52 protein-coding genes (2 of these 52 only partly in view) are annotated in these 56898 nt (G+C 64.4%); 33 read left to right on the forward strand and 19 right to left on the reverse strand.

The window, feature by feature from the left end; genetic code table 11:
- From hslV to AC4QBL_RS00815, 19 genes are all read left to right on the forward strand, one after another.
- On the forward strand, nt 1-298 hold the 3' portion of the coding sequence (gene hslV / locus AC4QBL_RS00725) for an ATP-dependent protease subunit HslV (RefSeq protein ID WP_472900912.1). 248 nt of this gene lie to the left of the window's left edge; the window shows 298 of its 546 coding nt (coding positions 249-546); the start codon falls outside the window, past its left edge; it ends in the stop codon at nt 296-298.
- Nucleotides 299-376: 78 nt separating this feature from the next.
- Entirely contained in the window at nt 377-1711 is a 1335-nt protein-coding gene (gene hslU / locus AC4QBL_RS00730) for an ATP-dependent protease ATPase subunit HslU (protein WP_472906822.1), read from the forward strand.
- Between the two features lie 406 nt (nt 1712-2117).
- A complete protein-coding gene (mraZ, locus tag AC4QBL_RS00735; protein WP_472900979.1) occupies nt 2118-2546 on the forward strand; it encodes a division/cell wall cluster transcriptional repressor MraZ in 429 nt (142 codons plus the stop codon).
- Between the two features lie 9 nt (nt 2547-2555).
- Complete coding sequence (gene rsmH / locus AC4QBL_RS00740; protein ID WP_472906821.1) at nt 2556-3479, forward strand: 16S rRNA (cytosine(1402)-N(4))-methyltransferase RsmH; 924 nt, start codon at nt 2556-2558, stop codon at nt 3477-3479.
- Between the two features lie 73 nt (nt 3480-3552).
- The gene (ftsL, locus tag AC4QBL_RS00745; RefSeq protein ID WP_472906820.1) at nt 3553-3852 is read left to right on the forward strand and encodes a cell division protein FtsL; all 300 of its coding nucleotides are present in this window, start codon (nt 3553-3555) and stop codon (nt 3850-3852) included.
- Complete coding sequence (locus AC4QBL_RS00750) at nt 3849-5582, forward strand: peptidoglycan D,D-transpeptidase FtsI family protein (protein ID WP_472900916.1); 1734 nt, start codon at nt 3849-3851, stop codon at nt 5580-5582. Before ftsL ends, AC4QBL_RS00750 begins: the two co-directional genes overlap by 4 nt.
- Complete coding sequence (locus tag AC4QBL_RS00755) at nt 5582-7129, forward strand: UDP-N-acetylmuramoyl-L-alanyl-D-glutamate--2,6-diaminopimelate ligase (protein ID WP_472906819.1); 1548 nt, start codon at nt 5582-5584, stop codon at nt 7127-7129. Before AC4QBL_RS00750 ends, AC4QBL_RS00755 begins: the two co-directional genes overlap by 1 nt.
- Nucleotides 7126-8571: a UDP-N-acetylmuramoyl-tripeptide--D-alanyl-D-alanine ligase gene (locus AC4QBL_RS00760; protein ID WP_472900918.1), complete on the forward strand. Its 1446-nt coding sequence runs from the start codon at nt 7126-7128 to the stop codon at nt 8569-8571. The genes AC4QBL_RS00755 and AC4QBL_RS00760 overlap by 4 nt, the downstream gene beginning before the upstream one ends.
- Nucleotides 8561-9739: a phospho-N-acetylmuramoyl-pentapeptide-transferase gene (gene mraY, locus AC4QBL_RS00765; protein WP_472906818.1), complete on the forward strand. Its 1179-nt coding sequence runs from the start codon at nt 8561-8563 to the stop codon at nt 9737-9739. The genes AC4QBL_RS00760 and mraY overlap by 11 nt, the downstream gene beginning before the upstream one ends.
- Complete coding sequence (murD, locus tag AC4QBL_RS00770; RefSeq protein ID WP_472906817.1) at nt 9736-11517, forward strand: UDP-N-acetylmuramoyl-L-alanine--D-glutamate ligase; 1782 nt, start codon at nt 9736-9738, stop codon at nt 11515-11517. The genes mraY and murD overlap by 4 nt, the downstream gene beginning before the upstream one ends.
- Nucleotides 11517-12824 (forward strand): putative lipid II flippase FtsW, encoded by a 1308-nt coding sequence (gene ftsW, locus AC4QBL_RS00775; protein ID WP_472900980.1) that lies wholly within the window; start codon nt 11517-11519, stop codon nt 12822-12824. Before murD ends, ftsW begins: the two co-directional genes overlap by 1 nt.
- Before the next feature lie 85 nt (nt 12825-12909).
- Nucleotides 12910-13992: an undecaprenyldiphospho-muramoylpentapeptide beta-N-acetylglucosaminyltransferase gene (murG, locus tag AC4QBL_RS00780; RefSeq protein ID WP_472906816.1), complete on the forward strand. Its 1083-nt coding sequence runs from the start codon at nt 12910-12912 to the stop codon at nt 13990-13992.
- Nucleotides 13989-15398: a UDP-N-acetylmuramate--L-alanine ligase gene (murC, locus tag AC4QBL_RS00785; protein WP_472906815.1), complete on the forward strand. Its 1410-nt coding sequence runs from the start codon at nt 13989-13991 to the stop codon at nt 15396-15398. Before murG ends, murC begins: the two co-directional genes overlap by 4 nt.
- Before the next feature lie 14 nt (nt 15399-15412).
- Complete coding sequence (locus AC4QBL_RS00790; protein WP_472900923.1) at nt 15413-16366, forward strand: D-alanine--D-alanine ligase; 954 nt, start codon at nt 15413-15415, stop codon at nt 16364-16366.
- A 9-nt stretch (nt 16367-16375) separates the two neighbouring features.
- Complete coding sequence (locus tag AC4QBL_RS00795; protein WP_472900924.1) at nt 16376-17170, forward strand: cell division protein FtsQ/DivIB; 795 nt, start codon at nt 16376-16378, stop codon at nt 17168-17170.
- Between the two features lie 13 nt (nt 17171-17183).
- Nucleotides 17184-18413, forward strand: coding sequence for a cell division protein FtsA (gene ftsA, locus AC4QBL_RS00800; RefSeq protein ID WP_472900925.1), 1230 nt, complete (start codon nt 17184-17186; stop codon nt 18411-18413).
- 222 nt (nt 18414-18635) lie between these two features.
- Complete coding sequence (gene ftsZ, locus AC4QBL_RS00805) at nt 18636-19850, forward strand: cell division protein FtsZ (protein WP_472906814.1); 1215 nt, start codon at nt 18636-18638, stop codon at nt 19848-19850.
- A gap of 199 nt (nt 19851-20049) precedes the next feature.
- Entirely contained in the window at nt 20050-20973 is a 924-nt protein-coding gene (gene lpxC, locus AC4QBL_RS00810) for a UDP-3-O-acyl-N-acetylglucosamine deacetylase (protein ID WP_472900927.1), read from the forward strand.
- A gap of 11 nt (nt 20974-20984) precedes the next feature.
- Complete coding sequence (locus AC4QBL_RS00815; RefSeq protein WP_472906813.1) at nt 20985-21161, forward strand: hypothetical protein; 177 nt, start codon at nt 20985-20987, stop codon at nt 21159-21161.
- A gap of 95 nt (nt 21162-21256) precedes the next feature.
- On the opposite strand, the gene ruvC is transcribed toward AC4QBL_RS00815, so the two are convergent.
- From ruvC to AC4QBL_RS00850, 7 genes are all read right to left on the reverse strand, one after another.
- On the reverse strand, nt 21257-21805 hold the full coding sequence (ruvC, locus tag AC4QBL_RS00820) for a crossover junction endodeoxyribonuclease RuvC (RefSeq protein ID WP_472906812.1): 549 nt from the start codon (nt 21803-21805) through the stop codon (nt 21257-21259).
- A complete protein-coding gene (locus AC4QBL_RS00825) occupies nt 21802-22788 on the reverse strand; it encodes a phosphatidate cytidylyltransferase (protein ID WP_472906811.1) in 987 nt (328 codons plus the stop codon). The genes ruvC and AC4QBL_RS00825 overlap by 4 nt, the downstream gene beginning before the upstream one ends.
- Complete coding sequence (locus tag AC4QBL_RS00830) at nt 22789-23406, reverse strand: lysophospholipid acyltransferase family protein (RefSeq protein ID WP_472906810.1); 618 nt, start codon at nt 23404-23406, stop codon at nt 22789-22791.
- Nucleotides 23407-23536: 130 nt separating this feature from the next.
- Nucleotides 23537-24322, reverse strand: coding sequence for a transglycosylase domain-containing protein (locus AC4QBL_RS00835; protein ID WP_472906809.1), 786 nt, complete (start codon nt 24320-24322; stop codon nt 23537-23539).
- A gap of 12 nt (nt 24323-24334) precedes the next feature.
- Entirely contained in the window at nt 24335-25186 is an 852-nt protein-coding gene (locus tag AC4QBL_RS00840; RefSeq protein WP_472906855.1) for an energy transducer TonB, read from the reverse strand.
- 57 nt (nt 25187-25243) lie between these two features.
- On the reverse strand, nt 25244-27313 hold the full coding sequence (locus AC4QBL_RS00845) for a ribonuclease catalytic domain-containing protein (protein WP_472906808.1): 2070 nt from the start codon (nt 27311-27313) through the stop codon (nt 25244-25246).
- Nucleotides 27314-27354: 41 nt separating this feature from the next.
- Nucleotides 27355-27999: a YqiA/YcfP family alpha/beta fold hydrolase gene (locus tag AC4QBL_RS00850; RefSeq protein WP_472906807.1), complete on the reverse strand. Its 645-nt coding sequence runs from the start codon at nt 27997-27999 to the stop codon at nt 27355-27357.
- A gap of 21 nt (nt 28000-28020) precedes the next feature.
- On the opposite strand from AC4QBL_RS00850, the gene rodA reads away from it, so the two are divergent.
- The 5 genes from rodA (at nt 28021) to AC4QBL_RS00875 (ending at nt 33698) form a co-directional block, all read left to right on the forward strand.
- Nucleotides 28021-29175: a rod shape-determining protein RodA gene (rodA, locus tag AC4QBL_RS00855; protein WP_472900935.1), complete on the forward strand. Its 1155-nt coding sequence runs from the start codon at nt 28021-28023 to the stop codon at nt 29173-29175.
- A 77-nt stretch (nt 29176-29252) separates the two neighbouring features.
- The gene (gene tldD, locus AC4QBL_RS00860; RefSeq protein ID WP_472906806.1) at nt 29253-30713 is read left to right on the forward strand and encodes a metalloprotease TldD; all 1461 of its coding nucleotides are present in this window, start codon (nt 29253-29255) and stop codon (nt 30711-30713) included.
- 215 nt (nt 30714-30928) lie between these two features.
- A complete protein-coding gene (locus AC4QBL_RS00865) occupies nt 30929-32062 on the forward strand; it encodes a 3-deoxy-7-phosphoheptulonate synthase (RefSeq protein ID WP_472900937.1) in 1134 nt (377 codons plus the stop codon).
- 175 nt (nt 32063-32237) lie between these two features.
- Nucleotides 32238-33299, forward strand: coding sequence for a winged helix-turn-helix domain-containing protein (locus tag AC4QBL_RS00870; protein WP_472906805.1), 1062 nt, complete (start codon nt 32238-32240; stop codon nt 33297-33299).
- Nucleotides 33300-33377: 78 nt separating this feature from the next.
- Nucleotides 33378-33698: a hypothetical protein gene (locus AC4QBL_RS00875; protein WP_472906804.1), complete on the forward strand. Its 321-nt coding sequence runs from the start codon at nt 33378-33380 to the stop codon at nt 33696-33698.
- A gap of 48 nt (nt 33699-33746) precedes the next feature.
- On the opposite strand, the gene mpl is transcribed toward AC4QBL_RS00875, so the two are convergent.
- Complete coding sequence (gene mpl / locus AC4QBL_RS00880; RefSeq protein ID WP_472906803.1) at nt 33747-35189, reverse strand: UDP-N-acetylmuramate:L-alanyl-gamma-D-glutamyl-meso-diaminopimelate ligase; 1443 nt, start codon at nt 35187-35189, stop codon at nt 33747-33749.
- Nucleotides 35190-35265: 76 nt separating this feature from the next.
- On the opposite strand from mpl, the gene AC4QBL_RS00885 reads away from it, so the two are divergent.
- The 7 genes from AC4QBL_RS00885 to AC4QBL_RS00915 all read left to right on the forward strand — a co-directional run bounded on the left by AC4QBL_RS00885 (nt 35266) and on the right by AC4QBL_RS00915 (nt 41808).
- Complete coding sequence (locus AC4QBL_RS00885; protein WP_472906802.1) at nt 35266-35892, forward strand: hypothetical protein; 627 nt, start codon at nt 35266-35268, stop codon at nt 35890-35892.
- Nucleotides 35889-36416, forward strand: coding sequence for a TlpA family protein disulfide reductase (locus AC4QBL_RS00890; RefSeq protein WP_472906801.1), 528 nt, complete (start codon nt 35889-35891; stop codon nt 36414-36416). The genes AC4QBL_RS00885 and AC4QBL_RS00890 overlap by 4 nt, the downstream gene beginning before the upstream one ends.
- 282 nt (nt 36417-36698) lie before the next feature.
- A complete protein-coding gene (accB, locus tag AC4QBL_RS00895) occupies nt 36699-37163 on the forward strand; it encodes an acetyl-CoA carboxylase biotin carboxyl carrier protein (protein ID WP_472906800.1) in 465 nt (154 codons plus the stop codon).
- Between the two features lie 14 nt (nt 37164-37177).
- A complete protein-coding gene (gene accC, locus AC4QBL_RS00900) occupies nt 37178-38527 on the forward strand; it encodes an acetyl-CoA carboxylase biotin carboxylase subunit (RefSeq protein WP_472900944.1) in 1350 nt (449 codons plus the stop codon).
- Between the two features lie 31 nt (nt 38528-38558).
- Nucleotides 38559-39443 carry a 50S ribosomal protein L11 methyltransferase gene (gene prmA / locus AC4QBL_RS00905; protein ID WP_472906854.1) on the forward strand — a complete coding sequence of 295 codons (885 nt, stop codon included), beginning with the start codon at nt 38559-38561 and terminating at the stop codon, nt 39441-39443.
- Between the two features lie 127 nt (nt 39444-39570).
- Nucleotides 39571-40902 (forward strand): DUF3426 domain-containing protein, encoded by a 1332-nt coding sequence (locus AC4QBL_RS00910; protein ID WP_472906799.1) that lies wholly within the window; start codon nt 39571-39573, stop codon nt 40900-40902.
- A gap of 18 nt (nt 40903-40920) precedes the next feature.
- Nucleotides 40921-41808, forward strand: coding sequence for a carbohydrate kinase family protein (locus AC4QBL_RS00915; protein WP_472906798.1), 888 nt, complete (start codon nt 40921-40923; stop codon nt 41806-41808).
- A gap of 149 nt (nt 41809-41957) precedes the next feature.
- Here the strand turns inward: AC4QBL_RS00915 and AC4QBL_RS00920 are convergent, their stop codons facing one another.
- From AC4QBL_RS00920 to AC4QBL_RS00955, 8 genes are all read right to left on the reverse strand, one after another.
- Nucleotides 41958-42557 carry a histone gene (locus tag AC4QBL_RS00920; RefSeq protein WP_472906853.1) on the reverse strand — a complete coding sequence of 200 codons (600 nt, stop codon included), beginning with the start codon at nt 42555-42557 and terminating at the stop codon, nt 41958-41960.
- A 229-nt stretch (nt 42558-42786) separates the two neighbouring features.
- A complete protein-coding gene (locus AC4QBL_RS00925; RefSeq protein ID WP_472906797.1) occupies nt 42787-43953 on the reverse strand; it encodes a ribonucleotide-diphosphate reductase subunit beta in 1167 nt (388 codons plus the stop codon).
- Between the two features lie 143 nt (nt 43954-44096).
- Nucleotides 44097-46991 carry a ribonucleoside-diphosphate reductase subunit alpha gene (locus AC4QBL_RS00930; RefSeq protein WP_472906796.1) on the reverse strand — a complete coding sequence of 965 codons (2895 nt, stop codon included), beginning with the start codon at nt 46989-46991 and terminating at the stop codon, nt 44097-44099.
- A 462-nt stretch (nt 46992-47453) separates the two neighbouring features.
- Nucleotides 47454-48074, reverse strand: a complete 621-nt coding sequence (gene ampD, locus AC4QBL_RS00935) for a 1,6-anhydro-N-acetylmuramyl-L-alanine amidase AmpD (RefSeq protein ID WP_472900950.1) — start codon at nt 48072-48074, stop codon at nt 47454-47456.
- Nucleotides 48064-49545, reverse strand: coding sequence for a sigma-54-dependent transcriptional regulator (locus tag AC4QBL_RS00940; RefSeq protein WP_472906795.1), 1482 nt, complete (start codon nt 49543-49545; stop codon nt 48064-48066). Before AC4QBL_RS00940 ends, ampD begins: the two co-directional genes overlap by 11 nt.
- 22 nt (nt 49546-49567) lie before the next feature.
- Entirely contained in the window at nt 49568-51361 is a 1794-nt protein-coding gene (locus AC4QBL_RS00945) for a sensor histidine kinase (RefSeq protein ID WP_472906794.1), read from the reverse strand.
- Between the two features lie 138 nt (nt 51362-51499).
- Nucleotides 51500-51748 (reverse strand): PP0621 family protein, encoded by a 249-nt coding sequence (locus AC4QBL_RS00950; RefSeq protein WP_472900953.1) that lies wholly within the window; start codon nt 51746-51748, stop codon nt 51500-51502.
- A 12-nt stretch (nt 51749-51760) separates the two neighbouring features.
- Entirely contained in the window at nt 51761-52561 is an 801-nt protein-coding gene (locus tag AC4QBL_RS00955) for a cytochrome C assembly family protein (protein ID WP_472900954.1), read from the reverse strand.
- 182 nt (nt 52562-52743) lie between these two features.
- On the opposite strand from AC4QBL_RS00955, the gene ffh reads away from it, so the two are divergent.
- Both ffh and AC4QBL_RS00965 read left to right on the forward strand, forming a co-directional pair.
- Complete coding sequence (gene ffh / locus AC4QBL_RS00960) at nt 52744-54114, forward strand: signal recognition particle protein (RefSeq protein WP_472906793.1); 1371 nt, start codon at nt 52744-52746, stop codon at nt 54112-54114.
- A 45-nt stretch (nt 54115-54159) separates the two neighbouring features.
- Nucleotides 54160-54774 (forward strand): hypothetical protein, encoded by a 615-nt coding sequence (locus AC4QBL_RS00965; protein WP_472900956.1) that lies wholly within the window; start codon nt 54160-54162, stop codon nt 54772-54774.
- Nucleotides 54775-54817: 43 nt separating this feature from the next.
- Here the strand turns inward: AC4QBL_RS00965 and miaB are convergent, their stop codons facing one another.
- From miaB to AC4QBL_RS00980, 3 genes are all read right to left on the reverse strand, one after another.
- Nucleotides 54818-56170: a tRNA (N6-isopentenyl adenosine(37)-C2)-methylthiotransferase MiaB gene (gene miaB, locus AC4QBL_RS00970; RefSeq protein ID WP_472906792.1), complete on the reverse strand. Its 1353-nt coding sequence runs from the start codon at nt 56168-56170 to the stop codon at nt 54818-54820.
- 116 nt (nt 56171-56286) lie between these two features.
- Entirely contained in the window at nt 56287-56652 is a 366-nt protein-coding gene (locus AC4QBL_RS00975; RefSeq protein ID WP_472900958.1) for a hypothetical protein, read from the reverse strand.
- Nucleotides 56653-56736: 84 nt separating this feature from the next.
- On the reverse strand, nt 56737-56898 hold the final stretch of the coding sequence (locus AC4QBL_RS00980; RefSeq protein ID WP_472900959.1) for a hypothetical protein. The gene runs 180 nt beyond the window's last position; 162 of the gene's 342 nt are visible here — the last part of the coding sequence; its start codon lies off the right edge, out of view; it ends in the stop codon at nt 56737-56739.

Below are 56898 nucleotides of genomic sequence, written 5' to 3' on the forward strand. Positions count from 1 at the left end.
GGCGGCCATTGAGCTCACCCGCGACTGGCGCACCGACCGCGTGCTGCGGCGTCTGGAGGCGATGCTGGCGGTGGCCGACCACAGCGCGGCCTTGATCATCACCGGCAACGGCGATGTATTGGAGCCCGAGCACGGTGTGGTGGCCATTGGATCGGGCGGCGCCTATGCCCAGGCGGCAGCCCGGGCGCTGACGCAGCACACGAACTTGAGTGCCGAAGACGTGGTGCGCCAATCGCTCCAGATTGCGGGCGAGATCTGCATCTACACCAACATGAACCACACCATTGAAGTGCTTTGACGGTTCGGGTTGGCTGTTGCTGTGTGTGCAGCTCGGTGCCCCGTTGCCTGATCCTTCCCTGTTTAACGATTGACGCGCATGTCTTCCATGACCCCCCAGGAAATCGTCTCCGAACTCGACCGTTTCATCATTGGCCAAACCGGTGCCAAGCGTGCCGTGGCCATTGCGCTGCGCAGCCGCTGGCGCCGTCAGCAGGTGGACGACAAGCTGCGGCCTGAAATCACCCCCAAAAATATTTTGATGATTGGCCCCACCGGCGTGGGCAAGACCGAGATTGCACGCCGCCTGGCCAAACTGGCCGACGCGCCCTTCATCAAGGTCGAGGCCACCAAGTTCACCGAGGTCGGTTACGTGGGCAAGGACGTGGATTCCATCATCCGCGATCTGGCGGACATTGCGATCAAGCAGACCCGCGAGATCGAGATGCGCAAGCAGCGGGTGCGCGCGGAAGACGCCGCGGAAGAGCGGATCCTGGACATTTTGATTCCGCCACCGCGTGCCGTGGGCTCCGAGCCGACCTTGGCGCCCACGCCCGACAGCACCGCCCGCCAGGCGTTTCGCAAGAAGCTGCGCGAAGGCGAGCTCAACGACCGTGAGATCGAGATTGATTTGATTGAAGCGCGCCCCGCCATGGAAATCATGGGGCCAGCCGGCATGGAAGACATGGCCGAGCAGTTGCGCGGCATGTTCAGCCAGATGGGCCAGGACAAGCGCCGCAAGCGCAAACTCAAAATTGGTGAGGCGTTGCAGTTGCTGATTGACGAAGAAGCCGGCAAGTTGGTCAACGAAGAGGAGATCAAGACCCGCGCGCTGCACAACGCAGAGCAAAACGGCATTGTCTTCATTGACGAGATCGACAAGGTCACCTCGCGCAGCGATTCGGGCAGCGCTGAGGTGTCGCGCCAAGGCGTGCAGCGCGACCTGTTGCCGCTGGTGGAGGGCACCACGGTGACCACCAAGTACGGCATAATCAAAACCGATCACATTCTGTTCATCGCCAGCGGCGCGTTTCACTTGGCCAAACCGAGCGACCTGATTCCCGAATTGCAGGGTCGTTTCCCGATTCGCGTGGAGCTGCAGTCGCTGTCGGTGGACGACTTTGAGGCGATTCTGACGCAGACCCACGCCTCCTTGGTACGCCAGTACCAGGCGCTGCTGGCCACTGAGGGTGTCACGCTGCATTTCACACCCGAGGGCATTCGGCAACTGGCCCAGATTGCCTGCGACGTGAACGAGCGCACTGAAAACATTGGTGCGCGCCGCCTGGCCACGGTGATGGAGCATTTGCTGGACGAGGTCAGCTTTGAGGCCACACGCCTGCAGGGCCAGACCATCACCATCGACGCGCCTTACGTGAACGGTCGCCTGGCTGCACTCAGCCGCAACGAAGACCTGTCGCGCTACATCTTGTGATGTGAATGCGGGGCCCGGGTGCGGCGCGCATCCGGTCAAATCTGCTCGAATAGGGGTTGAAGGCCCTTGCGGCCCCTGCGCTTGGCGTGCTGCGGAGGCATGCGGGGTTGCGCTGCGCGGCACGGGTTACCGACCCGCCGACCGATTCGCCTCACCACCTCCGCGCCGCCGACCCGCGCGGCTCCAACCCCGCGTGTAACAGGGTTTTCAAGCATCACATGCAGTGCATGTTGTAAGTGCTTGCTTTTGCTGCATTTTTAAGCTTTAAGTTGCTTCAGAATGTTCGCTAAGTGGTTGATTTCATTGAAAAAATATGTTGCTGGCGGGTTGCGCTGCTTGCTTTTCCTGATAAAGTGGAAAAAAGTGCAATTAAGTGGTGAAAAGTGTTTTTTTAGGATCTGCCGCGGTGTTTCAGGGTGCTTCATCTCTCAGTCTCGATGTCAAAGGACGGCTCTCGGTGCCGACCAGGCACCGTGACGTCTTGAGCGCCACCGCCGCCAGCCAGCTGACCATCACCAAACACCCGCACGGATGCCTCATGATTTTTCCCCGCAACGAGTGGGAGAAGTTTCGTGACCGCATTGCGGCGCTGCCGATGCAGGCGCAATGGTGGAAGCGCATCTTTCTGGGCAACGCAATGGACGTCGAGATGGATGGCTCGGGTCGTGTGCTCGTGTCGCCCGAGCTGCGCGCCGCGGCGGGCATCAGCAAAGACGCCATCTTGCTCGGCATGGGTGCTTATTTCGAGCTTTGGGATGCGCAGGCTTACGCCGCACAGGAGGCCGAAGCGATGAAGGCCGACATGCCCGATGTCTTCAAAGATTTCTCTTTCTGAAGGACTGTGGTGCAAGGCGCTCTGATTCATCACACGGTTCTGCTGAACGAAGCTGTCGAGGCTTTGGCGATCAATCCGGACGGGCACTATGTGGATGCGACGTTTGGGCGGGGAGGGCACTCGCGCCTCATCCTCCAGCACTTGTCGCCGCTCGGGCGCCTGACGGCGTTCGACAAGGATCCGCAGGCCGTGGCGGCTGCGCAAGAACTGGCGGCCAGCGATGGCCGTTTTTCCATCCGGCACCAGGGGTTTTGCCACCTGGGTGAGCTGGGGCTTGCCAGTGCCGATGGGGTGCTGATGGACCTGGGCGTGAGCTCCCCGCAGATTGATGACCCCGAGCGGGGTTTTTCTTTTCGTCACGATGGTCCTCTGGACATGCGCATGGACACCACGCGCGGCCAGAGCGTGGCGCAGTGGCTGGAAACAGCCGATATTTCCACCCTGTCGGAGGTCATCCGTGACTATGGCGAAGAACGGTTTGCTCAACAGATTGCAAAGGCGATTGATCGTCGCCGACAGGAACGGGGCCCTTTTCGAACCACCCGCGAGTTGGCCGAAGTCGTGGCTGGCGCGGTCAAAACCCGCGAGCCGGGCAAGGACCCTGCAACGCGCACATTTCAGGCTTTTCGGATTTTCATCAACGCCGAGCTTGAAGAGCTGCAACAAGCGCTAGAGGCCAGCTTGCAGGTGCTGCGTCCGCACGGTCAGCTGGTGGTGATCAGCTTCCATTCGCTGGAAGACCGCATCGTCAAGCAGTTCATGGCCGGCCATTCGCGCACGGTGGTGGACCGCCGCGTTCCGTTTGCCGAGCCGGCGCCGATGCGCCTGCGCGGCGTGCACCGCATCAAGCCCTCGGAGGCCGAAGTCAAGGCCAATCCGCGTTCGCGCAGCGCGGTCATGCGGGTGGCCGAGCGCTCAGAGGTGGCCGCATGAATGAAGCCCGCGGCGTTCCCGATTACGCAGTGCCTGGCGCTCTGCGCGCGGGCACCTGCGGGGGGGCGTGCGCATGATCCGTTTGAACCTGGTGCTGCTGGTGGCGGTGCTGGCCAGCGCGTTTTATCTGGTGCATACCCAGTACGAATCGCGCCGCCTGTACACCGCGCTGGACCGTGCCCAGGCGCAGACGCGCAAGCTCAGCTCGGAACACGAGCAATTGCAGGTGCAAAAACGCGCCGAGGCCACGCCGGCCCGTGTGCAGCAGTTGGCCAGCCGGCAGCTGCAGATGCGCCCGGTGAACCCGGCCATCACCCAATACGTGACGGTATTTGAGTCGCCCGCTGCGCGCGCCGGGGAGTCGGTCCCGTGAGCCGTAGCATCAACTACAGCGCCAGCCCGCTGCTGGCCAGCAAGACGCCGGTCTGGCGCAGTAAGTTCATCGTGGCCGGCTTGGCCGTGGCCTTTGCCGGCCTGGGCGCGCGAGCCGCCTATGTGCAGGTGTTTGGTAACGAGTTTTTTCAGCGCCAGGGCGAGGTGCGGTTTGCCCGCACGCTGGAGCTGCCGGCCAACCGGGGCCGGGTGCTGGACCGCAATGGGCTGATCCTCGCTTCCAGCGTGGTGGCGCAAAGCATCTGGGCCATCCCGGAAGACGTGGACCGGACCGACCCCAAGCTGCGCCAGCTGGCCAAGCTCCTGGAGATGCCGCTGGCCGATTTGCGCAAGCGCCTGGGCCAGGAGGACAAGACCTTTGTCTGGGTGAAGCGCCAGGTGGACGAGCCGGTGGCCAAAGAGATTGCGGCCCTGGGTATCAAGGGCATTTACCAGCGCCGTGAATACAAGCGCCAGTACCCCGAGGGCGAAGCCGCCGCGCACGTGGTGGGCTTCACCAATGTGGAGGACCGCGGGCAAGAGGGCGTCGAGCTGGCGTTCAACCAGCAGCTATCGGGCAAGGCGGGCTCTCGGCGCGTCATCAAAGACCGGCTCGGCCGTGTGGTGGAAGACGTGCGCGACGTGGTTCCACCGGTGGACGGCCCCGACCTGCAGTTGTCGATCGACAGCAAGGTGCAGTACTTCGCCTACCAAAAACTGCGCGATGCCATTCAGGAGCACAAGGCCCGCGCGGGCAGCGTGGTGGTGCTTGACGCGCAGACCGGCGAAGTGCTGGCGTTGGCCAACTACCCGAGCTACAACCCCAACCGCCGCCAAAACCTGAGTGGTGAGCAGCTGCGCAACCGTGCACTCACCGACAGCTTTGAGCCCGGCTCCACGATGAAGCCTTTCATCGCCGCACTCGCGCTGGACAAGGGTTTGGTCAAACCCACAACCCCGATCCAGACCGCACCGGGCCGCATCAGCATTGGGGGCTCCACCATCAACGATGCGCACCCGCACGGCATCCTGACGGTGAACGAGGTCATTCAAAAGTCGAGCAACGTGGGCACCGTCAAGATGGCGATGCAGATGTCGCCCCGGGAAATGTGGGAAACCTATGCCCAGGCCGGCTTCGGCCAGAAGCCGCAAGTGCCCTTCCCCGGCGCGGTGAGCGGGCGCCTGCGGCCCTACAAAACCTGGCGTCCGATTGAGCAGGCCACCATGAGCTACGGCTATGGCCTGTCCGCTTCCTTGTTTCAGTTGGCTCAGGCTTACACCATCTTTGCGCGCGACGGTGCGCTGATTCCGGTCAGCATGGTCAAGACCGACACCACCGCCAGCGGCGTGCAGGTGTTCAGCGAAAAGAACGCCAGCGCTGTGCGCAAGATGCTGGAAATGGCTGCAGGCCCCGGCGGTACCGGCCAGCGTGCGCAGACCATGGGCTATTCGGTGGGTGGCAAGTCGGGCACCGCACGCAAACAAGAAGGCAAGGGCTATGCGGACAAAAAGTACCGCAGTTTCTTCGTTGGCCTGGCGCCGGTGGAGTCGCCGCGCATCGTGGTGGCGGTGATGGTGGACGAGCCGAGCAACGGCGTCTACTACGGCGGCGCAGTGGCCGGACCCGTGTTCAGCGAGACCGTGCAGCAGACGCTGCGCATCATGGGTGTGCAGCCCGACATGAGCGTCAAACCCCAGATCGTGACCGAAGTGGTCGAGGAGTCGTTTTGATGCAGGCCCTGCAAGATCCCCAGGCGGTGGCCAACTGGTTGCGCAGCCGCGTGCAGGGCGACCTGCATTGCGACAGCCGCCGCATCTGCGCCGGTGACGGTTTTGTGGCCTGGCCAGGGGCTGCCACCGATGGGCGCCGCTTTGTCGCTGGTGCCTTGCAGGCCGGCGCGGCAGCGGTGCTGGTGGAGCAACAAGGTGTGGGGGCTTTTGGGTTCAACGATGAGCGTGTGCTGGCCGTGCCGGGTCTGAAGGCGCTGGCCGGCCCCATCGCCAGCGCGTATTACGGCGACCCCAGCAGCCAGCTCGACCTGATCGCCATCACCGGGACGAACGGCAAAACCTCGACCGCGTGGTGGGCAGGACAGCTGTTGTCGGCCGCTGGTCAGCCGTGTGCAGTGGTCGGCACGCTGGGCATTGGCCAGCCGCCGCTGGCCGGCGACACGGGTCATGCGCTGGTGCCCACCGGTTTGACCACGCCCGACCCGGTGCTGCTGCAAGCGCGCCTGCGCGGCATGGTGGACGCGGGTGTGAAGGCGTGCGCGGTGGAGGCTTCGTCCATCGGCCTGGTGGAAGGCCGCTTGAACGCCAGCCGCATCCGCGTGGCGGTGTTCACCAATTTCACCCAGGACCACCTCGACTTTCACGGCAGCATGGACCGCTACTGGTCGGCCAAAGCCGCCTTGTTTGAGTGGCCAGGTTTGATGCATGCTGTGGTCAACCTGGACGACCCGCGGGGCGCGCCTCTGGCCGCAGCGCTGGGCGCGCGCGGGCTGGACGTGTGGTCCGTTGGCATTCAAGAAGCTGGGCAAGCCATGCCAGCGCGGCTGTTTGCGCAAGACATCGGCTTCACCGACCACGGCATGCGCCTGGTGGTGGGCGAGCGCGGCGCTGACGGCGCCTTGATCGAATCGCACCCCCTGAGCCTGCCGCTGGTGGGCCGCTACAACGTGTCCAACCTGTTGTGTGTGCTGGCGGTAGCCCGCGCGCAAGGCGTTGCGCTGGCCGATGCGGTACAAGCCTGTGGCGCGCTGACGCCCGTGCCTGGGCGCATGGAACAGGTGCCCGGCGCCAACCCCGAGCAGCCGCTGGTGCTGGTGGACTACGCCCACACGCCCGACGCACTGGAAAAAGCGCTGCAAGCGCTGCAGCCCCTGGCGCAGCAGCGCGGCGGCGCACTGTGGGCGGTGGTGGGGTGTGGCGGCGACCGCGACGCCAGCAAGCGCCCGCTCATGGCCGCCGTGGCTGAGCGCGGCGCGCAACACACCGTGCTCACCAGCGACAACCCCCGCAGCGAAAACCCCTTGGCCATTCTGTCGCAGATGCAGGCGGGGCTGGCCCAACCGGGCGCCGCGCACACAGAGCCGGACCGCGCTGCGGCCATTGCCTGGGCCGTGCAAGCCGCGATGCCGCACGACGTGGTGTTGATTGCCGGCAAAGGCCACGAGGATTACCAGGAAATCAAGGGCGTGAAGACACCATTTTCTGATCTGGCGCAAGCCCAGACAGCGCTGCAACAGCGCAGCACCGCGAAGGGGGCCAGCGTATGAACAACTTGGCCCAGTTATTGAACCGCCTGACCGGTGCGAACGCGGTGGGGACGGTGCAAGCACCGATTGCACGCGTGCACACCGACACCCGCAGCCTGCAAGCGGGTGACCTGTTTGTGGCGCTCAAGGGCGAGCGTTTTGACGCGCACGACTTTCTGCCCCAGGCCGCGGCACAAGGCGCGGTGGCCGCCATTGCACACGCTGGCCTGGCCGCTGCCGGTATGCCCGGTGTGGAAGTGCCCGACACCCGTCTGGCGCTGGGCGAGCTGGCCCGCCTGTGGCGCGAGCAGTTCAGCTTGCCGCTGATTGCCGTGACCGGCAGCAACGGCAAAACCACGGTCACGCAAATGATCGCGTCCATCCTGCGCGCCCAGGCGGGTGATCAGGCGCTGGCCACGCAAGGCAACCTGAACAACGACATTGGTGTGCCGCTCACGCTGCTGCGTTTGCGCGAAGCGCACCGCCTGGCCGTGGTGGAGCTGGGCATGAACCACCCCGGCGAGATCGCGTACCTGGCTGCCCTCGCGCAGCCCACCGTGGCGCTGGTCAACAACGCGCAGCGCGAACACCAGGAGTTCATGGCCACGGTAGAAGCCGTGGCGCGCGAAAACGGCGCCGTCATCAGCGCCTTGGCCCCGGCCGGTGTGGCCGTGTTCCCCAGCGACGACGACTACACGCCGGTGTGGCGTGCGCTGGCGGCCAGCCACCGCGTAGTGACCTTCAGCGACACCGACGCCAGCGCCGATGTGCACGCGCTGCAAACCGCCTGGGCCGACGGTGCCTGGGCCTTGAGCATGGCCACACCCGCTGGCGCATTGAACTGCCACCTGCGCATTGCCGGACGCCACAACGTGCGCAACGCGCTGGCCGCAGCCGCCTGCGCGCTGGCCGCCGGGGTGCCGCTCGCCGCCATCGGCCGTGGGCTGGACGCCTTTGAGCCTGTGGGCGGGCGCTCGCGGGCCTTGTCGCTCGCGCTCGCGGGCCGCAGCGTGACCCTGATTGACGACACCTACAACGCCAACCCCGACTCGGTGGTGGCCGCCATCCACGTGCTGGCCGAGCTGCCTGGCCCGCGTTTGCTGGTGGTGGGCGACATGGGCGAGGTGGGCGAGCAAGGGCTGGCCTTTCACCTGGAAGTGTTGCGCCATGCGCAGGCCTGCGGCATTGAAACCGTGCATTGCGCGGGCGACTGGATGCGCCAGGCCACCGAAGCCTTGCAGGCCGCGGGCGAGCCAGCGCCCACGCACTGGGCCGACGTGTCCGCGCTGGTGGCCCATGTGTGTGCCACCGTGGCCGCGGCCGATGCCGGCGTGCGCAGCGTGCTCGTGAAGGGCTCGCGTTTCATGCGCATGGAACGCGCCGTGCAGGCGCTGCAAGCCCTTGCGGCGCCTGCAGCCCACCCCCAACAACAAGAACACAAGGAAGCCCCGCATGCTGCTTAGCCTGGCCCTGTGGCTGCAAACCCTCGGACCCGAATTCGGGTTTCTGCGCGTCTTTCAGTACCTGACCTTTCGCGCTGTCATGGCCGCCATGACCGCGCTCATCGTCGGGTTGGTCGCGGGGCCGTTCTTCATCCGCCGCCTGGCCGCGCTCAAGATCGGACAGCCCATCCGCGAATACGCGATGCAAACGCACCTGAGCAAAGGCGGCACGCCCACCATGGGTGGCGTGCTGATTTTGTTTGCCATCGCGCTGTCCACGCTGTTGTGGTTTGACCTGTCCAACCGCTTCGTGTGGATCGTGCTGCTGGTGACCTTGGGCTTTGGCGCCATTGGCTGGGTGGACGACTGGCGCAAGGTCGTGCACAAAGACCCGGAAGGCATGCGCTCGCGCGAAAAATACTTCTGGCAGTCCGTTATCGGCCTGGTGGCCGCGCTGTATCTGGTGTTCAGCGTGTCCGAAACCAGCAACCTGCGGGTGATGGAGCTGTTCATCCAGTGGGTCGCTTCGGGCTTCACCGTGGACCTGCCGCCTCAAGCCGGGTTGATGGTGCCGTTCTTCAAGGAAATCAGCTACCCGCTGGGCGTGTTCGGTTTCGTGGTCATGACCTATCTGGTCATCGTCGGTTCGAGCAACGCGGTGAACCTCACCGACGGACTCGACGGCCTGGCCATCATGCCGGTGGTGATGGTGGGCTCTGCTTTGGGCGTGTTCGCCTACGCCACGGGCAGCGCGGTGTTTTCGCGCTACCTGCTGCTGCCGCACATTCCGGGCGCGGGTGAGCTGCTCATTTTCTGCGCCGCCATGGCGGGCGCCGGGCTGGCGTTTTTGTGGTTCAACGCGCACCCTGCGCAGGTGTTCATGGGCGACGTGGGTGCGCTCGCGCTCGGTGGCGCCTTGGGCACCATTGCCGTCATCGTGCGCCAGGAAATCGTGCTGGCCATCATGGGCGGCATCTTTGTGGTGGAAGCCCTGTCGGTGATGTTGCAGGTGGCGTATTTCAAATACACCAAGCGCCGCTATGGCCAGGGTCGCCGCCTGTTCCAGATGGCGCCTTTGCACCACCACTTTGAGAAAAAGGGCTGGAAAGAAACCCAGGTGGTGGTCCGCTTCTGGATCATCACCATGCTGTTGTGTTTGGTGGGCCTGTCCACCTTGAAGCTGCGATGAACCACCTGCGCGACCACCACGTTCTCGTCCTGGGCCTGGGCCACTCCGGCCTGGCGATGGCGCGTTGGTGCGCGCGCCACGGCGCCCGGGTCACGGTGGCCGACACCCGTGCTGCGCCGCCGCAGCTGGTCACCTTGCAGGCCGAGTGCCCGACGGCGCGCTTCGTATCGGGCGCTTTCGATGACGCGCTGCTGGCGCAGGGCGGCTGGACGCTGGTGGCCCGCAGCCCCGGCCTGGCCCCGGCACAACTGGCCGCCGTGAACGCCTGGGCGCAGACCCACGGGGTGGCGGTGGTGGGCGAGCTCGACTTGTTTGCTCAGGCGCTGGGCGATCTGGCGCAGCGCGAACACACCCCCTACACGCCCAAGGTGCTGGCCATCACGGGCACCAATGGCAAAACCACCGTGACCTCGCTCACCGGCTTGCTGCTGCAGCGCGCCGGGGTGAACGTGGCCGTGGCCGGCAACATTGGGCCGGCCTTGCTCGACGTGCTCAGCCAGGCGCTGGACGCCGAAGCCGTGGCGGAGGCCGCAGACGCCCTAAAGGCCGCAGCGGAAGCGGAGGCCGCCGCCGGCACGCCCCTGCCCGAAGCCTGGTTGCCTGCCGATCCAGACGAGCGCCCGCCCGCAACGGTAGAAGCAGCCACCACCAAGGCTGAAACAGAAGAAGCCGCAGAAGACGAAGGCCCGGTCCAGTTGGTGCCGCCACCGCTGCAGCTGCCGCAGCCGCCGCACCTGCCCACCGTGTGGGTGCTGGAGCTGTCCAGCTTCCAGCTGGACGGCGTGGCCGGTGGCGCCTGGGACCGCGTGCCCACGGCAGCCACCGTGCTCAACATCACCGAAGACCACCTGGACTGGCACGGTTCGCTGGCTGGCTACGCGCAGGCCAAGGCGGCCATCTTTGGCGCCCAGGCGCTCATGCTGCTCAACCGCGACGACCCGCAGGTCATGGCCATGAAGCCGGCGCTGGTCACGGTGAAGGTGAGCGGGCGCAACCGCCAGCAGCCGGCCCGGCCTTACGCCACGTTTGGCCTGGGCGCACCCACCCGCCCGGGCGACTGGGGCATTGAGGCGGTGAACGGCATGGAATGGCTGGTGCGTGCGTTGGCGCTGGACGAAACCCGCAAACGCGGGCGGGCCGCAGACACCGAAGACGAGGTGTATTTCCAGCGCATGATGCCGGTGGATGCCCTGCGCATCCGTGGCCGGCACAACGCTGCCAACGCGCTGGCCGCGCTGGCCTTGGCCACCTCCACCGGCGCTGCGCTGGGCGCCATGTTGCATGGTTTGCGGGAATACCGCGGCGAGCCGCACCGGGTGGAACCGGTCGGCATTCTGGACGACGTGGAGTATTTCGACGACAGCAAAGGCACCAACGTGGGCGCCACGCTGGCGGCCATCAACGGCCTGGGCGCTGACCGCCAACTGGTCGTCATTCTGGGCGGCGACGGCAAGGGCCAGGACTTCAACCCGCTGACCGAGGCGCTGGTGGGACACGCCCGCGCGGTGGTGTTGATCGGCCGCGATGCGCCGCTGATTCGCGCCACCATCGGCGACGCTGTCGCGCACGCGCAGCTGCCGCTGCTGGATGCCGCAAGCCTGCCCGAAGCGGTGGCGCTGGCCGCCCAGCAGGCCCGCCCGGGCGACGCGGTGCTGATGTCGCCCGCCTGCGCCAGCCTGGACATGTTTGACAACTACGTGCACCGCGCCCGGGTGTTTGTGGCGGCGGTCGCCGAGCTGGCGGCTGACCGGGGTATGGATCTGGAGAGCTACGCATGATGGCGGCCCTGACTCACCGGCTGGCGCAATGGCGCGGCGCTTTCGCGTCCGCTTTGCCCAAGCTCATTGGGCGCGACCTGGCTGGCGCGCTGGCAGGCGGCACCTCGCGCGACGGCTTGCCGGTGCGCCTGTCCAACCGCACCTACGCCGGCACCCGCAACGTGGCCGTGCGCGAGCTTGGCTTTGACCAGCCCTTGCTCTGGGTGGTGGTGGCGCTGCTGGCCTGGGGCCTGGTGATGGTGTATTCGGCCTCCATCGCCTTGCCCGACAATCCGCGCTTTGCCAACTATGCCCACACCCACTTTGTATTGCGCCATGGCATTTCCATGACCATTGGCGTCATCGCGGCCATGGTGGCGTTTCAGTTTCCGCTGCGCGCCTGGGAAAAGATGGCGCCCTGGCTGTTTGCCGTGGCCCTGGTGTTGCTGGTGCTGGTGCTGGTGCCTTTTATCGGCAAAGGCGTCAACGGCGCGCGGCGCTGGATCTCGCTGGGCATCATGAACTTCCAGCCCTCTGAGCTGGCCAAGCTGGCGGTGCTGCTGTACGCCGCGGACTACATGGTGCGCAAGATGGAGGTGAAAGAACGCTTCTTCCGCGCTGTGTTGCCCATGGCGCTGGCGGTGCTGGTGGTGGGCATGCTGCTGCTGGCCGAGCCCGACATGGGCGCTTTTATGGTCATCGTGGTGATCGCCATGGGCATTCTGTTTCTGGGTGGGGTCAACGCCCGAATGTTTTTCCTGATGGCGGTGCTGGTGGTGGCGGCGTTTGCCATGATCGTGCTCACCAGCGAATGGCGCCGTGAGCGCATTTTTGCCTACCTCGACCCCTGGAGCGTGGAGCACGCGCTGGGCAAGGGCTACCAGCTGTCGCACTCGCTCATTGCCATTGGCCGGGGCGAAATCTTTGGCGTGGGCTTGGGCGGCAGCGTGGAAAAGCTGCACTGGCTGCCCGAAGCCCACACCGATTTCTTGCTCGCCGTCATTGGAGAAGAGTTTGGTCTGGTCGGCGTGCTGTTGCTGATCGGCCTGTTTCTCTGGCTCACCCGCCGCATCATGCACATCGGCCGCCAGGCCATCGCGCTCGATCAGGTGTTTGCCGGGCTGGTGGCGCAGGGCGTGGGCCTGTGGATGGGCTTCCAGGCCTTCATCAACATCGGCGTGAACCTGGGTGCACTGCCGACCAAGGGCCTGACGCTGCCGCTCATGAGCTACGGCGGCTCGGCGATTTTGCTGAACCTGATCGCCATCGCCATCGTGCTCAGGGTTGACTATGAAAACCGCCAGCTCATGAAGGGTGGGCGGTCATGATCAGCTGGCGGTTTATTCAAAACTGGCAGGCAGGCGCGCAGCGGCTGCAGATGCGGAATGCATCGTTGATGAAAGGGGGCCGTGTATGACGAAACGCCAGCCTTGCGCCCTCATCATGGCCGGCGGTACCGGTGGCCATATCTTCCCGGGGCTGGCCGTGGCCGAAGCCCTGCGCGAGCGCGGCTGGCGTGTGCACTGGCTGGGTGCGCCTGGCAGCATGGAAAGCCGCCTGGTGCCACCGCGCGGTTTCGCGCTGGAAACCATTGACTTTGGCGGTGTGCGCGGCAAAGGCGTGAAGACGCTGGTGCTGCTGCCACTGCGCCTGCTCCGGGCCTTCTGGCAGGCGCTGCAAGTGGTGCGCCGGGTGCAGCCCGACGTGTTGGTGGGCCTGGGTGGCTACATCACGTTTCCGGGCGGCATGATGGGCACCCTGCTGGGCAAACCGCTGGTGCTGCACGAACAAAATTCGGTGGCAGGCATGGCCAACAAAGTGCTTGCAGGCATTGCCGACCGGGTGTTCACCGCCTTCCCCAATGTCTTCAAGAAAGCCGAGTGGGTGGGCAACCCATTGCGCGCGGAGTTCCTTCGCCAGCCCGCACCCGCGCAGCGCTTTGCTGGCCGCAGCGGCCCGCTGCGCCTGCTGGTGGTGGGCGGCAGCCTGGGCGCCAAAGCCCTGAACGACACCGTGCCGCAGGCGCTGGCACTTATCCCCTCGGGCCAGCGCCCGCAGGTGGTTCACCAGAGCGGTGAAAAGCAGATTGACGCGCTGCGCGCCAACTACACCGCAGCCGGCGTGCTGGCCGAGCTCACGCCGTTCATTGACGACACGGCCCAGGCCTTTGCCGATGCCGACCTGATTGTGTGCCGGGCCGGCGCCAGCACCGTGACCGAAATTGCTGCGGTGGGTGCGGCCGCCCTGTTGGTGCCGTTTCCGCACGCGGTGGACGACCACCAGACCACCAACGCCCGGTTTTTGACCGATGCTGGCGGCGCCTGGGTGGTGCAACAGAACGAACTGACCCCGCAAATGCTGGCGAGCCAGCTGCAACGCTTGCAGCGCAACCAGCTTCTGGCCATGGCCGAAAAAGCCAAACAGATGGAAAAAACACATGCCGTGGCGGCCGTGGTGTCCGCCTGCGAGCAACTCGCGAAAGTGAAAACAGTATGAAACATGCCATTCGCCACATTCATTTCGTCGGCATCGGCGGCTCCGGCATGAGCGGCATCGCCGAGGTGCTGCTCAACCAGGGCTATGTCATCTCGGGCAGCGACCTGGGTGAAAACGCGGCCACGCGGCGCCTCGTGTCCATGGGCGCCAAAGTGTTTACCGGGCACGATGCCCGGTACATCGAAGGCGCTGACGCCATCGTCACTTCTACCGCCGTGAAAGAAGACAACCCCGAGGTGGTGGCCGCCCACGCCAAGCTGGTGCCTGTGGTGCCGCGTGCGGTGATGCTGGCCGAGTTGATGCGCATGAAAAAAGGCGTGGCGATTGCCGGCACGCACGGCAAAACCACCACCACCAGCCTGGTGGCCAGTGTGCTGGCGGCGGCCCACATGGACCCCACCTTTGTGATTGGCGGGCGCCTGAACAGCGCTGGCGCCAACGCGCAGCTGGGCTCGGGCGAATACATCGTGGTCGAAGCCGACGAGTCGGATGCCTCGTTCCTGAACCTGTTGCCGGTGTTGTCGGTGGTGACCAACATCGACGCCGACCACATGGACACCTACGGCCATGACTTTGGCCGCCTCAAGGGCGCGTTCATCGAGTTTTTGCACCGCATGCCGTTTTATGGCGCTGCGGTGGTGTGCGTGGACGACCCGTCCATTCGAGAAATCTTGCCGCAGATCGCGCGCCCCATCACCAGCTACGGCTTCTCTGAAGACGCGCAGGTGCGGGCTGTAAATGTGCGGGCGGTGGGCGCCCAAATGCACTTCACCGTGCAGCGCAAAAACGGCATTCAGTTGCCCGACCTGGACGTGGTGCTCAACCTGCCCGGCAACCACAACGTGCTCAATGCGCTGGCCGCCATTGGCATTGCGGTGGAACTCGGCGTGGACGACGCGGCCGTGGTGCAGGCGCTGGCCGAGTTCAAGGGCGTGGGCCGGCGCTTTCAGCGCTATGGCGAAGCGGCCCTGCCCACGGGCGGCAGCTGCACGCTGGTGGACGACTACGGCCACCACCCGGTGGAAATGGCGGCCACGCTGTCGGCCGCTCGCGGCGCCTTTCCCGGGCGGCGCCTGGTGCTGGCGTTTCAGCCGCACCGCTACAGCCGCACGCGCGACTGCTTTGAGGATTTTGTGAAAGTGATCGGCCAGGCCGACGCGGTGTTGCTGGCGGAGGTGTATGCCGCCGGCGAGGCGCCGATTGTGGCGGCCGATGGCCGCTCGCTGGCCCGGGCACTGCGGGTGGCCGGCAAGCTGGAGCCGGTGTTTGTCGATGACATTGGCGCCATGCCGCAGTCCATTCTGGACAACGCGCGCGACGGCGATGTGGTCTTGTGCATGGGTGCTGGCTCCATCGGCGCGGTGGCCGCTCGGGTGGTCGAGTTGGCTCAGGAGTCAAAACAATGAAGGCAACGGTGAACATGGACCCGAAACAACTGGGCAAGGTGGCGGTGCTGATGGGCGGGCGCTCGGCCGAACGCGAGGTTTCGCTGATGTCGGGTGCGGGCGTGCTGGCCGCGCTGCAGTCCAAGGGCGTGGATGCCCACGCCTTTGACCCCGCCGAGCGCGACCTGGGCGAGCTCAAACGCGAGGGTTTTGCCCGCTGCTTCATTGCGCTGCATGGCCGCTTCGGTGAAGACGGCACGGTGCAGGGCGCGCTGGAATTGCTGGGCATTCCCTACACCGGCCCTGGCGTGATGGCCTCGGCGGTGGCGATGGACAAACTCATGACCAAGCGCATCTGGCTGGCCGAAGGCCTGTCCACACCGGCCTGGCGCCAGGTGCACAGCGCCGAAGAAACCCGCGCGGCCTTTGCTGCGCTGGGCTCGCCCATGATCGTGAAGCCCGTGCGCGAGGGCTCCACCATTGGCCTCACCAAGGTGCTGACGCTGGCCGAATGCGACGCCGCCTACACCCTGGCGGCAGGCCAAGACCCGATGGTGATGTGCGAACAGTTCATTGCCGGTGACGAAGTGACCTGCCCGGTGCTGGGCACCGGCGCGGGCGCTCGCGCGCTGCCCGTCATCCGCATCGTGGCGCCCGACGGCAACTACGACTACCAGCACAAGTACTTCACCGACGACACGAAGTACCTGGTGCCCTGCGGCTTGCCGGAAGGCGAGGAGGCCGCCATTCAGGCGCTGGTGCTCAAGGCCTTCCTCACGCTGGACTGCCGCGGCTGGGCGCGTGCCGACGTGATGATCGACGGCAAGACCCGCAAGCCCTACCTGCTGGAAATCAACACCTCGCCGGGCATGACCAGCCATTCGCTGGTGCCCATGTCGGCCCGCGCCACCGGCTTGTCTTATGAAGACCTGTGCCTGAGCGTGCTGGCCGGCGCTGCGCTGGACAACGCGGTGCCTGCAACGGCCTAAACCCCTGCCATGACCCAGTCCGACCTGCCCATCGATGTCAAGCTCATGACCGCGGCGACCCACGCCCTGGCCGTGGTGTTTGCCGTGCTGTGCCTGGGCACGCTGGGTACTTGGGCGGTGCGCCATCCGGTGTGGTCGGTCAAAGCCATTTCGGTGCACGGTGATGTGGCCCACCAGAACGTGGTCACGTTCCGTGCGCAGCTCGCCACACAAATGAAAAACAGCCTGTCGGCCAGCTTCCTCACGGTCGACCTGCAACAGGTCAAGCGCATGTTTGAGTCGGTGCCCTGGGTGCGCAACGCGGTGGTGCAGCGGGAGTTTCCCAACCGCCTGCGCGTGACCCTGCAAGAGCACGAGGCCGTGGCCTGGTGGGGCGCTTCGGGCTCGGGCCAGCTGGTGAGCCGCCTGGGCGAGGTGTTTGAAGCCAGCCCCGACGACAGCGATGGCCTGCCCGAACTGGTGGGCCCGCCTGATCAGTCGGCCCAGGTGTGGGCGCTGTACCAGCTGCTCAGCGCCGAGTTGGCGCGGCTGGAACTGGGCCTGGCGCGGCTGGAGCTCACCGAGCGTGGCAGCTGGCGCGCCGAACTCGACAACGGCGCCCGCATGGAGCTGGGCCGGGGCAGTCCCGACGAGCTGCTGGCCCGCACCCAGCGCTTCACCGCCACCTTGAGCCAGCTGACCGAGCGCTACGCCGGCGCGGTGCAGTCGGTGGATTTGCGTTACCCCAACGGCTACGCGTTGCGCATGCGCGGTGTCACCACCGTGATCGAAGACAGCACAGACCCCACAAAGACAACCAGGTAATCAAGAAACAATCATGGCCAAGGAATACAAGGATTTGGTGGTCGGACTCGACATTGGCACCGCCAAGATCATGGTGGTGGTGGCAGAGGTGCAGGCCAACGGTCAGCTCAAGCTGGCGGGGCTGGGTGTGTCGGCCAGCCACGGCTTGAAGCGCGGCGTGGTGGTCAACATCGATGCCACCGTGCAGAGCATCCAGGCCGCGCTGAAAGAGGCCGAGCTGATGGCCGACTGCCGCATTGCGCGGGTCTACACCGGCATCACCGGCAGCCACATCCGCGGCATCAACAGCAGCGGCATGGTGGCCATCAAGGACCGCGAAGTCACCCCGGCCGACGTGGCCCGCGTGATCGAAACAGCCAAGGCCATCAACATTTCGACCGACCAGCGCCTGTTGCTGGTAGAGCCGCAAGAGTTTGTCATCGACGGCCAGGAAGTGAAAGAACCGATTGGCATGAGCGGCATCCGGCTGGAAGCCAAGGTGCACATCGTCACCGGCGCGCAGAGCGCGGCCGAAAACATCATCAAGTGCGTGCGGCGCTGCGGGCTTGAAGTGGACCAGCTGATGCTCAACCCCCTGGCCTCCAGCCAGTCGGTGCTGACCGACGACGAAAAAGAACTGGGCGTGGCGCTCGTGGACATTGGCGCCGGCACCACCGACGTGGCCATTTTTTCGGGTGGCGCGATCCGCCACACCGCCGTCATTCCCATCGCGGGCGACCTCATCACCAGCGACATCGCCATGGCGCTGCGCACCCCCACCAAAGACGCCGAAGACATCAAGGTGGAACACGGTTGCGCCAAGCAGTTGCTGGCCGACCCCGACACCCAGGTGGAAGTGCCTGGCCTGGGCGACCGCGCGCCGCGCATGCTCAGCCGCCAGGCATTGGCCGGCGTGATCGAGCCGCGGGTGGAAGAGATTTTTGCCCTAGTGCAGCAGGTGGTGCGCGATTCGGGGCACGAAGAAATCTTGTCGTCCGGCATTGTGCTCACGGGCGGCAGCGCCGTCATGCCGGGCATGGTCGAGCTGGGCGAAGACATCTTTTTGAAGCCGGTGCGCCGGGGCGTACCGAATTACGCCAGCGCTTTGTCCGACATGGTGGCGCAGACCCGCGCCGCTACGGTCATGGGCCTGCTCGAAGAAGCGCGCCTGGCCCGAGTGCGCGGGCACAAGGTGGCGCAGAAGGCGGGTTCCATGCAGGGCGCCTTCGAGCGCATGAAAAACTGGTTTGTGGGGACGTTCTGACCATGCAGCACACACACACGATGAGCGACCTGTCCAGCGTCCTTGTTTGCCCCGCGCGCCGAGGCGCTGCGGGCCACTACCCGGTGCACCGATGTACGGCCTGCACCGGGCCGCCTGGATGATGCCGGGGCCGCGCAGCGGCCACCCCACGCAAGACAACAACGGTTTGACATTGAAACAACGCCCTGAAACACAGGTTCAAGGGCACAACAGGAGAGAAAAATGAGCATCGAAATGATTGAAGTGGAAGAGTTCAACCTGGGCACCCAGATCAAGGTGATTGGTGTGGGCGGTGGCGGCGGCAACGCCGTGGAGCACATGATTTCGCGCAGCGTGCAGGGCGTGGAATTCATCTGTGCCAACACCGACGCGCAATCCCTGTCTCGCAGCGCCGCCCACAAGACCATTCAGCTCGGTGCCACGGGCCTGGGCGCTGGCAGCAAGCCCGAAAAAGGCCGCGATGCCGCAGAGTTGGCGGTTGACGAAATCCGTTCGGCCATCGAAGGCGCTCACATGCTGTTCATCACCGCCGGCATGGGTGGCGGCACCGGCACCGGTGCGGCACCCGTGATCGCCCGTGTGGCCAAGGAAATGGGCATCCTCACTGTGGGCGTGGTCACCAAGCCGTTCGACTGGGAAGGCGGCCGCCGCATGACCAACGCCGACACCGGTCTGACCGAGCTCGAAGCCAACGTGGACTCGCTGATCGTGGTGCTGAACGAGAAGCTGCTGGACGTGCTGGGTGACGACGTGACCCAGGACGAAGCCTTCGCCCACGCCAACGACGTGCTGAAAAACGCCGTGGGCGGTATCGCCGAGATCATCAACGAATACGGCAACGTGAACGTCGACTTTGAAGACGTGCGCACCGTGATGGGCGAACCCGGCAAGGCCATGATGGGCACCGCCGTGGCCGCTGGCCCTGACCGCGCCCGCATTGCCGCCGAGCAAGCCGTGGCCTGCCCGCTGCTGGAGGGCGTGGACCTGTCCGGCGCCAAAGGCGTGCTGGTGCTGGTGACGGCGTCCAAGGGTTCCCTGAAGCTCAAGGAGTCCAAGGAAGCCATGACCGCCATCAAGGCCTACGCTTCGCCCGATGCGCACGTCATTTACGGCGCTGCCTACGACGACAGCCTGGGTGAAGAAATGCGCGTGACCGTGGTGGCCACCGGCCTGAGCCGCCAGGGCATGCGCCGCACCGCGCCCCCGCTGCAGGTGCTGCGCACCGGCACCGACAACGTGCCATTCAACGTGCCCACCATGAACGCCGCGGTGGGTGGCCCAGGTGCCGGCCATGCCCAGCCCGACTACAACTCCATGGCCGTGCCCAGCGTGTGGCGCACCAACCGCACCCAGGCCGCGGCCAAGGTGGACGCGCTGGCTTCGGGCGGGATGGACGACTTTGAGATCCCCGCCTTCCTGCGCAAACAAGCTGATTGATCGACGTAAAGCTACTGCGCCCTCCGATCTGGCGCCTGCAGTGCTCGCCGTACGCAAGTACGGCTCCGCGCTTCAGCGCCACCTCGGAGCGCTCGTTACGCTTTCCGTTCGATCAATCTCAGTCTGGGTTTGTTGGGTTCAATCACCGGGATAGTTTTCCTGCCCAGCGCGAAACCGCTCAAAAAATTAAAATTGCTGGATGCTTGCTCAACGTACCCTCAAATCCTTGACCAAAGCCGTCGGCGTGGGCCTGCACAGCGGTCAGCGGGTGGAGTTGACGTTGCGGCCTGCGCCGCCGGACACGGGCATCGTGTTTCGCCGTGTCGATTTGCCCGAGCCGGTGGAGATTGCGGTCACAGCCACGTCGGTCACCGACACCCGGCTGGCGTCCACCATTTCCAACGGGGGTGTGAAGGTGCACACCATCGAACACCTCATGAGTGCGGCAGCCGGGCTGGGCCTGGACAACCTGTATGTGGACATCACGGCTGAAGAGGTGCCCATTCTGGATGGCTCGTCGGCCTCGTTCGTTTACCTGCTGCAAAGTGCGGGCATCGTGATGCAAAAGGCGCCCAAGCGCTTCATCCGGGTCATACGGCCGGTGGAGGTGCGCGAGGGCGAGGGCAGCAACCTGAAGTGGGCGCGGCTGGACCCTTACCACGGCTACAAACTGAGCTTCGAAATCGAGTTTGACCACCCAGCGGTGAGCTCCACGGGGCAGCGGGTCGAGTTCGACTTTGGCAGCGGGACCTACGCCCGTGAAATCGCGCGTGCCCGCACCTTTGGTTTCACGCGCGATGTGGAAATGATGCGCTCACACGGCTTGGCCATGGGCGGTGGGCTGGACAACGCGATCGTCATGGATGACGTGAAGGTGCTCAACGCCGACGGCCTGCGCTACCAGGACGAGTTCGTGAAGCACAAGATTCTGGACGCCATTGGCGACCTTTACATCGTGGGCAAACCGCTGCTGGCGGCTTACAGCGCGTTTCGCAGCGGTCACGCCATGAACAACCAACTGTTGCGCGCTCTGCTGGCGCAGCCCGATGCCTACGAGATCGTGAGTTTTGAGCGCGACCGCGACGCCCCGACGGGTTTCGCGCAACTGGCACCGGCTTGGTAGGGCGCATTGCCATGCTGCTGTTTCGCTTCACCCTCTTCTTTTTGCTCATCGCCGCCGGCGTGTGCTTCGCGTTTTACATTGGCACCGGCAAAGCCTACTTTCGCCAGTGGGGGATGATCATCCTGAAGTGGACCGTGATCGCGGCGCTCGGGTTCTTCGGCGTGCTCGTGCTGGAGCGGCTGCTGTAGGCGCACTGCGCCCAGCCCAGGACACCGTGGAACCGGCTTGTATGGTTGAGGTGGTGCCCCCAGGGGGTGACGGCCTGCAAGGCCGGCGCAGGGGGTCAATAACTTCGGCCGCCCTTGTAGGCCGCGTGTGTGCGGGCCTGCAGCGCGCTGACCTTGTTGATCGCCGCCACCGAACGCGCCACCTGGGCGTGGGTGATGCACAGGCCCAGGGCGTCGGCGGCGTCTTTGCCGGGCAGGCCGGGCAGTTGCAGCAGGCGCTTCACCATTTCCTGCATCTGCGCCTTGTCGGCGCGGCCGTAACCCACCACCGCCTTTTTCAGCTGTAGCGCGGTGTATTCGGCCACGCTCAGGCCGTTGGCCACCAACGCTGTGAGGCAACAGCCCCGGGCCTGGCCCAGCAGCAGCGTGGCCTGCGGGTTCACGTTCACAAACACGATTTCGCAGGCCGATACCTCGGGCTCGTAACGCTTGACTACTTCACTGATGCCGTCAAACAAAATTTTCAGCCGTTCTGGCAACAGGGCGCCGTCTTTGGGGCTGGTCTGTATGGTGCCGCTGGCGACATAGTGCAGAGCTTGGCCTTCGGTGTCGATCACGCCGAACCCGGTGCACTGCAAGCCGGGGTCAATGCCGAGAATTCTCATAGGAAGGTCCAGCGAACCGAGTGGAAGAACACCGGCGCCGCAAAACACAGCGCATCCACGCGGTCCAGCAAGCCGCTGGCCCCGGTGACCGAGCGACCTGCCGAGCCCCAGTGGGTCACGCCGCGGTCGCGCTTGATGGCTTTCATGACCAGGTGCCCCAGCGTGCCGGCCACGCAAGCCACCAGGGCCATGCCCAGCGCTGGCAGCGGCTTGAAGGGCGTGAAGCCCGAGAGCAAGGCGCCCAGCAGGCCACCAGCCAGCAGTCCCCAGGCCCAGCTGCGCCAGTGAAAGCTCTCGCTGATGGCGGGCGCCACCGGGCGCCGCAGTCCCCTGGCCATCAGGTGCTGCACCAGCATGCAGGTTTGCACCACCAGCACCAGAAAGAACACCAAAAAGGCTTCTCGGCCAGCGAAACGCGGAAAGTCGAGCAGCAGCAAGGCAGGCACATGGCTCAGGCCGTAGACGCACACCATGATGCCCCACTGCAGCTTGGCGTTGCGCTCCAGAAAGCGCTGGGGGTCGTTGCCCAGCGCGCTCACCGCCGGAATGGCGAGAAACACATAGACCGGAATGAAGACCGTGAAGAGGTCGAAATGCTGGGTCCAGACGAGGGCGTATTGCAGCGGCAGCACCAGGAAGAACGCGAGCACCAGGCTGCGGTGGTCACTGCGTCGGGTGGGCGAGAGGCTGATGAATTCACGGAGCACAAAAAACGAGATGAGGCCAAACAGCACAATGCCCGCGCCGTCGCCCAGCGCCCAGCCGATCCAGAACACCAGCGCCACCATCCACGAGGTGCGCAGCAGCGCCTGGTTGTCGTGGCGGCGCAGTTCGCGGCCGGTTTCTTCGGCGCTGTCAGAGCGCCGCTCGCGCAGCGACATCAACACGCCCGCCACGCTGGCCAGCAACAGCAAGCCAAACACGCCCACAAACAACAGGCTCACCTGTTGCTCGGGCGTCAGACTGCGCAAAAAGGAGCCCATTCAGACGTCTCGCAAGGCCATCACGGCCGCTCTGGCACGGTTTAAAAAATCGGCGCGCGGTTCGTCAGCCCCCAGTTTTACCGGCTCGCCAAACGTGACCGAACACAGCACCGGCACCGGCACCACCTCGCCCTTGGGCATGACGCGCTGCACGTTGTGTATCCAGGTGGGTACCAGCACCACATCTGGAAAACGCTGAGCCAGGTTGTACAGGCCCGATTTAAAGGGTTGCGGGTCTTCGTCAAACCCCCGCGTGCCTTCGGGGAACAAAATCAACGAGTCGCCACCTTCCAGCGCGCTGACCAGGGGTTGCAGGGGGTCCTCGTCGCCCTTGCGCTCGCGCTCCACATACACCGCGTTGAACACTTCGGTGGTGATCCAGCGCTTGAAGTTGGACGCTGTCCAGTAGTCGCGCGCGGCGATCGGGCGGGTGATGCTGCGCAGCGAGCTAGGCAGTGCGGCCCAGATCAACACCAGGTCGGCGTGGCTCTGATGGTTGGCAAAGTAAATGCGCTGCTCGGCCTTGGGCGGGCAGCCGTGCCAACGCGCTTGCGCACCTGTTAGCACGCGCACAAAACCCAGCAAAAACAAGCCCATGGCCTGGGCACGCCAGTTCATGCAGAGCCTGCAAAAACGCCAAAAGCCAACGGTGAGCGTGCCCTGCCCGGCGCTACCGCAGAACGGCCCCCGACCGACCGCAGGCGTCGCCCCCCGCCGAGCGGAAGGTGCGAAGCGAGGTGGGGCAGTCTCATGGCGCGCGCACGTCGCCCATGCGGGCCACGATGGTGCCGGTGCGGCGAGCCAGGTAGGCCGAGTTTTGGCGTGTCTCAAAAAACTTGGGGCTGGGCAGCATCACGGCGAGCCGGGCAGCCTCTTGCGGGCTGAGCTTGGCGGCCGGCTTCTTGAAGTAGCGTTGTGCCGCGGCTTCGGCACCAAAAACGCCTTCGCCCCATTCCACGCTGTTGAGGTAAATCTCCAGAATGCGGCGCTTGCTCAGCAGCGCTTCCAGTGTGAGGGTCAGCAGCAGTTCCTGCCCTTTGCGCAGCAGGTTGCGCTCGCCTGAGAGCAGCAGGTTTTTGGCCAGTTGCTGGGTGATGGTGGAGCCGCCAATGATCTTGGCGGGTTTGATGGCTTTCACGGCCGCCTCGGCGGCTTCGGGCTTTTTGGCCAGTCGGCGCTCAATCTGTTCGGCGCGCTTCTCGGCCAGCGCCTGCCGCCGCTCGTTTTTTTCCCAGGCCGCTTCGATCGCCGTCCAGTCCACGCCGCCGTGGTGGGCAAAGCCGGCGTCCTCAGACGCCATGATCGCGCGCTTCAGGTGTGGGCTGATCTGGTCGTAGTCCACCCATTGGTGAGACCAGCGCCCCGCTTTGTCGCTGCCCAGGCTGGCGCCGGCGATGCGCCAGGCCTCCGAGCGCATGAAGGCGGTGCTGTGTGGGTCCACCACCACCATGAGCGCCACCCGCAACACAAAGAAGACTTGTAGCGACACGCCAGCCAGCAACAGCCACAGCACCCAGCGTCCAAGCGATTTCATGGCGGCGCGGTCTTATTGGCTTGAGAGCTGGGTTTTCAGCGTCTCGTCGCGGGTGAAACGAAAGCGCGACACGACCACGATCTGGTCGGCCCGGCGGCGCATGGCGTCGCTGAAGCGGCCAAATTCCAGCCCGCGAACGATCGCCTGGGCCCTGCGGTCCAGGGTGGTGTTGCCCGACGGTTGCACCACTTCGGTGTGCAGCACGTTGCCCGTGTGGTTGACGGTGATGATCATGGTGAGCTCGCCGTAGAGTTTGCGACCGCCGGTTTCTGGAAAGTTGCTGGTGCCCCGGTCTTCGATCTTGCGGCGCAATTCGTCGTAATAGATGGCGTACACCTCTTCCCGCGTGGCCGGGCTGATGTAGCGCTTCTTCGGGCGCTGGTTTTCTTCGTTGATGCGTTTTTCAATCTCGGCAAGGATCTTCACCAGCGCCTGGCGCTTCTGTTCGCGTTCGACCGCCGCGGGGTTGGGGCTTACCGCTTCCAGGTCGGGCGGAGGCATGTTGGCCAGCTGTTTGCGCACCTGCGCCAGGATCTGGTTTTGCCGCTCCTTGAGCGCTTCAATCTGCTGTTCGTCCTCTTCGGTGGCGTCGCCCAGGCGGGCCTGGGTGTTGGGCGGCAGCGGCGAAGTGGCGCGGCCTTTGTCGGCATCGCCGCCGCCCGCCAGCGAGGCCTGGGCAATCGCCGTCGCCTTCTCAGGCCGTTCGTCGCTCTTGGCGTTCACCAAAATGACCTCCAGCGGCGTGTCCTGAAACACGCGGTTGAAGCCTTCTGGGTCGACAAAACGCACCGTCAGCAAGCCCGCATGCACCACCACCGACACGGTCAGCGCAAGCTGCAGCGTGCTCAGGTGTTTGAAGAACATCAGGACCGTTTTCACGCCGAAATTATCCTTGGCTGCGGTTAGGCTGGCGGGTTGCGTTCAGCTGGCGCTGTCGGTCGGCGTTGGGTCGGCGGTTGGGGTGGCGTCGTCCACGTCAATCGCCAGCGCCAGCGGGGCCGCCAGCGCTTCGTCGTCTTCACCCGAATCCCCGTTGTCCTCGGACAAATCCTCAACCGGGAGGTCGAGGCGCTCAATCACCGTGCCATGGATGTCCAGCGTGATGTCGTCCACCTCGCCCAGGCGCACGCGCACATGGGCACCACGGGGCAGGCCGTCGGCGCCCATCACCGGCAACACCAACGGCAGGGTGTCGGCACGCACCAGGTTGTCCTTGATCAGCGTCGCGGTCACTTCGGTGATGTGGTTTTGCTTCAGGTGCTGCAGCGTCCAGTAGCGCTCCATGCCGTTCTGGAAGCCGTTGTAGGCCGAGTAGGCCGCGTCGAACGCGCTGATGACGGCGAACAGGTTGGCGTCTTTGGGTTTGAAGGGCGCGGCCAGTGCCGCGGTTTTGCCATGGCGCACGCAGGCAATGATCTGCCACTGGTTGACCATGTCCACGTAGCGGCGCAGGGGCGATGTGCTCCACGCATAGCTGGGCACGCCAATGCCGGCGTGCGGCTGCGCCTTGGTGCCCATGCGCACCTTCACGCCGGGCTGCAAGCTGGCCTGGCTGCGGTAAATGCCGGGGACGCCGCATTCCGCCAGCCACTGCCCCCAGCTGCTGTTGGCCAAAATCATGGCCTCGGCCACCATCAGGTCCAACGGCGCGCCGCGCTGGCGGGTGCCAATGACCACGGTTTCGTCACCCGCCGGCTCGTCGCCCACCACACCTTCGAGTCGGAAGGTGTAGTCGGGCCGAGAGAAGTTTTCGGGCTTGCCGCGCACCACCTCGCGCTGCGCTTTCAGGTGGCGCGCCAGCCGAAAAATAAAGGCCAACTGGGGTTGCAGCACTTCAATGTGCGCCTCAACAATGGCCTCACTGGCCGGGGCTGCGCCGTTCAGCCAGTCTTCGGTGATCACCGTGTCCAGCTGGTCGTGGCGCAGGTTGTGGGCAATCGACACCCGTTCCAGCACGGTGCGCCGCTCTTGAATGGCCAGCGTGGCTTCGTCCAGGGTGACGTACAGCGACAGCGCCGGGCAGTCGCGTCCAGCCTCCAGCGTGTAGGCCTGCACCACCTCGTCGGGCAGCATGGTGATCTTGTGGCCCGGCATGTACACGGTGGACAGGCGGTTGCGCGCCACCTGGTCGATGGGGCCGTCGGGCAGCACCGCCAGGCCGGGCGCGGCAATGTGGATGCCCAGCGTGACGGTGCCGCTGCCCAGGCCCTGGATCGACAGCGCGTCGTCGATTTCGGTGGTGTGCGAGTCGTCAATGGAAAACGCCTGCACCGGTGCCAGAGGCAGATCGTCGGCAATGACCGGTGCCTGCAGCGGCGCAAACCCGGTGCCTTTGGGGAACTGGTCGAACAAAAAGCGCTGCCAGTGGAACTGGTAGGCGCTGGAGATGGCCCCCGCGTTTTGCAGCAGCGCCAGCGGCGCGGTGTGGCTGTTGCGGGCGGCTTCCACCACCGCCTTGTATTCGGGCGCGTTTTTGTCTGGCTTGAACAAAATCTTGTAAAGCTGCTGGCGCACGGGGTCCGGGCATTGCCCGTTGGCCAGTTCGGCGGCCCAGGTTTCTATTTGCGCCTGAACCTGCTTTTTCTTCTCAATGGCGGCCAGCGCTTGGGCCAAGATGTCGGCGGGGGCCTTTTTGTAGCGGCCCTTGCCGGCGCGGCGGAAATAGTGCGGTGCGCCATGCAGGCACAGCAGCGCCGCGACCTGCTGCTCGGTACCCGCACTGGCGCTGAAATACTCGCGCGCCAGGTCGGCAAATCCGAATTCTTCTTCGGGGGCAAATTCGTAGGCCAGTTCCAGCTCCATGCTGTCGGCCAGCGCGGCGGCGGCCGGCATGAGCTGGCTCGGTGCGGGCTTTTCAAAGCGCAGCAAGGCGTTGGCTGCCTTCACCTTCACGCGCTTACCGGAATCGAGCTCAACCTGGAGCGAGCTTTCGGCCTCTGACAGGAGGCGGCCGGTCAGCAGTTTGCCGGCTTCATCAAACAAAATGTGCATGCGCGAGATTGTCCCATGCGGGCGGTTTTGGCCCGGCGGAATCAGTTTGTGAGGTTCAAAAACTCGAACATCGCGTCGATGTGCTCGTCAAAGTCGCTGATGGCGTGGTCGCTGCCCGGCAGCAGGCGCACCGCACCGCCCGCGCAAAACGCCAGCATCTCGCGCCAGTCCAGCACCTCGTCGCCTTGCGCCACGATCGCCCATTGCCGCTCTGGCTGGGCGGGTTGCAGCGCCGCCAGGCGCGCGGCGTCGCGCTCCAGGGTGAGCAGTTCGTCCACATAAGCGGGCTGGAAAACGAAGTGCTCGCTCGGATCGTGCCAGCTGGTCTGTTCGCCCACGTACTTGAGCAGGTCGCGCGCGGGAAACACGGCCGGGTTGAGCAACACCGTTTTGGCGCAGCCGGTTTGCATGGACAGCCAGCGCGCATAGAAGCCACCCAGCGACGATCCAGCCACCGCCATCGATTCGCGGGGCCAGTCGCGCACGCCTTCCATCACCAGCGCCATGGCCTCCTTGGGCGAAGGTGGCAACTGTGGGCACCACCAAACCACACCTGGGTGCTGAGCAGCCACCCGGGCTGCCACCTTCTGCGCCTTCATGGACTGTGGCGACGAGCGAAAGCCGTGCAAGTAGAGCAGGTGGGTGGTGGGCAGGGGGCTGCGGATGGCAGAAGAACAGGCGGTCATGATGCAAAGGATAATTGCTGCATGGCCGCCGCTTTTGACAAACCCAACCTGCTGCAACGCATCGCCCCGATCTTTCAGGGGTTTGATGGCCCGTTGGTGCTGGCGGTGCTGCTGCTGGCGGGTCTGGGCCTCATGACCATGTATTCGGTGGGTTTTGACCACGGGACACGGTTTGCCACCCACGGGCGCAACATGCTGCTGGCAGCGGGTGTGCTGTTTCTGGTGGCGCAGGTGCCGCCGCAGCGCTTGATGGCGCTGGCTGTGCCGATGTACGTGCTGGGTGTGCTGCTGCTGCTGGGGGTCGAGCTGTTTGGGATCGAGCGAAAAGGTTCGCAGCGGTGGCTGAACATGGGCATCGTCATTCAGCCGAGCGAATTGCTCAAAATTGCCATGCCGCTGATGCTGGCCTGGTGGTTTCAGCGCCGGGAAGGCCAGCTCAAGCCGCTGGACTTCGTGGTGGCGGGCTTGTTGCTGGCGGTGCCCGCTGCGCTGATATTGAAACAGCCCGACCTGGGCACCACTCTGCTGGTGGTGGCCTCGGGTCTGTTTGTGATCTTTTTCGCTGGTTTGAGCTGGAAGCTCATCGTGCCGCCGGTGTTGCTCGGTGCCATCGGCATCATCGTGCTGATTGCCATGGAGCCGCAATGGTGTGCGCCCGATGTGGACTGGAAGGTTTTGCGCGAATACCAGCGCCAGCGGGTTTGCACGCTCCTGGACCCGTCCAAAGACCCGTTGGGCAAGGGCTTCCACATCATCCAGGGCATGATCGCCATCGGTTCGGGCGGTCTGTGGGGCAAGGGTTTCATGCAGGGCACCCAGACCCACCTTGAATTCATCCCCGAGCGCACCACCGACTTCATTTATGCCGCGTTTTCGGAAGAATTCGGGCTGATGGGCACCTTGGGGCTCATGGTGGCGTTCATCTTCCTGGTGGTGCGCGGCCTCATCATTGCGCTGGAAGCGCCTACGCTGTTCGCCCGGTTGCTGGCGGGTGCACTCACGCTCAACATTTTTGTTTACGCCTTTGTCAACATGGGCATGGTGAGCGGCATTTTGCCGGTGGTGGGCGTTCCCCTGCCTTTTGTGAGCTACGGCGGCACCGCCATGATCACGCTGGGGGTGGGGCTGGGCATGCTGATGTCGATCGCCAAGTCCAAGCGGCTCATGCAGTCTTGAGGTAGTCCGCGTGGGAGGGCATGCAGCTTCAAGACCATGCCCCGGCGCGCCCCGCCGGTCCTTCTTACAATGGGGCCATGATTGCACGTGAACCCACCTTGGCCCGTCTGGCCAGCGCCCAGAGCCTCTTGCTCGATCCCTACGGCTTGAACACCTCGCACCTGCAAAGGGCGTTGGGTGAAATCATGTCGCACGGTGTGGACGACGCCGACCTGTATTTTCAATACACCCGCAGCGAGGGCTGGAGCCTGGAAGAGGGCATTGTCAAAACCGGCAGCTTCAGCATCGACCAAGGTGTGGGCGTGCGGGCTGTTAGCGGGGAAAAGACCGCTTTTGCCTATTCGGACGACCTCTCGTTGGACTCGTTGATCGATGCCGCGCACACGGTGCGCTCCATTTCCGCCCAGGGCCAGGGGCGCAAGGTGCGCACACCGTCCACCAAAGTGGCCAAGTCGCGCTCACTGTACCCGGAGCTGGACCCGATTAGCACGCTGGACAGCACCGCCAAAGTGGCGCTCCTGGAAACCGCGGAGCGCATGGCCAAGGCCAAAGATCCGCGTGTGGTGCAGGTGATGGCCGGCTTGGCCAGTGAATACGACGTGGTGCTGGTGGCCCGAGCCGACGGCACCATGGCAGCCGACGTGCGCCCACTGATCCGTTTGTCGGTGACGGTGATTGCCGAGCAAAAAGGGCGCCGCGAAGTGGGCTCGTCGGGTGGCGGTGGCCGCTTTGGCTTGGCCTATTTTGACGAAGCCATGGTGCAGCAGTATGTGGACGAGGCGGTGGCGTCGGCGCTGACCAACCTGGATGCGCGCCCCGCACCGGCGGGCGAAATGGTGGTGGTGCTGGGTTCGGGCTGGCCAGGCATTTTGCTGCACGAAGCGGTGGGCCATGGCCTTGAAGGCGACTTCAACCGCAAGGGCTCCAGCGCCTTTGCCGGCCGTATTGGGCAGCGTGTGGCGGCCAAGGGCGTGACGGTGCTCGACGACGGCACCATCCCCGACCGCCGCGGTTCGCTCAACGTGGACGACGAAGGCCATCCGTCGCAGAAAAACGTGTTGATCGAAGACGGTATTTTGCGTGGCTACATCCAGGATTCGATGAATGCACGCCTGATGGGTGTGAAGCCCACGGGCAATGGCCGGCGCGAAAGCTACGCCCACGTGCCCATGCCGCGCATGACCAACACCTACATGCTGGGTGGTGACAAAAGCCCTGAAGAGATCGTGGCCAGCATCAAAAAAGGCTTGTACGCCGTCAATTTCGGTGGCGGTCAGGTCGACATCACCAGTGGCAAGTTCGTGTTTTCCGCCAGCCAGGCTTACTGGGTGGAAAACGGAAAGATCCAGTACCCCGTGAAGGGCGCCACGCTGGTGGGCAATGGCCCCGATTCGCTCACCCGCGTGAGCATGATCGGCAACGACATGAAGCTCGACAGCGGTGTGGGCACCTGCGGCAAAGAAGGCCAGAGCGTGCCTGTGGGCGTGGGCCAGCCCACCTTGCGCATCGACGGTCTCACCGTGGGCGGTACCGCCTGACGGGCGCTGTAAGACAGGCGTCATGCCGGCTGTGCTACATTGGTCTCTTATGAAAACGCGCTTTGTTTTTGCCTTTTATTTTTGGTTCTCAGTCCCCGGCGGACGAGAGGCGAAGCTGTAAGCGCATCACCGAATCTCGATCAAACCGCCGGAGCCCTCAGCCCGGCGGTTTTTTTTCGCCACTTTCGTTTTGTATCAACCCGAGGAGTCCCTTGATGAATGCCAAAGCCAATCCTGTCAGCGCCGATGCCTGGCACGCCCGTCCTGTCGACAAAACCAGCCAGACCGACGACGAACGCATCAAGGACATCACGGTGTTGCCACCCCCAGAGCATTTGATCCGCTTTTTCCCCATCGGCGGCACGCCGGTGGAGGCCCTGATCAGCCAGACCCGACAGCGCATTCACAACATCCTGCACGGCAAAGACCAGCGTTTGCTGGTGGTGATTGGCCCATGCTCCATTCACGACCCAGCCGCGGCGATCGACTACGCCCGCCGCTTGAAACCGCTGCGTGAAAAATACGCCGACACGCTGGAAATCGTGATGCGCGTGTACTTCGAAAAGCCTCGTACCACCGTGGGCTGGAAAGGGCTGATCAACGACCCCTACCTGGACGAGAGCTTTCGCATCGATGAAGGCCTGCGTATCGCGCGCCAGTTGCTGATTGAAATCAACCGCCTGGGCTTGCCCGCCGGCAGCGAATTTTTGGATGTGATTTCGCCGCAATACATTGGTGATTTGATCAGCTGGGGCGCCATCGGCGCGCGCACCACCGAAAGCCAGGTGCACCGCGAGCTGGCATCCGGCCTGTCCGCACCCATCGGGTTCAAGAACGGCACCGACGGCAACATCAAAATCGCGACCGATGCCATCCAGGCGGCGGCGCGCGGTCACCACTTTTTGTCGGTCCACAAAAACGGCCAGGTGGCTATTGTGCAGACCAACGGCAACCCGGACTGCCACGTGATTCTGCGAGGCGGCAAGGCGCCCAATTACGACGCGGCCAGTGTGGCTGCTGCCGTGAAAGAGCTGGAGGCCGCGAAGCTGCCGGCCCGCCTGATGGTGGACTGCAGCCACGCCAACAGCAGCAAGCAGCACGAAAAGCAGCTGGATGTGGCGCGTGAGATCGCCAGCCAGATCACGGCAGGCTCGCGCAGTGTGTTTGGTGTGATGATTGAAAGCCACATTGAAGCCGGTGCGCAGAAATTCACACCGGGCAAAGACGACATGGGCAAGCTGACCTATGGCCAGAGCATCACGGACGCCTGTCTCGGCTGGGGAGACTCTCTGCAAGCGCTGGAAGTGCTGTCGCAGGCGGTTCAAAGCGCCCGCCAAAAAGCGGGCTGATGTGATGCAACTTCCCCCATTTGAGTGCTCGGCGCGCGCTCTGGCGACTCTGCCGGGGTGCCGTGCCATTGCCGGTTGCACGGCTACTTGATATTCTCCAAAGCAAGTGGTCTATCAACGGGTGTGCAAACGGTGTCTGTGCGGTTTGGGTATTCAAAAAATCTAGGGAGTGTGTGTGGAACAACCGGTGCTGCGGCTGGGTTTGCTGGGGTTTCCCGAGTTGCTGAGCCAGCGCCTGATGGCCTGGGCGTCGCAGGCGCAGCCGGGCTGGCCCGAATGGCGCACTTGCGATCCGCACATGGCCGATGCCTGGATGATTTACGGGGAGTCGGTGGACGTGTTGGGGCGCGACGCGGTGGTGATTCGCCATCCCCACGGCACGGGCGAGCGCCTCACGCTCAACCGGGCCGAGGTAGACCGCCCGCTGGCTTTTGCCAGCCCCTTGCCCGAAGGCTTTGCCTCGGCCGAATTTTTTGAGGCCGACAGCGAAAAAAGTGTGCGCCAGCGTTTGCAGCGCTTTGAGGCCTGGTTGCGTCCATTGCGCACCCAGTTTGCGCTGGGCGCACAGTTGGTTGACCGTGTGGCCCATTACAAAGGGGGCGTGGTGCACGTCACCCACGACAACAAGCTGCTGGCGGTGATCGATCTGGACCGCTGGCAGGTGGGGCTGCTGATTCCGGCGCGCCCGGTTGACCTGTCGATGGCCGAATGGGTGCGCCGCCCGGCCCTGGCCAACGACATTCCTTCGTCTTTCATCCGGCTGCCGTTGCACCGCGTGATGTGGACCTATGCGGTACGCACCCTGCGCGATGTGCTGCCGGAGCGCTACCGCGAGCAAACGATTTTCCTGCGCCGGGTACCTTCCATGCCGGCGCGCTGGTTCGATGATCTGCACCTGCTCATCATGCGCGAACTGATGGTGAAACCCGCCACGCTAAATGAGTTGCGCGAGCGCACCGGTGCGCCTGCTGCCGAGCTGGCGCACCACCTGGCATCGTTGTATTACGCGGGCGGTATCACCAGCGACCCCGACAGTGCGCGGCGCGCTGAGCCCACGGTACGCCGTGCGATGGTGGCCATGCAGCTTGACCAAGCCGTACCCGACACCCTGGCCATGACCCGATCGGGCCATTCCGAGGTGTTTGCGACTTCCAGCATCATGCGCGAAGCGCACCATTCGCCGCTGCGGGTGTCCAACGACCTGACCGTACCCATGCCTTTGCCCGGTAGCCATTGAGTGTGCCCGCTTGCAGCGGTCAGGGCACAATGTGGTGGTGTTTTAAGTACCCTGTACCGTATTCAAGGAGTTGTCCGCATGCGCAGTCAAGTGACCGTGACCTGGGGTGAGCCGTCCACCTACCGTTTCGATCTGGAAGAAGTGCAGCCCATGCCTCACGATCTGGCCCGAACATGGCTGGACGAGCAATTCACTTTTTTGGGCTGCGACCCTATCCGGTCCACCGGCAAGGTGCTGACGGCCGACAAGATTTTGTGTGTGGCGCAGGCGGCTGGTGAAGAGCGCTTTCGCGATGAAGCGCACCGGCCTTGGGCCATGGCCTTTGCCAAAGCGGCCAGTGCAGCGCTGGCCAAACCGGTGGTGTCGGTGGACGTTCGGAGCCAAACACTGTCCTATTGACGGGCGCCCGCCGAGCTGGCGGGCGGGCTCCTCCAGCCCGGGAGCCTGTTAGGCCAAGGCTGTCAGCAGGCGGCCATGCACACCGCCAAAGCCACCGTTGCTCATGCAGACGATGTGGTCGCCCGGCTGAGCGGCCGCCACCACCTGGGCCACCAGCTCGTCCAGGTTGTGCGCCACTTGCGCACGAGCACCCATGGGCCGCAGGGCTTCGGCGGCGTCCCAGTCCAACCCGCCTGCATGGCAAAACGCGAGGTCAGCGGCCTCCAGACTCCAGGGCAGTTGCGACTTCATGGTGCCCAGTTTCATGGTGTTGCTGCGGGGCTCAAACACCGCCAGGATGCGGCCACCACCGGCTTGCGCCAGGCTCAACCGGCGCTTGAGTCCGTCCAGCGTTGTTCGGATGGCCGTGGGGTGGTGGGCGAAGTCGTCATACACCGTGATGGAATGGCCCTCGCGTGCCACAGTACCGCGCACCTCCATGCGGCGGCGCACATTTTCGAAGCTGGCCAGGGCCAGCGCCGCTTGCGCGGGCGTCACGCCCACGTGTTCAGCCGCCGCGATGGTGGCCAGCGCGTTGAGCTGGTTGTGGGTGCCGGTCAGCGCCCATTCCACACGCGCCACCACCTGGCCGCGTTGCAGCACGTCAAAGGCATGCGCCTCGCCTTGCGCCGTGAAGTCGCTCACCGCTGCGCCAAAGCTGCGCAGTTCGCTCCACAGCCCCATGTGCAGGACCCGGTCCAGCGACTCCTCAAGCCCGTTGGCCACCACCCGGCCCGAGCCAGGCACGGTGCGCACCAGGTGGTGAAACTGGCGTTCGATGGCGCTCAGGTCGTCAAAGATGTCGGCGTGGTCGAATTCCAAGTTGTTCAAAATGGCAGTTCGGGGCCGGTAGTGCACAAACTTGCTGCGTTTGTCAAAAAACGCGGTGTCGTATTCGTCGGCCTCGATCACGAACACCGGCGCTTTGGCTGCGGGGCCACCGTCCGGTGATGCCGCCCCCTGCGGACGCTGCGCCGCGCCCAGTCTGGCCGACACGCCGAAATTCATCGGGACGCCGCCAATCAAAAAGCCCGGCTGCAGGCCGGCCGATTCCAGAATCCAGGTCAGCATGGCGGTGGTGGTCGTCTTGCCGTGGGTGCCGGCAACCGCCATCACGTGGCGCCCTTGCAGCACCTGCTCGGCCAGCCACTGCGGGCCGCTGGTGTAGGGTGCACCGGCTTCGAGGATGGCTTCCATGAGCGGAAACTTCGGCGTTCCGTCGGGGCGTCTGGCACGGCTGATCACATTGCCGACCACATACACATCGGGTGCCAGGGCCATCTGGTCGGCTTCAAAGCCTTCAATCAGATCGATGCCCAGCGCGCGCAGCTGGTCGCTCATGGGGGGGTAGACACCAGCGTCACAGCCGGTGACCCGGTGCCCCGCCTCGCGGGCCAGCGCGGCCAGGCCGCCCATGAACGTGCCACAAATGCCCAGAATATGAATATGCATCCAGCGATTTTAGGCGCCCGTGCGGGAATGGCCGGGGAGGCCCGCAAGCCCGCTTGGCAGCGGGCACAATCTCCGCATGGACGCCTACCGGGACAGCATCAACAACGAAATAGCTGCCGTGGCTGCGCGCCTGGTGGTGGAAGAAGGGCTGGAATACGCCGCTGCCAAGCGCCGCGCCGTGAAGCAACTGGGCCTGAATGCGCGCACCGCCTTGCCCGACAACGCCACCCTGGACGCCGCGGTTCGCGAATACATTGCGGTTTTTTGCCCTGAAACCCAGGCCGTCGAACTCCAGGCGCTGCGTGACGTGGCCCTGCTGTGGATGGGTCGACTGTCCGCCTTTCGTCCGCATCTGGGCGGCGCGGTCTGGCATGGCACCGCCACCCGCCACAGCGATATTTACATACAGCTGTTTTGCGACGACCCCAAGTCGGCCGAGCTGGCGCTGTTGGACCACCGCGTGGAGTACCACCCGGGTACGGTCAACGGCTGGCGCGGTGAGCCGGTGCAGGCGCTCACGCTGCGCACCCGCTGCGATGCGCTGGGCCAATGGGTGCTGGTGCACCTGATGGTGCACGACCTCGACGATTTGCGCGGCGCCCTCAAGCCCGACGCACAAGGCCGCAAACCCCGCGGTGATGCGCCCGCCCTGCGCACGCTGATGGCGCAAACCCCCACCGAAACACAAGAGCACTTGCCATGACACCGAACCGACGCACACTTTTGATGACGGGCGTGGCCGCGGCGGCGGGCGCCGCCGGCGTAGGGGTTGCCTGGTGGCGTTACCAGCCCAATCCTGTCGCCACGGATGCCGAGGCCGCCTTCTGGGCCAGCCAGTTTGAGGGTCCGCAAGGCGAGGCGGTGGACCTAGCCAGCTGGCGCGGCAAGCCGCTGCTGGTGAATTTCTGGGCCACCTGGTGCCCACCCTGTGTGGAAGAGCTGCCTTTGCTCAATGCTTTTTACCGCACCCACGCGCCCCGGGGCTGGCAGGTGCTCGGGCTGGCGGTGGACCAGCCCAGCGCCGTGCGCAGCTTCTTGCAAAAAATACCGCTGGACTTCCCGGTGGGCATGGCAGGACTGGCCGGTACCCAGCTCAGTCGGGATCTGGGCAACCCCACCGGGGGGCTGCCTTATACCGTGGTCATGGGGGCTGCCGGGACGGTGCTGCACCGGAAAATTGGCAAAGTCTCGGAGGCCGATCTGGCCCAATGGGTCCAGCTGGTCTGACTGCGGTCGGTCGTTCGGGTAGCTCGTCGCACAGGGGCGCCCTCAAGTGCGCTCTTTCCGTTACATGCGACAACATTCATTGAAAAACGGGTAAAGTCCGCCAATATCGGCGTCAGACCTCTGATGGTTTGGTGCGGCAGGCGTGCCTTTTTGAGTTGATGGCCGGCGACGCCAGCGGCGTTTTCATCGTGTACACTGCGGCACCCGATGGGTTGGCATGCCTCGATTTGTCTGAATTTGATGGCATTTGAGTCAACTTAAGCGATTTTCGTTGGAGAAACCATGGATTTGAGAAAACTGAAGACCCTGATCGACCTCGTTTCCGAGTCGAACGTGTCTGAGCTGGAAATCACCGAGGCCGAAGGCAAGGTGCGCATCGTCAAGAGCGCCCCCGCTGGTTTTGCAGCACCCGTGTCTTACACCGTTGCTCCGGCGCCCCAGGCCGCGCCTGCGGCCGCCGTTCCTGCAGAGGCACTGGCCCCAGCGGTGCCGGCAGCCGCCGCAGAGCCCACGGGTCACATTGTCAAGTCGCCCATGGTCGGCACGTTCTACCGTGCCTCCAGCCCGGGCGCCAAGCCCTTTGTGGAACTGGGTGACACGATCAAAGAAGGCGAAACCATCTGCATCGTCGAAGCGATGAAGATCCTCAACGAGATCGAGGCCGACAAGTCGGGCACCGTGACCAAGATTTTGGTGGACAACGGTCAGGCGGTGGAATACGGCCAGCCTCTGTACGTGATCGAATAAAGGGCTTGGCGCGCATGTTCAAGAAAATTCTGATCGCCAACCGGGGGGAGATTGCACTGCGGGTGCAACGGGCTTGCCGGGAAATGGGCATCAAAGCGGTGATGGTGTATTCCGAAGCCGACCGCGACGCCAAATATGTGCGCCTGGCCGACGAGGCCGTCTGCATCGGTCCAGCGTCCAGCACCCACAGCTACCTCAACATGCCGGCCATCATTTCGGCCGCCGAGGTGACCGACGCTGAGGCCATCCACCCTGGCTACGGTTTTCTGTCGGAAAACGCCGATTTCGCCGAACGTGTGGAAAAAAGCGGCTTCACCTTCATTGGCCCAACGCCCGAGTCCATCCGGTTGATGGGCGACAAGGTGTCGGCCAAGCAGGCCATGATCCGCGCCGGTGTGCCCTGCGTGCCCGGCTCCGAAGGTGCTCTGCCGGACGACCCGATCATCATCAAGCGCACCGCCAAGGCGGTGGGTTACCCGGTGATCATCAAAGCCGCAGGCGGTGGCGGTGGGCGTGGCATGCGTGTGGTGCACACCGAGGCTGCTTTGTTGCACGCGGTGCAAACAACCAAAGCCGAAGCCGGCGCTGCGTTTGGCAACCCCGAGGTGTACATGGAGAAGTTTCTCCAAAACCCGCGCCACATTGAAATTCAGATTCTGGCGGACACGCACCGCAACGCCGTGTATTTGGGCGAGCGCGATTGTTCCATGCAGCGCCGCCACCAGAAGGTGATTGAAGAGGCGCCTGCGCCTGGGATTCCACGCCGCCTGATTGAGAAGATTGGTGAGCGTTGTGCTGCCGCCTGCAAAAAGATCAGCTACCGCGGTGCGGGCACCTTTGAGTTTCTGTACGAAAACGGCGAGTTCTATTTCATCGAAATGAACACCCGTGTGCAGGTGGAGCACCCGGTGACCGAATGGATTTCGGGTGTGGACATTGTGCGCACCCAGATTGCGGTGGCCGCCGGTGAAAAACTGCCGTTTACCCAGCGCCAGGTGCAGTTGCGTGGCCACTCGATCGAGTGCCGTATCAACGCCGAAGACGCCTACAAGTTCACCCCCTCGCCGGGTCGCATCACCACGTGGCATGCGCCCGGTGGTCCTGGGGTGCGCGTGGATTCGCACGCCTACACCAACTATTTTGTGCCACCCAACTACGACTCCATGATCGGCAAGATCATCGTGCACGGTGACACCCGCGAGCAGGCGCTGGCCCGCATGCGCACGGCGTTGGCCGAGACGGTGATCGAAGGTATCAAAACCAACATCCCGCTGCACCGTGAGCTCATGGTGGACGCCAGCTTCATTGCCGGCGGTACCAATATCCATTACTTGGAAGAATGGCTGTCGCAGCGTGAACGTTGAACCCGATCCCCACCCCCCGGTAGCCGGGACGCTGTTCGAACTGGTCCTGCTGGCGCCAGAGGCTGCCGTTGAGCAGGTCGGCGACGCGCTCGTGGCGCTTGACGCCCTGAGCGTGTCGGTGGAAGACGCCGACGCCCTGACGGAGGCCGAGTCGGCCATGTTTGGTGAGCCGGGCATGCCGCCGCCCAAAGAGGGCTGGCAACGGTCCCGTGTGGTGGCGCTGTTTCCGCAAGAAGCTGCGGCCCGCGAAGCGGCCACCTTGTTGGCCTTGCAAGACTTTTTTGAAGGCTGCGCCGTGCAGGGCGTGCAGGCGGTTCCCGAGCAGGACTGGGTGCGCTTGACGCAGTCTCAGTTTGCCCCGGTGGACATCACCCCTAGTTTCTGGATCGTGCCCACTTGGCACGAGCCGCCTGCCGCCGCAGAGCAGGTGATCCGGCTCGACCCCGGCCTGGCATTTGGGACCGGTACGCACCCCACCACCCGCATGTGCCTGCGCTGGACCGCGCAGCGCGACTGGTCTGGCCAGCGCGTGCTGGACTACGGCTGCGGCTCGGGTATTTTGGCGATTGGTGCTGCCAAGTTTGGTGCGCGAGACATTGTGGCGGTGGACATCGACCCCGCCGCCGTCGAGTCGACCGGCCTCAACGCTGCGGCCAACCATGTGACGCTGGCCGCGGGTTTGCCCGACCTGGCCCATGGCACGTTTGATCTGGTGCTCGCCAACATTCTGGCTACGCCGCTCAAGGTGCTGGCGCCCTTGCTCTGTGCCCACGTGCGCTCGGGCGGCCACTTGGTGCTGGCCGGCATATTGGCGCGCCAGGCCGATGAATTGCGTGAAGCCTATGCCCCATGGGTGGCATTGAGCGTCAGCGACGAGGCCGATGGCTGGATTCTCATGACCGCGGTCAAGGACTGAGCGTCCTCCCCATGGCTTCCCGCGTGCTGTTCTGGCCGGTCATGCGGGGCTCCATCGCTTCGCGATCCCAGTCCACGCTGTGTAGACAACGCAGCTTGGCGTGCGGGTCGCCTGCAATAATCTGCGCATGAGTTTCACCACCCGCTGTCCCGCTTGCGGCACGATGTTCAGGGTCGTTCCCGACCAGCTGAAAATCTCCGACGGATGGGTGCGTTGCGGGCACTGTACCGACGTGTTTGATGCCACGTTGTACCTCGAAACGTGGGCGCCAGCGGTTCCGTCCGCTGAGGGTGATGGGGTCGCCGCTGCCGCGCCCACTGCTGAAACCACGGGACCCGTACAACGTCGGCACGATCTGGACGCCGACGCCGACACGCCAGGCTCTGCGGCTTTTTCGATCGCCCCGTCTGAAACCCGGTTGCAGTCTGTTGCCGAGGCGCCCGCCGTCCAGGGGGCGGAAACGCCGCGCCCAGCCGAGCCGGTCGGGGTGGTCGATGCGGCTGTAGTGTTGGATTTGCCCGTCTCGTTTTGGGAGCCCGATCCCGAGCCTGAACCCGCGCAGACCCCCGCTGCCGAAACACCGGCCGAGACCATTCACGACGCACGCAGCATGCCTGTGGATACCCGCAGCGTGGCCGAGGCGGACAGATGGCTCGCCGAGCCCGCGCCGCTGCTTGCGCACGAGGAGCGTCAAGCGCCAGACCTGATGCCTGGGGAAACCCGCGACGCCAGGCCAGAAACCCCCGTGAACGAGGCGTTCCAGGAGCCCGACTCGGATTTTCAAACCGAATTGCAGCAGTTTGCCGCCGGTGCTTCGGGTGCTGCGGCGGCTTCTGTGCCACTGGGTGCGCAAACACCCAACAGCGGTGCGAAGGCAGCAAGCCAGATAGCGTCAACCGCACCACCATCCCCCTCTGAGGCGTTGGACCCATCCGATTCCGAGCCTGGCTTTGTCCGGCAGGCGCGCCGCCGCGCGTTCTGGCACTCGCCTGGCATGCGGGCGCTGCTGTCGGTTTTTGCGCTGTTGCTTGCCCTGGTCTTGATGGTGCAGTGGGCTTTGCATGAGCGGGACGCGTTGGCAGCCTGGCAGCCCCGTTTGGCTCCTGCGCTCAACCAGCTGTGCGCGCCGCTGGGCTGCGAAGTCACACCGGTGCGCCGTATCGACGCGATCGTGATCGACAGCTCGGCACTGGTGCGCCGTCTCGGCAATTTTTATTCATTTGACCTGGTGCTCAAAAACACCGCGCCGGTGGCGCTGGCGGTGCCGGCGCTTGAACTGAGCCTGACCGACACCCGCGACGCGGTGATTGCGCGGCGGGTATTTCTGCCCGCCGAGTTGCCCGGTGCACCGGCGTTGTTGCCGGCACAAGACTCGGTGACCATCAGTCTGCGCTTGTCGCTCGCCGTGGGCGAGGCCATGCCCATGGAGGGTTACCGTGCCCTGGTTTTTTACCCTTGATTCTGGAAATCCATTTTTATGTCCATCCTCGTTTGCGGTTCGCTGGCCTTTGACACCATCATGACGTTTGAGGGCCGCTTCGCCGAGCAGATTTTGCCCAGCCAGCTGCACATCCTGAACGTGTCTTTTCTTGTGCCCGGTTTGCGCCGTGAATACGGTGGGTGTGCCGGCAACATTGCCTACGGCCTGCGCCAACTCGGTTCGCCAGCGGTGCCGCTGGCCATGGTGGGCAACGATGCACAGGACTACCTGGGCCGCTTGCAGGCTCTTGGGGTGGACACGCAATTCATCGGGACCACGGCGGGCAACTACACCGCCCAGGCCATGATCATGACCGACCGCGACAACAACCAGATCACGGCCTTTCACCCCGGTGCCATGTCCGACGCCCATGCCAACGCGGTGCCGACCGATGCGGGTGTGACGCTGGCCATCGTTTCACCTGACGGGCGCGAAGCCATGCTGCAGCACGCGCAACAGCTGCATGCCGCCGGTATCCCGTTCGTTTTCGACCCGGGTCAGGGCCTGCCCATGTTCAATGGCGAAGAGCTGACGCATTTCATTGATCTCGCGACCTGGGTCACGGTCAATGACTACGAGGGCAAGATGCTCAGCGACCGCACAGGGCTGGGCTTCGAGGAGATCGCGGCGCGGGTCAACGGACTGATCGTGACCCTGGGCGAGCAGGGTTGTGAAGTCTGGGAGGGTGGTCAAAAAACCTTGGTGCCCGGTGTCAAGGCCGTCGAGGTGTTGGATCCCACCGGGTGCGGCGACGCGTTTCGTGCGGCCTTGCTGCATGGGCTGGCGCAAGGGTGGTCGTTGCCGCGTTGTGCCGAGCTCGGCAACAAAATGGGTGCAGCCAAGATCGCCAGCCGAGGCGGTCAGAACTACCAATTCACGGCCTGAGTTTGCACTGGGCCTTTGCAGCCTCTCGGAGCTGTGCCGCGCGTTCCTGATGCCAGTGGTTTTGCTTGTTTCTGATAAGTCTGGACGCGAACAGTCATAAAAAAAGCCCGGTGCAAAAGCGCCGGGCTTTTTTCATCTCAAAGACGACTTCAGGGCTTGCTGGAGGTCGGAAACGGCCAGGCAGCCTGAGGGTTCAGTTTCGTCTGTGCTGCAGGCGCCGCAGGTGCTGCCGGCTTTTTAGCCGGCGCGGCTTTTTTTGCAGGAGCCGCCTTCTTCGCAGGCGCAGCAGCCTTCTTGGCCGGAGCGGCTTTCTTCGCAGGCGCAGCAGCCTTCTTGGCTGGAGCAGCTTTCTTCGCAGGTGCAGCGGCCTTCTTGGCTGGAGCAGCCTTCTTCGCAGGTGCAGCGGCCTTCTTGGCTGGAGCAGCCTTATTCGCAGGTGCAGCGGCCTTCTTGGCCGGAGCAGCTTTCTTCGCAGGCGCAGCGGCCTTCTTGGCTGGAGCAGCCTTCTTCGCAGGTGCAGCGGCCTTCTTGGCCGGAGCAGCTTTCTTCGCAGGCGCAGCGGCCTTCTTGGCCGGAGCAACTTTCTTCGCAGGTGCAGCGGCCTTCTTGGCTGGAGCAGCTTTCTTCGCAGGTGCAGCGGCCTTCTTGGCTGGAGCCGCTTTCTTTGCAGGTGCAGCCGCTTTCACGGGTGCGGTGACTTTCTTTGCCGGGGCGGCTTTTTTAGCCGGGGCTTTTTTCGCAGTTGCCATTGTGTTCTCCTTGATCAAGTTGCAAAGAGCACTTCATCCAGTCTTTGTGCTGGTGAAGTGATTCAGCGCCATGGGGTCTCGCGGATGCATCCACAGTGGACCCCAGAGCGTTGAATCGGGTGACAAAACCCCGCCGCTGGCGCGGGTGCGACAGGGGCGGGGTTTTGAATATTTGTTGTGCATGTGAAGGTTGAATGGGGCAACGCGGCCCTTGGCTGGCCGAGGGACGTCAGTCCCAGGAAAGCGCCCCACCGGTTTGGTATTCGATCACGCGGGTTTCAAAGAAATTGCGTTCCTTTTTGAGGTCGATCATTTCGCTCATCCAGGGGAACGGGTTCTCTTCGTTCGGAAACATGGGCTCCAGACCAATCTGGGTCGCGCGGCGGTTGGCGATGTAGCGCAGATAGCCCTTGAACATGGACGCGTTCATACCCAGCACGCCGCGCGGCATGGTGTCTTCGGCGTAACGGTATTCCAGCTCGACCGCCTGCATGAACAAGGCCTTGATTTCGGCCTTGAACTCGGGCGTCCAGAGCATCGGGTTTTCAAGCTTGAGCGCGTTGATCAGATCGATGCCAAAGTTGCAGTGCATGGACTCGTCACGCAGGATGTACTGGTACTGCTCGGCGGCACCCGTCATTTTGTTCTGACGACCCAGCGCCAGAATCTGCGTGAAGCCGACATAAAAGAACAGACCTTCCATCAGGCAGGCAAACACGATCAGGCTCTTGAGCAGCGTCTGGTCGTCTTCGGGTGTGCCGGTGTGGAAGTTCGGGTCCATGATCGCCTCGATGAAAGGGATCAGGAACTGGTCCTTGTCGCGGATCGACTTGACTTCGTTGTAGGCGTTGAAAATTTCGGACTCGTCCAGCCCCAGCGACTCCACGATGTACTGGTAGGCGTGCGTGTGAATCGCTTCTTCAAAGGCCTGGCGCAGTAGGAACTGGCGGCACTCGGGCGCTGTGATGTGGCGGTAGGTGCCCAGCACGATGTTGTTGGCGGCCAGTGAGTCGGCCGTGACGAAGAAGCCGAGGTTGCGCTTGACGATGCGGCGCTCATCTTCGGTCAGACCGTTGGGGTCTTTCCAGAGCGCGATGTCGCGGCTCATGTTCACCTCTTGCGGCATCCAGTGGTTGGCGCAGGTGGCCAGGTATTTCTCCCAAGCCCACTTGTATTTGAACGGCACCAGTTGGTTGACGTCGGTCTGGCCGTTGATGATGCGCTTGTCGGCCGCGTTGACGCGGCGTGCTGCAGGCGCTGGGGCGGTGGATGTTGCGAACGAAGATGCTGGATGCGGCGCTCCCAAGGGGGGCGCTTGAAAGCCGGTCATGGGCGGTGCCACGGGGCTGGTCGCTGGCTTCGATGAGGGCGTGATTTGATCGTCCCAGGTCAACATAGATGGTTCCAATTCTGCGAATTATCAAAGTGTCTGCATCAAAAGCAAAGGGCTCATGTGTGACGGTGCTTGTTTGTGTTGCGGTGTCGCATCGAAAGTCCGATGTTCGACACCACAACACACGCGAATGGCCGCGTCAGCGGTCACTGGCAGGCTTCACAGCCGGGGTCGTCGATGGCACAAAACTTGATGTCAGTGGCGGGTTCAACAGCGGCCGGCGCAGCCTGTGTCACCGACATGCCAGCGTCGCCCGACGACATGGCCACAGCGTTCAACTGACCGGTGCGGCCAGTGGACTTTTCAACCTGTGTGGCCGAGGTGGTGCGCAGGTAGTAGGTGGTCTTGAGGCCACGCAGCCAGGCCAGCTTGTAGGTGTCGTCGAGCTTCTTGCCCGAGGCACCGGCCATATAAATGTTCAGGCTTTGCGCCTGGTCGATCCACTTCTGGCGGCGCGCCGCGGCTTCCACCAGCCACAGCGGTTCCACTTCAAACGCGGTGGCATAGAGCGCCTTCACTTCTTGTGGCACGCGGTCGATGGGGCGCAGCGAACCGTCGAAGTGTTTGAGGTCCATCACCATCACGTCGTCCCACAGGCCCAGGCGCTTGAGGTCTTTCACCAGGTAGCTGTTGATGACGGTGAATTCACCCGACAGGTTGGACTTGACCGACAGGTTGCCAAAGCAAGGCTCAATGGACGCGTCCACGCCGATGATGTTGGAGATGGTGGCGGTGGGCGCGATGGCCACGCAGTTGGAGTTGCGCATGCCGTCGGTGGCGATCTTCTGGCGCAGCGCGTCCCAGTCGAGGGTGGCCGAGCGGTCCACATCCACATAACCGCCGCGTGCGTTGGCCAGCATGTCCAGCGTGTCGAGCGGCAAGACGCCCTGGTCCCACAACGAGCCTTTGTAGCTGGCGTAGCGGCCGCGCTCGCGGGCCAGCTCGGTGGAAGCCCAGTAGGCGTAGTAGCAGACGGCTTCCATCGAGCGGTCGGCAAAGTTCACCGCGTCGCCCGAGGCATAGGGCACGCGCAACTCGTACAGCGCGTCCTGGAAGCCCATGATGCCCAGGCCCACTGGGCGGTGGCGCATGTTGGAGTCACGCGCCTTTTTCACCGCGTAGTAGTTGATGTCGATCACGTTGTCGAGCATGCGCATGGCGGTCTTGATCGTGCGCTGCAGCTTGTCGTGGTCGATGCCGCCGTCTTTCAGGTGCTGCAGCAGGTTGATCGAACCCAGATTGCACACCGCGGTTTCGGTGTCGCTGGTGTTGAGCGTGATCTCGGTGCACAGGTTGCTGGAGTGCACCACGCCAGCGTGCTGCTGCGGGCTGCGCACGTTGCAGGCGTCCTTGAACGTGATCCAGGGGTGGCCGGTTTCAAACAGCATGGTGAGCATCTTGCGCCACAGGTCCGATGCAGGCACCTTGCGGCTGGGCTTGATCTCGCCGCGCTCGGCCTTGGCTTCGTAGGCGACATAGGCGCGCTCAAAGTCGGCACCAAACAGGTCGTGCAGGTCGGGCACGTTGTTCGGTGAAAACAGGGTCCAGTCGCCCTTTTCCATCACGCGCTTCATAAACAGGTCGGGGATCCAGTTGGCCGTGTTCATGTCGTGCGTGCGGCGGCGGTCGTCGCCGGTGTTCTTGCGCAGCTCCAGGAACTCTTCAATGTCCAGGTGCCAGGTTTCCAGGTAGGTGCAGACCGCGCCCTTGCGCTTGCCACCCTGGTTGACCGCCACGGCGGTGTCGTTCACCACTTTCAGGAACGGCACCACACCTTGTGATTCGCCGTTGGTGCCCTTGATGTGGCTGCCCAGCGCACGCACACGGGTCCAGTCGTTGCCCAGGCCGCCGGCAAACTTGGACAGCAGCGCGTTTTCCTTGATCGATTCGTAGATGCCGTCGAGGTCGTCGGGCACGGTGGTCAGGTAGCAGCTGGAGAGCTGCGAACGCAGCGTGCCGCTGTTGAACAGCGTGGGCGTGGACGACATGAAGTCGAACGACGACAGCACTTCGTAGAACTCGATCGCGCGGGCTTCGCGGTCAATCTCATTGAGCGACAGGCCCATGGCCACGCGCATGAAGAAAGCCTGCGGCAGCTCGATGCGGCTCTTGCGCACGTGCAGGAAGTAGCGGTCGTACAGCGTCTGCAGGCCGAGGTAATCAAACTGCAGGTCGCGCTCGGGCTTGAGCGCGGCGCCCAGGCGGGCCAGGTCGAACTGTTGCAGGCGTTCGTCCAGCAGGTCGTTCTGAACGCCCTTTTTGATGAACTGGGGGAAGTAGTCGGCGTAGCGCGCACCCATTTCGCTGGACGGCACTTCTTCGCCAATCACTTCCTTGACAATGGTGTGCAGCAGCAGGCGCGCGGTGGCGTAGGTGTAGTCCGGGTCTTTCTCGATCAGGGTGCGCGCCGCCAGGATGGACGCTTTGTAGACCTCTTCGATGGGCACGCCGTCGTACAGGTTGCGTTTGGTCTCGGCGACGATGGGGTCGGCCTTGACGTCTTTGCCCAGACCCTTGCAGGCGTCTTCGATCAGGTGCTGCAGGCGGTTCAGGTCGAGCGGCACGCGTTGACCGCCGTCCGTGACGTGCAGCAGGGCCTCGGCTGGCTGGCTCGCTTCTGCCTGGTGGGCGCGTTCCTGGGTGCGGCGCTCGCGGTACAGCACGTAAGCGCGGGCGACTTCGTGGTGGCCGCTGCGCATGAGGCCCAGTTCCACATGGTCCTGCACGTCTTCAATGTGGAAGGTGCCGCCCCCCGGACGCGAGCGCATCAGCGCACGCACCACGTTTTGCGTCAGACCGTCCACCGTTTCGCGCACGCTGGCAGACGCAGCGCCCTGGGTGCCGTGCACAGCCAGAAAGGCTTTCATCAACGCCACCGCGATTTTGCTGGGCTCAAACGGCACCACCGCGCCGTTGCGTCGGATGATCTGGTAGTTGGCGAAAACCGCGCTGGATGAGGCCAGGGACACAGCGCTGGCGGCACCGGCGCCAGACGGGGCGGTTGCGGTGAACATGGGGGCGGTGGATGGGGCAGTCTGCATGGTTCCTCTTTCGATTGTTGTGTTGGGCTTGTCCAACCTGGTGCGCAGGTGGGCGGCCGGACTTCGGTGGGCAGTGACCGGGGTCAAAATCGGTTGAGACGGTGCCGCGTGGCGCACGAACAGCGGTGTTGGCGCGTCGCAGCGGGTCTTGCCGGTGAGAAATGCGCGGTCACTGCGAAAGCGCAGCGCACACTATATCTGGTGTGTCGGGGCTGTTCAAGCCACTACCGGTAGTGTTTGTGGGAATTTTCGTGGCGAAGCACGCTGCGCTTTTCGTCTGGTAAAAAAAGACATCCCTGTGTGCCCATGGGCCGGCCCCGCGCCACGCCGCACACACGCTGGCGTTCTCTGCCTCGGCTCTATTTTGGTCAACATCGGCGGTGGTTTCCGGCCGGTTTGCGGCTGAAACCCCCGTCAAATCAAGCGAAGCGGCGTGGCCATGGCCCCGAAAACTGGCTGGTTTCAAGCGTTGCGCGGGCGTGAAAAAATTGTGTCTTCGGGGAAACAATCGGCCGACCAGCCGAGCCGGGTTTGCAGTTCAGCCCAGTCGAACCCCGGGCCCGGGTCTTGTTTGCGGCCCGGCGCGATGTGTTCGTGGCCCGCAATGTGCGCGATGGGGTAGCGTTCGCCCAATCGCGCGCACAACTGCACCAGGGTGGCGTATTGAGGGGCTTCGAAGCGTTTGCCTTCCAGACCTTCGAGTTCAATGCCAATCGAGTCGTCGTTGCACTGGTTGCGACCCCGCCAGCAAGAGATGCCAGCGTGCCACGCCCGCGCATCGGCGTCGACAAACTGCACCAGCTCGCCGTCGCGCCGAATGAAAAAATGCGCGGACACTTCCATGCCTCGAATCTGTTCAAAGTAAGGATGCGCCGTCCAGTCGAGCCGGTTGGTGAACAGCTGTTCCACCTCGGGTCCCCCATATTGCCCCGGAGGCAGGCTGATGGAATGGATCACCACCAGGTCGATGCTGGCGCCCGGCGGGCGCGGCCCGAAGTTGGGGGAAGGGCAGGCCCGGGCCGCCTGGAGCCAGCCGGCCTGCCACTGCGAGGGCGCTGGCGGGTCGGTGCGGTCAGCTGGCATCGCTGTCGTCGGGTTCGGCGTCTGAAGGCATGGCGATGCCCAGGCGCTGGATGCGGTAGCGCATCTGCCGCAAGTTGAGCCCCAGCCGGGCGGCGGCGGCGGTGCGGTTGAAGTCGGCTTCTTTGAGGGCCTTGAGCAACACCTGGCGCTCCTGATCGTCCAGGTAGGTTTGCAGGTCGCGCGGGATCTCGGCGGGGCTGTCTGGCGCCGCCGTGGGCGTGGCTATAGCGGCAGGCGCGGGCTCGGCGTGTGCTGCGCGCTGTTCGGCGTCGCCGAAATCGCTGGGCTCCAGGGTCTCGCCGCTGCTGAGCGCCATGGCCCGCTGCAGCAGGTTTTCAAGCTCGCGCACGTTGCCGGGCAGTTCGCGCGACTGCAGCCACGCCAGCGCCTCTGGGGAGAGTGCTGGCACCGGCAACCCCGACTCGGTGCATATGCGTTGCAAGAGCGCGTGGGCGAGCTCGGGCAGGTCTTCGCGCCGCTCGCGCAGGGCGGGTGTGCGTAGCTCGATCACGTTGAGGCGGTAAAAAAGGTCTTGGCGGAAATCGCCACTGTGCACCAGGGCGGCCAGATCGCGGTGGGTGGCGCTGACCAGCCGCACGTCGACGGCTTCTTCTTGCACGCCGCCGAGCGAGCGCACCCGCCGTTCCTGAATGACGCGCAGCAGCTTGGCTTGCATGGCCAGGGGCAAGTCGCCAATTTCGTCCAGAAACAGGGTGCCGCCCTTGGCCGCCTGGAAGTAGCCTTCACGGTCTTGGGTGGCGCCGGTGAAGGCGCCTTTGCGGGAGCCGAAGAACTCGGACTCGATGAGGTTTTCAGGAATGGCACCGCAGTTGACGGCCACAAACGGGCCCTTGGCGCGGTGGCTGCATTCGTGCACCGCGCGCGCCACGAGCTCTTTGCCGGTGCCCGATTCGCCCAGGATCAGCACCGGCGCCATGCTGGTGGCCACCTTTTCAATGCGGCTTTTGATTTGCACCACGCAGGGTGATGCGCCGACGATGCGCGCCAGCGAGGCCACGCCGCTCGGCGGCGGTGGCGCCACCGGGCGAGCTGTGCCGTTGCCAGTGCTGTCTGGGCGCCCTGCTAGCGGCAAGCGCTGGCTCTGCAAGGCCGACTGCACAGCTGCGCGCAGCTGTTTGAGGTCGACCGGTTTGGTCAGGTAGTCAAAGGCGCCCGTTTTGAGCGCCTCCACCGCGTTTTCGGCCGAGCCGTAGGCGGTGATGACGATGCTTTTTTCGCTGCGTTGCTGGGTGTTGAGCTCGCGCAGCAGTTCCAGGCCCAGGCCGTCGGGCAGGCGCATGTCGGTGATCAGCACGTCAAAGCGCTGCTGCGCAAGCCACTCGCGGGCCTGGGTGAGGTCGGGTGCCGACACCACCTCGTAGCCTTCGCGCAGCAGCGTCAGTTCGTACAGCGTGCGCAGGTCGGGCTCGTCGTCAACAACGAGGATGGAAGCGCGGGGTGGAGCGGACATGTTCAAGGGGCCAGGCAGGCGGTCAGCGAATGGTGAGCGGGGCATCGCCCGGCCGCAGCTGGCTGGGCTGGGTGCGGCTGGGCACCGAGTCGCCAGGCGGGTACGACAGGCTTTGCTGGACCGGGGTGCGGCTGCCATGGGCGGCCGGCATGACCACGTAAAACTCGTTGCCGTCGCGCTGGTCCAGCCGGGTGCCCTGGTAGGCAATTTGGGCGCCATAGCGCTCGCACAGCTCGCGGCAGATGTAGAGGCCCAGGCCGCTGGAGCGGCTTTCAGACGAGAAAAACGGCTCAAACAGGTGGCGCAGCACGCTGGCTTCAAGGGGGCTGCCGTCGCTCCAGACCGACAGTCGAATGCGGTCGTTGCCGGCCGGCTGGGTGATGACACGGATGGAGGAGGGCGTGCCGCTGGCGTGGCGCTTGGCGTTGTCGAGCAAATTCACCAGCAGGCGGCGGATGTGTTCGGGGTCAAACGCCACATGCGCTGCAGGCGCGTGCGGGTGCACGCCCAGCACGCCCTGTGCCTGGTTTTGGCGTGTCCATTCGTGGGTGATCTGGCGAACCGTCTGGTCCAGCGGCAGCACCAAGGCGGCGGCTTCGTTCGGGCTGGGCTGGGCGCGGGCCACATTGAGGATGTCGTCGACGATGCGGGCCAGGCGCTGGGCGTTTTGGTCGATCATGCGGGTGAGCCGCTTTTGCCCCGCGTCTTGCACCTCTTCGTCCAGCAAGGCATTGGCCTGGGTGATGGCCGACAGCGGGTTGCGGATCTCATGCGCCACCGCCGCTGACAGGCGGCCCATGGAGGCGAGTTTTTCGGTGCGCACACGCGCTTCGACTTCGCGCAGGTCTTCCAAGAACAGCACGCACAGGCCCGCGCCGTGGCTGCCTTGCGTGGTCAGCCGTGTGCGGGCAAACAGCCGGTGGGTGGTTTGTTCGTCTTGCGCAATGGTGATTTCAGCCTCCAGCGGGTGCCCCAGCAAAAACGTCTCGTGCACCAGGTTGGACAGCCCTTCCCAGTTGGGGCGGGCCGACAGCAGCAGTTTGGCCGCGTGGGGGTAGGCCTCGCCCATGAGCATGGTTTGTGCAGCCGGGTTGGCATTGCGCACAACGCCGTGGGTGTCCACCACCAGCACGCCTTCGCTCAGTCCGGCGATCACGAGTTCGTTCACCTGGGCTTGTGTGCGGGCAGCCGCCTGGCTGCTTTGGGCCACCGCTTCTTCACGGGCCAGCCGCAGCGCGAGCTGGTTGGCCAGCACCGCGACCAGAAAGAAACCGGTGCCGGTGAGGCCGGTTTGCAGCAAGCGCGCGGTGGACACATCGCTCAGCAGCTGGGCGCTGAGCCAGGCCTCACCAAGCAAAAACAAGGTGACGCTGGCCGCGGTGGCCAGCGCCAGGACCAGCGGCCCGAGAATAGAGGCCAGCAGCACCGGCAAGGCAAACAGGGGCGTGTAGTTGATGCCGCCTTGCTGCACATATTGCAGCACCGCAAACACCAGCACATCGACGCCAATGGTCAGCAGCCATTGCAGGTGAAACGGTTGGCCTTGCTGGATGGGGCGCGACCAGATCAGCACCGCCAGCGCCGCGCTCAGGTGCAGGGCACACACCACCACCAGCCAGTGCGGCCCACCGGTGCCCGTGACCACCACAAACACCTGCAGCGCCAGCAGCACGGCGGCAATGAACACCCGTGCCCGCATGAACGCCCGCCACAGCCGCACAAACGACCGCACGCGCTGCTCCCGCCCATGCGTGCTGTGGCTTTCCAGCCCCGAAAACCACGACGGGGCGAATTGGGACGGCCGTTCCTGCGCCATGTCAGTGACGCCCGGCCGCCCGAAGGCACTGACGCACCCCCCCGGGGGGCAGCGAACGAAGTGAGCGTGGGGGTTGTTTCATCTCAGTGACGCCCGGGCCCCGAAGGCGCTGACGCACGGCCTCGGCGCCCACCGCGCTCACGACCCCGCGCCTTCGCTCAGCTGCCGGTGTTCTGCGCTGCAATAGGCGCCTTGGCGGCCTTGCACGGCTTCGCTTTCGGGCAGGTGCGTGCCGCAGTGCAGGCAGGCCACCATGATGGTGGGCTTGCGTGGGGTTGGCTTTTTTCGGGCCGCCGGGCGCTGTGTGCTGGCGTCATCGGTCAGGCGGTTGTTGCGCCAGACCCAGAAGGCCACCAAAACCACGGCCAGAACGAGCAGGTATTTCATGAAATCGATCGGTCAGGCGCGTTGCAGCACCACTTCAAGCACAAAGCGGGAGCCGGCGTAACCCAGCAGCAGAAAACCAGCGCCCAGATAGAGGGTGCGCGCCGCCATGCGACCGCGCCAGCCCAGGCGCCAGCGGCCCCACAACAGCACGCCGATGGTGAGCCAGGAGAGCACGGAAAAGGCGGTTTTGTGGTCCCACACCCAGCGGTGGTTCAGAGCTTCGGAAAACCACCAGCCGGCCAGCAGCGTAGCGCTGAGCAGGGCAAACCCGGCCGCGAGAAAGCGAAAGGTCAGCCGCTCCAGCATCAGCAAGGGCATGGCGGAGTCGGTCGTGGTGCCCTGGCGCATGGCTTTTTCGGCGCGCTGCATCAGCCAGGCATGCACCACGGCGGCGCCAATGAGGCCATAAGAAGAGATGCCCAGCGCCCAGTGCAGCGGCAGCCACGAAGAACGCAGCGCCGGGTAGGGCGAACCCGGGAACAGCAACGCCAGCAACACCGTGACGGTGCCCAGCGCAGCCAGCGTCCAGCGGGCCCGAAACTGCGGGTACAGGCGGCTTTCCACCAGGTAGACCGTGAGCACCAGCCACGCCGTGACCGACAGGGCCGGCGCAAAGCCAAAGCGCGCGGGTTGTTCGAACAAGCCCGTGACGAGCACCAGCAGGTGCAGCAGCCAGGCCGTGGCCAGCACGGCGCGGGTTTGCTTCGGCGTCATGCGGGGGTGCGCCCAGGCCAGCACGGCATACGACAGCGCCGCCACGGCGGACAGCAGGGCAGCGGGTGGGTTCGACCAGAGGGCGGGCAGCAGGTTCATGGGATCCGCGTTGTACGCCGCAGTCAGGCGGCGTGATGCACAGCTAAAATCATTCGCACAGTTTAACGGTCTTGCCCGGACAGACCCCGTTGGGGCCCGGCCAGTCCCACCGATGCACGCGGGCCTTCAGGCCCGCACCGCAGACGCCGCTGCCGCGGCCCCTTCACCGTCCCGAGCACCCCATGGCCTCAGCCCTCTCCGACCGCCTCTCACGCATCGTCAAGGAAATGCGTGGCCAGGCCCGCATCACCGAAAGCAACGTCACCGACATGCTGCGCGAGGTGCGCATGGCCCTGCTGGAGGCCGACGTGGCCTTGCCGGTGGTGCGCGACTTCATTGCCCGGGTGAAAGAAAAGGCGCTGGGCCAGGAGGTGGTGGGTTCGCTGTCGCCGGGCCAGGCGCTGGTGGGCATCGTCAACCGCGAGCTGGTCGCCACCATGGGCGCTGGCGTGGCCGACATCAACCTTGCGGCCCAGCCGCCGGCGGTGATCTTGATGGCCGGTCTGCAAGGTGCCGGTAAAACCACCACCACCGCCAAGCTGGCCAAACACCTGATCGAAAAGCGCAAGAAGAAGGTGCTGACCGTGTCGGGCGACGTGTACCGCCCCGCGGCCATTGAACAGCTCAAGACCGTGACCGCCCAGGCCGGCGCCGAGTGGTTCCCCAGCACGCCCGACCAAAAGCCGGTGGACATTGCACGCGCCGCCATCGACTACGCCAAGCGCCATTACTTTGACGTGCTGCTGGTGGACACCGCCGGCCGCCTGGCGATTGACGAAGCGCTGATGCGCGAGATTCAGGAACTGCACGCGGTGTTGAACCCGGTGGAGACGCTGTTTGTGGTGGACGCCATGCAGGGTCAGGACGCGATCAACACCGCCAAGGCGTTCAGCGCGGCACTGCCGCTCACCGGCATCATCCTGACCAAGCTCGACGGCGATTCCCGCGGTGGCGCGGCCTTGTCGGTGCGGCAGATCACCGGCGCGCCCATCAAGTTCGCGGGTGTGTCGGAAAAAATCGACGGCCTGGAGGTGTTTGACGCCGAGCGCCACGCCGGCCGCATCCTGGGCATGGGCGACATCCTGGCGCTGGTGGAGCAGGTGACCGCTGGGGTGGACATGGCGGCGGCTCAGAAGCTCGCGGCCAAAGTCAAAAGCGGCGAAGGCTTTGACCTGAACGACTTCCTGGACCAGATCCGCCAGATGAAGCAAATGGGCGGCTTGTCCAGCCTCATGGACAAGCTGCCCAGCGGCATGGCCGCCAAGGCCAGCGAAGCCGACCTGACCCGCGCCGAGAAAGACATCAAGCGCAAGGAAGGCATCATTTGCAGCATGACGCAGCGCGAGCGCACCAAGCCCGAAATCATCAAAGCCACGCGCAAGCGCCGCATTGCCGCTGGCGCGGGCGTGCACGTGCAAGAAGTCAACCGCCTGCTCAAAGAGTTTGAGCAGATGCAGGGCATGATGAAAAAGATGAAGGGCGGCGGCCTCATGAAGATGATGAAGCGCATGGGCGGCATGAAAGGCATGCCCAAGTTGCCTGGCATGGGTTGACCGAAGTCAAGCGGCTTGCCAGATCGGCAGCCCATACTCCGCCCCATGCTGTCCGGTCTTGAAATTTTGTTTGCCGTGGTGTGCTTGGCGGCTGCCTTGTGGCTGCGCCCCTGGCGCATGTTGACCGGTGCGTTGCTGACACCCGCGCTGGCGGCTGTGGTGTTGCTGCCCGGTCTGTGGCTGCTGCCGCAAGCCCTGCCCCAGGGTTTGGCGATCCAGTTTTCGGGCGCCAGCCTGCTGGTGCTCATGCTCGGCTGGCCGCTGGCTGTGCTGGCGTTGTCGCTGGTGGCGCTGGCTGTGTGGGGGATCGGCCCTGCCGATGCCTGGTCGGTGCTGTCGCAGTGGGTCTGGGTTGGGCTGGTGCCTGCCACACTGGCGCTGGGTATCGGTGTGCTGTTGCGGCGCTGGCTGCCGCCCAACCCATTCATTTACACCCTGGGTCGCGGCTTTCTGGGCACGGCGGTCGCGGTTTTTGTGTCGGGCGTGCTGATGGAGCTGCTGCACCGCTTGGCCGGTGCCCCGGCGCTGGAACAAGCCCTGGTGGCACGCTGGCTCATGGCCTGGGGCGATGCATTTTTAACCGGCATGTTTGCCGCCATCTGCGTGGCTTTTGCGCCGCAGTGGCTGGCCACCTGGTCGGACGCCCGCTATTTGAAATAGTGCCCCTACGCTTCCCACTGCGTTGGGTTCGCTGCCCCCGAATTCAAGCGGTTTCGCGCACCAGCACCTCGCCGCGCAGCGTGTAGCCGTTGGTCTCGGTGATGGTCAGGTCCACCATCTGGCCCACGAGGCGGGCTGCGTTCGGGCCGGCCGGGAAGTTGACCACGCGGTTGCATTCGGTGCGGCCCATCAGCTCGGGCACGGCTGCGCTGGACTTGCGCGACGGGCCTTCCACCAAAATGCGCTGCACCGTGCCCACGCGGCTGGCGCTGATGCGCGCCACGTTCGCCTCCAGGGCGGCCTGCAGCTGTTGCAGGCGCTTGAGCTTCACCGCGTGTGGCGTGTCGTCGGGCAGGTTGGCGGCGGGCGTGCCGGGGCGGGGGCTGAAGATGAAGCTGAAGCTGATGTCGTAGCCCACATCGTCAATGAGCTTCATCATTTTCTGGAAGTCTTCCTCGGTCTCGCCGGGGAAACCCACAATGAAGTCGCTGCTCATGGCCAGGTCGGGCCGAATGGCGCGCAGCTTGCGCACCGTGCTCTTGTATTCCATGGCGGTGTAGCCGCGTTTCATGGCCATGAGGATGCGGTCCGAACCGTGTTGCACCGGCAGGTGCAGGTGGCTCACCAGCTTGGGGATTTTGGCGTAGGCCTCGATCAGACGCGGCGTGAATTCGTTGGGGTGGCTGGTGGTGTAGCGGATGCGCTCAATGCCGGGAATGTCGGCCACGTATTCCAGCAAGAGCGCAAAGTCGGCGATCTCGCTGGTGTCGCCCATCTTGCCGCGGTAAGCGTTCACGTTCTGGCCCAGCAGCGTCACCTCGCGCACGCCCTGGTCGGCCAGCCCGGCCACTTCCACCAGGACGTCGTCAAACGGCCGGCTCACTTCTTCGCCCCGGGTGTAGGGCACCACGCAGTAACTGCAGTATTTGGAGCAGCCTTCCATGATGCTCACAAAGGCCGACGACCCTTCCACCCGCGCCGGGGGCAGGTGGTCAAATTTTTCGATTTCGGGAAAGCTGATGTCCACCTGCGGCAGCGCCTGGCGCGCGCGCTGGTTCAGCATTTCTGGCAGGCGATGCAGGGTTTGCGGGCCAAACACCACGTCCACATAGGGCGCGCGCTTGATGATTTCGGCGCCTTCCTGGCTGGCCACGCAGCCGCCCACGCCAATGAGCACGCCTTTTTCCTTCAGGTGCTTCACGCGGCCCAGGTCGGAAAACACCTTTTCCTGCGCTTTCTCCCGCACCGAGCAGGTGTTGAACAGAATCAGGTCGGCCTCTTCCACGTCCTGCGTCTGGGTGTAGCCCTGGGCCGCGCCCAGCACGTCGGCCATCTTGTCCGAGTCGTACTCGTTCATCTGGCAACCAAAGGTTTTGATAAAGACTTTTTTGTGCATATGGGTTACCCCCTGCGCCGCTGCGCGGCTTCCCCCCAGAAGGGGGACCACGCCTGTGGCCCGGCGAAGCCGGTTCCATGGCGTGTGCTGAATGGGGCCTGTGTGGGTGGGAGAGATCAGGGTTTGGCGAGCGGGCGCTTTTCAGCGGCCTCAGCGGGCGTGAGGATCCAGGCCTCGTGCACCATGCCGTTGGGCTCCAGCAGGTAGTTCACGGTCAGTTCCTGGCCCACCAGCGCGCCCGACATCACCAGCATGTTGGTGGTGTTGCGAATGCGCGAGCCCGGCGAGAGCCGCGCAGGCTTGCCGTCCAGGCTGATGACGGGGGGTTGCACCACCACCAAGGTGCCGCGCAGGGCTGCGGCAGGAAACTGGCGCGATTGTGTTTGGGCCTGCGCGGCCGGCCAGAAGCCCAGGGCCAGCAGGCACAGCGCCAGCGCGGCGCCGCGGCGGCCGGTGGCTTGAGGGGAAAAGCAGCGGTTCATGGTGTCCATCCAGAGGCTGTGAAAGGCAATCGGTCGGCCGCCGGGCAGGCCCGGGCGGCAACCCAAATTGTCTCACGCCCCGGCTCAGTGCGCGTCGGGTGCCGGGCGGTCCGCATCCTCCAGCGGGTACGCGTCGGCCACATAGGCCGGTCCCTTCATCACCATCACAATGAACGCGCCAATGGCCACGGTGAGCACCATCGACCAGAAGAAAATCACCATGCCAATGGCCAGGATGTCGATGGT

The sequence above is a fragment of the Hydrogenophaga sp. L99 genome, assembly GCF_058731905.1.

Bases quoted from the DNA above. Each gene is read 5' to 3' on its own strand.
- AC4QBL_RS00955 (WP_472900954.1), bottom strand. From the start codon at position 52,561: ATGAACCTGCTGCCCGCCCTCTGGTCGAACCCACCCGCTGCCCTGCTG.
- AC4QBL_RS00755 (WP_472906819.1), top strand. From the start codon at position 5,582: ATGCAGGCCCTGCAAGATCCCCAGGCGGTGGCCAACTGGTTGCGCAGC.
- AC4QBL_RS00865 (WP_472900937.1), top strand. From the start codon at position 30,929: ATGAATGCCAAAGCCAATCCTGTCAGCGCCGATGCCTGGCACGCCCGT.
- AC4QBL_RS00760 (WP_472900918.1), top strand. From the start codon at position 7,126: ATGAACAACTTGGCCCAGTTATTGAACCGCCTGACCGGTGCGAACGCG.
- ftsW (WP_472900980.1), top strand. From the start codon at position 11,517: ATGGCGGCCCTGACTCACCGGCTGGCGCAATGGCGCGGCGCTTTCGCG.
- AC4QBL_RS00975 (WP_472900958.1), bottom strand. From the start codon at position 56,652: ATGAACCGCTGCTTTTCCCCTCAAGCCACCGGCCGCCGCGGCGCCGCG.
- murC (WP_472906815.1), top strand. From the start codon at position 13,989: ATGAAACATGCCATTCGCCACATTCATTTCGTCGGCATCGGCGGCTCC.
- rodA (WP_472900935.1), top strand. From the start codon at position 28,021: ATGGCCGCCGCTTTTGACAAACCCAACCTGCTGCAACGCATCGCCCCG.
- hslU (WP_472906822.1), top strand. From the start codon at position 377: ATGTCTTCCATGACCCCCCAGGAAATCGTCTCCGAACTCGACCGTTTC.
- lpxC (WP_472900927.1), top strand. From the start codon at position 20,050: ATGCTTGCTCAACGTACCCTCAAATCCTTGACCAAAGCCGTCGGCGTG.
- AC4QBL_RS00885 (WP_472906802.1), top strand. From the start codon at position 35,266: ATGGACGCCTACCGGGACAGCATCAACAACGAAATAGCTGCCGTGGCT.
- ftsZ (WP_472906814.1), top strand. From the start codon at position 18,636: ATGAGCATCGAAATGATTGAAGTGGAAGAGTTCAACCTGGGCACCCAG.
- ffh (WP_472906793.1), top strand. From the start codon at position 52,744: ATGGCCTCAGCCCTCTCCGACCGCCTCTCACGCATCGTCAAGGAAATG.
- AC4QBL_RS00965 (WP_472900956.1), top strand. From the start codon at position 54,160: ATGCTGTCCGGTCTTGAAATTTTGTTTGCCGTGGTGTGCTTGGCGGCT.
- AC4QBL_RS00815 (WP_472906813.1), top strand. From the start codon at position 20,985: ATGCTGCTGTTTCGCTTCACCCTCTTCTTTTTGCTCATCGCCGCCGGC.
- AC4QBL_RS00950 (WP_472900953.1), bottom strand. From the start codon at position 51,748: ATGAAATACCTGCTCGTTCTGGCCGTGGTTTTGGTGGCCTTCTGGGTC.
- accB (WP_472906800.1), top strand. From the start codon at position 36,699: ATGGATTTGAGAAAACTGAAGACCCTGATCGACCTCGTTTCCGAGTCG.
- AC4QBL_RS00845 (WP_472906808.1), bottom strand. From the start codon at position 27,313: ATGCACATTTTGTTTGATGAAGCCGGCAAACTGCTGACCGGCCGCCTC.
- AC4QBL_RS00850 (WP_472906807.1), bottom strand. From the start codon at position 27,999: ATGACCGCCTGTTCTTCTGCCATCCGCAGCCCCCTGCCCACCACCCAC.
- miaB (WP_472906792.1), bottom strand. From the start codon at position 56,170: ATGCACAAAAAAGTCTTTATCAAAACCTTTGGTTGCCAGATGAACGAG.
- AC4QBL_RS00830 (WP_472906810.1), bottom strand. From the start codon at position 23,406: ATGAACTGGCGTGCCCAGGCCATGGGCTTGTTTTTGCTGGGTTTTGTG.
- AC4QBL_RS00790 (WP_472900923.1), top strand. From the start codon at position 15,413: ATGGACCCGAAACAACTGGGCAAGGTGGCGGTGCTGATGGGCGGGCGC.
- ftsL (WP_472906820.1), top strand. From the start codon at position 3,553: ATGATCCGTTTGAACCTGGTGCTGCTGGTGGCGGTGCTGGCCAGCGCG.
- tldD (WP_472906806.1), top strand. From the start codon at position 29,253: ATGATTGCACGTGAACCCACCTTGGCCCGTCTGGCCAGCGCCCAGAGC.
- AC4QBL_RS00940 (WP_472906795.1), bottom strand. From the start codon at position 49,545: ATGTCCGCTCCACCCCGCGCTTCCATCCTCGTTGTTGACGACGAGCCC.
- AC4QBL_RS00840 (WP_472906855.1), bottom strand. From the start codon at position 25,186: ATGTTCTTCAAACACCTGAGCACGCTGCAGCTTGCGCTGACCGTGTCG.
- AC4QBL_RS00915 (WP_472906798.1), top strand. From the start codon at position 40,921: ATGTCCATCCTCGTTTGCGGTTCGCTGGCCTTTGACACCATCATGACG.
- mraY (WP_472906818.1), top strand. From the start codon at position 8,561: ATGCTGCTTAGCCTGGCCCTGTGGCTGCAAACCCTCGGACCCGAATTC.
- ampD (WP_472900950.1), bottom strand. From the start codon at position 48,074: ATGCCAGCTGACCGCACCGACCCGCCAGCGCCCTCGCAGTGGCAGGCC.
- murG (WP_472906816.1), top strand. From the start codon at position 12,910: ATGACGAAACGCCAGCCTTGCGCCCTCATCATGGCCGGCGGTACCGGT.
- AC4QBL_RS00875 (WP_472906804.1), top strand. From the start codon at position 33,378: ATGCGCAGTCAAGTGACCGTGACCTGGGGTGAGCCGTCCACCTACCGT.
- AC4QBL_RS00925 (WP_472906797.1), bottom strand. From the start codon at position 43,953: ATGTTGACCTGGGACGATCAAATCACGCCCTCATCGAAGCCAGCGACC.
- AC4QBL_RS00795 (WP_472900924.1), top strand. From the start codon at position 16,376: ATGACCCAGTCCGACCTGCCCATCGATGTCAAGCTCATGACCGCGGCG.
- AC4QBL_RS00920 (WP_472906853.1), bottom strand. From the start codon at position 42,557: ATGGCAACTGCGAAAAAAGCCCCGGCTAAAAAAGCCGCCCCGGCAAAG.
- AC4QBL_RS00890 (WP_472906801.1), top strand. From the start codon at position 35,889: ATGACACCGAACCGACGCACACTTTTGATGACGGGCGTGGCCGCGGCG.
- AC4QBL_RS00825 (WP_472906811.1), bottom strand. From the start codon at position 22,788: ATGGGCTCCTTTTTGCGCAGTCTGACGCCCGAGCAACAGGTGAGCCTG.
- AC4QBL_RS00945 (WP_472906794.1), bottom strand. From the start codon at position 51,361: ATGGCGCAGGAACGGCCGTCCCAATTCGCCCCGTCGTGGTTTTCGGGG.
- AC4QBL_RS00910 (WP_472906799.1), top strand. From the start codon at position 39,571: ATGAGTTTCACCACCCGCTGTCCCGCTTGCGGCACGATGTTCAGGGTC.
- AC4QBL_RS00930 (WP_472906796.1), bottom strand. From the start codon at position 46,991: ATGCAGACTGCCCCATCCACCGCCCCCATGTTCACCGCAACCGCCCCG.
- ftsA (WP_472900925.1), top strand. From the start codon at position 17,184: ATGGCCAAGGAATACAAGGATTTGGTGGTCGGACTCGACATTGGCACC.
- accC (WP_472900944.1), top strand. From the start codon at position 37,178: ATGTTCAAGAAAATTCTGATCGCCAACCGGGGGGAGATTGCACTGCGG.
- AC4QBL_RS00835 (WP_472906809.1), bottom strand. From the start codon at position 24,322: ATGAAATCGCTTGGACGCTGGGTGCTGTGGCTGTTGCTGGCTGGCGTG.
- ruvC (WP_472906812.1), bottom strand. From the start codon at position 21,805: ATGAGAATTCTCGGCATTGACCCCGGCTTGCAGTGCACCGGGTTCGGC.
- murD (WP_472906817.1), top strand. From the start codon at position 9,736: ATGAACCACCTGCGCGACCACCACGTTCTCGTCCTGGGCCTGGGCCAC.
- mpl (WP_472906803.1), bottom strand. From the start codon at position 35,189: ATGCATATTCATATTCTGGGCATTTGTGGCACGTTCATGGGCGGCCTG.